Origin of the sequence: Mesorhizobium sp. BH1-1-4 (assembly GCF_020165665.1) — a bacterium.
In the GTDB taxonomy this organism is placed as follows: Bacteria; Pseudomonadota; Alphaproteobacteria; order Rhizobiales; family Rhizobiaceae; genus Mesorhizobium.
On the sequence record NZ_JAIUIN010000007.1, the window covers coordinates 226,135 to 282,458 of the forward strand.

The 56,324-nt window shown below is 62.4% G+C and carries 58 protein-coding genes (2 of these 58 only partly in view); 32 read left to right on the forward strand and 26 right to left on the reverse strand.

The features are described from left to right. From LB569_RS15520 to LB569_RS15540, 5 genes are all read left to right on the forward strand, one after another. Positions 1–164, forward strand: partial view of a plasmid stabilization protein gene (locus tag LB569_RS15520; RefSeq protein WP_224693073.1) — the 3' portion only. It extends 154 nt beyond the left edge of the window; only the last 164 of its 318 coding nucleotides appear in the window; its start codon lies off the left edge, out of view; its stop codon occupies positions 162–164. Positions 165–189: 25 nt separating this feature from the next. Continuing rightward, positions 190–633, forward strand: coding sequence for a PPC domain-containing DNA-binding protein (locus LB569_RS15525; RefSeq protein WP_224693074.1), 444 nt, complete (start codon positions 190–192; stop codon positions 631–633). Between the two features lie 43 nt (positions 634–676). Beyond that, positions 677–1,690 carry an ATP-dependent DNA ligase gene (locus LB569_RS15530; protein ID WP_411970233.1) on the forward strand — a complete coding sequence of 338 codons (1,014 nt, stop codon included), beginning with the start codon at positions 677–679 and terminating at the stop codon, positions 1,688–1,690. Between the two features lie 138 nt (positions 1,691–1,828). After that, a complete protein-coding gene (locus LB569_RS15535) occupies positions 1,829–2,347 on the forward strand; it encodes a ferritin-like domain-containing protein (RefSeq protein WP_140705178.1) in 519 nt (172 codons plus the stop codon). Positions 2,348–2,495: 148 nt separating this feature from the next. Next, positions 2,496–2,705, forward strand: a complete 210-nt coding sequence (locus tag LB569_RS15540; RefSeq protein WP_411970234.1) for a hypothetical protein — start codon at positions 2,496–2,498, stop codon at positions 2,703–2,705. Between the two features lie 501 nt (positions 2,706–3,206). Here the strand turns inward: LB569_RS15540 and LB569_RS15545 are convergent. Genes LB569_RS15545 through LB569_RS15565 form a run of 5 tightly spaced genes read right to left on the reverse strand, consistent with a single transcriptional unit; the run spans position 3,207 to position 7,689 of the window. Beyond that, positions 3,207–3,746, reverse strand: coding sequence for a prepilin peptidase (locus LB569_RS15545; protein ID WP_224693077.1), 540 nt, complete (start codon positions 3,744–3,746; stop codon positions 3,207–3,209). A 2-nt stretch (positions 3,747–3,748) separates the two neighbouring features. Further along, complete coding sequence (locus LB569_RS15550; protein ID WP_224693078.1) at positions 3,749–4,309, reverse strand: tetratricopeptide repeat protein; 561 nt, start codon at positions 4,307–4,309, stop codon at positions 3,749–3,751. Between the two features lie 54 nt (positions 4,310–4,363). Continuing rightward, positions 4,364–5,314: a type II secretion system F family protein gene (locus LB569_RS15555; RefSeq protein WP_224693079.1), complete on the reverse strand. Its 951-nt coding sequence runs from the start codon at positions 5,312–5,314 to the stop codon at positions 4,364–4,366. Positions 5,315–5,332: 18 nt separating this feature from the next. Then, positions 5,333–6,301, reverse strand: a complete 969-nt coding sequence (locus LB569_RS15560; RefSeq protein ID WP_140705168.1) for a type II secretion system F family protein — start codon at positions 6,299–6,301, stop codon at positions 5,333–5,335. Next, positions 6,301–7,689: a CpaF family protein gene (locus LB569_RS15565; protein ID WP_224538601.1), complete on the reverse strand. Its 1,389-nt coding sequence runs from the start codon at positions 7,687–7,689 to the stop codon at positions 6,301–6,303. The genes LB569_RS15560 and LB569_RS15565 overlap by 1 nt, the downstream gene beginning before the upstream one ends. A gap of 543 nt (positions 7,690–8,232) precedes the next feature. On the opposite strand from LB569_RS15565, the gene LB569_RS15570 reads away from it, so the two are divergent. From LB569_RS15570 to LB569_RS15615, 10 genes are all read left to right on the forward strand, one after another. Next, positions 8,233–8,448, forward strand: coding sequence for a Flp family type IVb pilin (locus LB569_RS15570; protein WP_140705164.1), 216 nt, complete (start codon positions 8,233–8,235; stop codon positions 8,446–8,448). Between the two features lie 92 nt (positions 8,449–8,540). After that, entirely contained in the window at positions 8,541–9,578 is a 1,038-nt protein-coding gene (gene cpaB, locus LB569_RS15575) for a Flp pilus assembly protein CpaB (protein WP_140705162.1), read from the forward strand. 55 nt (positions 9,579–9,633) lie between these two features. Continuing rightward, on the forward strand, positions 9,634–11,076 hold the full coding sequence (locus LB569_RS15580; RefSeq protein WP_224693080.1) for a type II and III secretion system protein family protein: 1,443 nt from the start codon (positions 9,634–9,636) through the stop codon (positions 11,074–11,076). After that, positions 11,063–11,356, forward strand: coding sequence for a hypothetical protein (locus LB569_RS15585; RefSeq protein WP_140705158.1), 294 nt, complete (start codon positions 11,063–11,065; stop codon positions 11,354–11,356). Before LB569_RS15580 ends, LB569_RS15585 begins: the two co-directional genes overlap by 14 nt. 70 nt (positions 11,357–11,426) lie before the next feature. After that, the gene (locus LB569_RS15590; protein ID WP_224693081.1) at positions 11,427–12,929 is read left to right on the forward strand and encodes a pilus assembly protein TadG-related protein; all 1,503 of its coding nucleotides are present in this window, start codon (positions 11,427–11,429) and stop codon (positions 12,927–12,929) included. 5 nt (positions 12,930–12,934) lie between these two features. Next, positions 12,935–13,492: a TadE/TadG family type IV pilus assembly protein gene (locus LB569_RS15595; RefSeq protein ID WP_224693082.1), complete on the forward strand. Its 558-nt coding sequence runs from the start codon at positions 12,935–12,937 to the stop codon at positions 13,490–13,492. A 38-nt stretch (positions 13,493–13,530) separates the two neighbouring features. Further along, the gene (locus LB569_RS15600) at positions 13,531–14,139 is read left to right on the forward strand and encodes a TadE/TadG family type IV pilus assembly protein (RefSeq protein ID WP_224693083.1); all 609 of its coding nucleotides are present in this window, start codon (positions 13,531–13,533) and stop codon (positions 14,137–14,139) included. Then, on the forward strand, positions 14,136–15,299 hold the full coding sequence (locus LB569_RS15605) for a CpaE family protein (protein WP_224693084.1): 1,164 nt from the start codon (positions 14,136–14,138) through the stop codon (positions 15,297–15,299). The genes LB569_RS15600 and LB569_RS15605 overlap by 4 nt, the downstream gene beginning before the upstream one ends. Continuing rightward, the gene (locus LB569_RS15610; RefSeq protein WP_224538617.1) at positions 15,286–15,858 is read left to right on the forward strand and encodes a L,D-transpeptidase; all 573 of its coding nucleotides are present in this window, start codon (positions 15,286–15,288) and stop codon (positions 15,856–15,858) included. The genes LB569_RS15605 and LB569_RS15610 overlap by 14 nt, the downstream gene beginning before the upstream one ends. Continuing rightward, the gene (locus LB569_RS15615; protein ID WP_224693085.1) at positions 15,855–16,418 is read left to right on the forward strand and encodes a hypothetical protein; all 564 of its coding nucleotides are present in this window, start codon (positions 15,855–15,857) and stop codon (positions 16,416–16,418) included. The genes LB569_RS15610 and LB569_RS15615 overlap by 4 nt, the downstream gene beginning before the upstream one ends. Before the next feature lie 25 nt (positions 16,419–16,443). Here LB569_RS15615 and LB569_RS15620 read toward each other — a convergent pair whose 3' ends face one another. The 10 genes from LB569_RS15620 to LB569_RS15665 all read right to left on the reverse strand — a co-directional run bounded on the left by LB569_RS15620 (position 16,444) and on the right by LB569_RS15665 (position 28,473). Continuing rightward, positions 16,444–17,112: a hypothetical protein gene (locus LB569_RS15620; protein WP_224693086.1), complete on the reverse strand. Its 669-nt coding sequence runs from the start codon at positions 17,110–17,112 to the stop codon at positions 16,444–16,446. Then, entirely contained in the window at positions 17,112–18,731 is a 1,620-nt protein-coding gene (locus LB569_RS15625) for a GMC family oxidoreductase (RefSeq protein ID WP_224693087.1), read from the reverse strand. Before LB569_RS15625 ends, LB569_RS15620 begins: the two co-directional genes overlap by 1 nt. Next, a complete protein-coding gene (locus tag LB569_RS15630) occupies positions 18,728–20,242 on the reverse strand; it encodes an FGGY-family carbohydrate kinase (protein WP_224693088.1) in 1,515 nt (504 codons plus the stop codon). The genes LB569_RS15625 and LB569_RS15630 overlap by 4 nt, the downstream gene beginning before the upstream one ends. 17 nt (positions 20,243–20,259) lie before the next feature. Then, on the reverse strand, positions 20,260–21,102 hold the full coding sequence (locus tag LB569_RS15635; RefSeq protein WP_224693089.1) for a class I fructose-bisphosphate aldolase: 843 nt from the start codon (positions 21,100–21,102) through the stop codon (positions 20,260–20,262). After that, positions 21,093–22,784: a glycerol-3-phosphate dehydrogenase/oxidase gene (locus tag LB569_RS15640; protein WP_224693090.1), complete on the reverse strand. Its 1,692-nt coding sequence runs from the start codon at positions 22,782–22,784 to the stop codon at positions 21,093–21,095. The genes LB569_RS15635 and LB569_RS15640 overlap by 10 nt, the downstream gene beginning before the upstream one ends. Before the next feature lie 22 nt (positions 22,785–22,806). Next, positions 22,807–23,802, reverse strand: coding sequence for an aldo/keto reductase (locus LB569_RS15645; RefSeq protein WP_224693091.1), 996 nt, complete (start codon positions 23,800–23,802; stop codon positions 22,807–22,809). Further along, the gene (locus LB569_RS15650; protein ID WP_224538634.1) at positions 23,799–24,779 is read right to left on the reverse strand and encodes a sugar-binding transcriptional regulator; all 981 of its coding nucleotides are present in this window, start codon (positions 24,777–24,779) and stop codon (positions 23,799–23,801) included. Before LB569_RS15650 ends, LB569_RS15645 begins: the two co-directional genes overlap by 4 nt. Before the next feature lie 24 nt (positions 24,780–24,803). After that, complete coding sequence (locus LB569_RS15655; protein ID WP_224693092.1) at positions 24,804–25,790, reverse strand: ABC transporter permease; 987 nt, start codon at positions 25,788–25,790, stop codon at positions 24,804–24,806. Positions 25,791–25,809: 19 nt separating this feature from the next. Next, on the reverse strand, positions 25,810–27,345 hold the full coding sequence (locus tag LB569_RS15660; protein WP_224693093.1) for a sugar ABC transporter ATP-binding protein: 1,536 nt from the start codon (positions 27,343–27,345) through the stop codon (positions 25,810–25,812). A gap of 96 nt (positions 27,346–27,441) precedes the next feature. Then, a complete protein-coding gene (locus LB569_RS15665; protein WP_224538638.1) occupies positions 27,442–28,473 on the reverse strand; it encodes a substrate-binding domain-containing protein in 1,032 nt (343 codons plus the stop codon). A gap of 29 nt (positions 28,474–28,502) precedes the next feature. On the opposite strand from LB569_RS15665, the gene LB569_RS15670 reads away from it, so the two are divergent. Continuing rightward, on the forward strand, positions 28,503–28,757 hold the full coding sequence (locus LB569_RS15670) for a hypothetical protein (protein WP_224693094.1): 255 nt from the start codon (positions 28,503–28,505) through the stop codon (positions 28,755–28,757). Positions 28,758–28,774: 17 nt separating this feature from the next. On the opposite strand, the gene LB569_RS15675 is transcribed toward LB569_RS15670, so the two are convergent. From LB569_RS15675 to LB569_RS15685, 3 genes are read right to left on the reverse strand one after another with little or no spacing between them, the layout of a single operon-like run. Continuing rightward, positions 28,775–29,590: an alpha/beta hydrolase gene (locus tag LB569_RS15675; RefSeq protein WP_224693095.1), complete on the reverse strand. Its 816-nt coding sequence runs from the start codon at positions 29,588–29,590 to the stop codon at positions 28,775–28,777. A gap of 9 nt (positions 29,591–29,599) precedes the next feature. Then, the gene (locus LB569_RS15680) at positions 29,600–31,087 is read right to left on the reverse strand and encodes an NAD-dependent succinate-semialdehyde dehydrogenase (protein WP_224693096.1); all 1,488 of its coding nucleotides are present in this window, start codon (positions 31,085–31,087) and stop codon (positions 29,600–29,602) included. A gap of 17 nt (positions 31,088–31,104) precedes the next feature. After that, a complete protein-coding gene (locus tag LB569_RS15685) occupies positions 31,105–32,331 on the reverse strand; it encodes an iron-containing alcohol dehydrogenase (RefSeq protein WP_224693137.1) in 1,227 nt (408 codons plus the stop codon). Between the two features lie 150 nt (positions 32,332–32,481). On the opposite strand from LB569_RS15685, the gene LB569_RS15690 reads away from it, so the two are divergent. Together LB569_RS15690 and LB569_RS15695 are read left to right on the forward strand one after the other, a co-directional pair. After that, a complete protein-coding gene (locus LB569_RS15690; protein WP_224693097.1) occupies positions 32,482–33,183 on the forward strand; it encodes a GntR family transcriptional regulator in 702 nt (233 codons plus the stop codon). Positions 33,184–33,330: 147 nt separating this feature from the next. Further along, positions 33,331–33,924, forward strand: coding sequence for a DJ-1/PfpI family protein (locus LB569_RS15695; protein ID WP_140705122.1), 594 nt, complete (start codon positions 33,331–33,333; stop codon positions 33,922–33,924). Positions 33,925–34,113: 189 nt separating this feature from the next. Here LB569_RS15695 and LB569_RS15700 read toward each other — a convergent pair whose 3' ends face one another. Continuing rightward, positions 34,114–34,908, reverse strand: a complete 795-nt coding sequence (locus LB569_RS15700; protein WP_224693098.1) for an SDR family NAD(P)-dependent oxidoreductase — start codon at positions 34,906–34,908, stop codon at positions 34,114–34,116. A 101-nt stretch (positions 34,909–35,009) separates the two neighbouring features. On the opposite strand from LB569_RS15700, the gene LB569_RS15705 reads away from it, so the two are divergent. Then, entirely contained in the window at positions 35,010–35,900 is an 891-nt protein-coding gene (locus LB569_RS15705; protein ID WP_224693099.1) for a LysR family transcriptional regulator, read from the forward strand. 124 nt (positions 35,901–36,024) lie between these two features. Here the strand turns inward: LB569_RS15705 and LB569_RS15710 are convergent, their stop codons facing one another. The 5 genes from LB569_RS15710 to LB569_RS15730 all read right to left on the reverse strand — a co-directional run bounded on the left by LB569_RS15710 (position 36,025) and on the right by LB569_RS15730 (position 41,002). Further along, on the reverse strand, positions 36,025–37,224 hold the full coding sequence (locus tag LB569_RS15710) for a mandelate racemase/muconate lactonizing enzyme family protein (protein WP_224693100.1): 1,200 nt from the start codon (positions 37,222–37,224) through the stop codon (positions 36,025–36,027). 9 nt (positions 37,225–37,233) lie between these two features. Beyond that, a complete protein-coding gene (locus LB569_RS15715; RefSeq protein ID WP_224693101.1) occupies positions 37,234–37,560 on the reverse strand; it encodes an NIPSNAP family protein in 327 nt (108 codons plus the stop codon). A gap of 101 nt (positions 37,561–37,661) precedes the next feature. Next, complete coding sequence (locus tag LB569_RS15720; protein WP_224693102.1) at positions 37,662–39,020, reverse strand: mandelate racemase/muconate lactonizing enzyme family protein; 1,359 nt, start codon at positions 39,018–39,020, stop codon at positions 37,662–37,664. Positions 39,021–39,076: 56 nt separating this feature from the next. After that, positions 39,077–40,243, reverse strand: coding sequence for a mandelate racemase/muconate lactonizing enzyme family protein (locus LB569_RS15725; RefSeq protein ID WP_224693103.1), 1,167 nt, complete (start codon positions 40,241–40,243; stop codon positions 39,077–39,079). 48 nt (positions 40,244–40,291) lie between these two features. Then, complete coding sequence (locus LB569_RS15730; protein ID WP_224693104.1) at positions 40,292–41,002, reverse strand: GntR family transcriptional regulator; 711 nt, start codon at positions 41,000–41,002, stop codon at positions 40,292–40,294. Between the two features lie 185 nt (positions 41,003–41,187). On the opposite strand from LB569_RS15730, the gene LB569_RS15735 reads away from it, so the two are divergent. The 6 genes from LB569_RS15735 (at position 41,188) to LB569_RS15760 (ending at position 47,659) form a co-directional block, all read left to right on the forward strand. Further along, positions 41,188–42,666 carry an ABC transporter substrate-binding protein gene (locus LB569_RS15735; protein WP_224693105.1) on the forward strand — a complete coding sequence of 493 codons (1,479 nt, stop codon included), beginning with the start codon at positions 41,188–41,190 and terminating at the stop codon, positions 42,664–42,666. A 77-nt stretch (positions 42,667–42,743) separates the two neighbouring features. After that, positions 42,744–43,703: a carbohydrate ABC transporter permease gene (locus LB569_RS15740; protein ID WP_224693106.1), complete on the forward strand. Its 960-nt coding sequence runs from the start codon at positions 42,744–42,746 to the stop codon at positions 43,701–43,703. Beyond that, a complete protein-coding gene (locus tag LB569_RS15745) occupies positions 43,700–44,590 on the forward strand; it encodes a carbohydrate ABC transporter permease (protein WP_140705102.1) in 891 nt (296 codons plus the stop codon). Before LB569_RS15740 ends, LB569_RS15745 begins: the two co-directional genes overlap by 4 nt. Positions 44,591–44,600: 10 nt before the next feature. Beyond that, a complete protein-coding gene (locus LB569_RS15750) occupies positions 44,601–45,698 on the forward strand; it encodes an ABC transporter ATP-binding protein (protein ID WP_224693107.1) in 1,098 nt (365 codons plus the stop codon). A 33-nt stretch (positions 45,699–45,731) separates the two neighbouring features. Further along, positions 45,732–46,895 (forward strand): mandelate racemase/muconate lactonizing enzyme family protein, encoded by a 1,164-nt coding sequence (locus tag LB569_RS15755; protein ID WP_224693108.1) that lies wholly within the window; start codon positions 45,732–45,734, stop codon positions 46,893–46,895. A gap of 23 nt (positions 46,896–46,918) precedes the next feature. Next, positions 46,919–47,659, forward strand: a complete 741-nt coding sequence (locus tag LB569_RS15760) for a ribonuclease activity regulator RraA (RefSeq protein WP_224693109.1) — start codon at positions 46,919–46,921, stop codon at positions 47,657–47,659. A gap of 235 nt (positions 47,660–47,894) precedes the next feature. Here the strand turns inward: LB569_RS15760 and LB569_RS15765 are convergent, their stop codons facing one another. Next, a complete protein-coding gene (locus tag LB569_RS15765) occupies positions 47,895–48,791 on the reverse strand; it encodes a LysR family transcriptional regulator (protein ID WP_224693110.1) in 897 nt (298 codons plus the stop codon). Positions 48,792–49,119: 328 nt separating this feature from the next. Here LB569_RS15765 and LB569_RS15770 point away from each other — a divergent pair, with 328 nt between their 5' ends. From LB569_RS15770 to LB569_RS15795, 6 genes are all read left to right on the forward strand, one after another. Further along, entirely contained in the window at positions 49,120–49,854 is a 735-nt protein-coding gene (locus LB569_RS15770) for an SDR family NAD(P)-dependent oxidoreductase (protein ID WP_224693138.1), read from the forward strand. Between the two features lie 48 nt (positions 49,855–49,902). Further along, positions 49,903–50,655, forward strand: a complete 753-nt coding sequence (locus tag LB569_RS15775; protein WP_224693111.1) for an SDR family NAD(P)-dependent oxidoreductase — start codon at positions 49,903–49,905, stop codon at positions 50,653–50,655. A 32-nt stretch (positions 50,656–50,687) separates the two neighbouring features. Further along, complete coding sequence (locus tag LB569_RS15780) at positions 50,688–51,287, forward strand: NADPH-dependent F420 reductase (RefSeq protein ID WP_224693112.1); 600 nt, start codon at positions 50,688–50,690, stop codon at positions 51,285–51,287. A gap of 100 nt (positions 51,288–51,387) precedes the next feature. After that, positions 51,388–52,020: a class I SAM-dependent methyltransferase gene (locus LB569_RS15785; protein ID WP_224693113.1), complete on the forward strand. Its 633-nt coding sequence runs from the start codon at positions 51,388–51,390 to the stop codon at positions 52,018–52,020. A gap of 269 nt (positions 52,021–52,289) precedes the next feature. Beyond that, the gene (locus LB569_RS15790; RefSeq protein ID WP_224693114.1) at positions 52,290–53,147 is read left to right on the forward strand and encodes a glycosyltransferase; all 858 of its coding nucleotides are present in this window, start codon (positions 52,290–52,292) and stop codon (positions 53,145–53,147) included. After that, on the forward strand, positions 53,111–54,211 hold the full coding sequence (locus LB569_RS15795) for a glycosyltransferase family 4 protein (RefSeq protein ID WP_224693115.1): 1,101 nt from the start codon (positions 53,111–53,113) through the stop codon (positions 54,209–54,211). Before LB569_RS15790 ends, LB569_RS15795 begins: the two co-directional genes overlap by 37 nt. A gap of 158 nt (positions 54,212–54,369) precedes the next feature. On the opposite strand, the gene LB569_RS15800 is transcribed toward LB569_RS15795, so the two are convergent. After that, positions 54,370–55,575, reverse strand: coding sequence for an ROK family transcriptional regulator (locus tag LB569_RS15800; RefSeq protein ID WP_224693116.1), 1,206 nt, complete (start codon positions 55,573–55,575; stop codon positions 54,370–54,372). Between the two features lie 157 nt (positions 55,576–55,732). Here LB569_RS15800 and LB569_RS15805 point away from each other — a divergent pair, with 157 nt between their 5' ends. Beyond that, on the forward strand, positions 55,733–56,324 hold the 5' portion of the coding sequence (locus LB569_RS15805) for an ABC transporter substrate-binding protein (protein WP_224693117.1). It continues 662 nt past the right edge of the window; 592 of the gene's 1,254 nt are visible here — the first part of the coding sequence; its start codon is at positions 55,733–55,735; the stop codon falls past the right edge of the window.

Consider the following 56,324-nt stretch of genomic DNA (forward strand, 5'->3'; position numbering starts at 1 on the left):
AAGGCGGCCCCGGGCGCGGCAAGTACACCGGTCATCCAGCGGCGCACAAGGGTGGCAAGACGGGCGGCAAGGCGTCGGCTTCCCGATCGGCCGCCAGCCGATCAGAATCGGCAAAGAAGGCGGCGGCGACGCGCAAAAGGAACGCCGAACACCACGCCCATTGAACGACCTCCAGGATCGGACGCCGCCATGAAATCGCGACTCGTCAACGAGGCGAACGGCCAACGGACATTCGTGGTGGTGCTCGACCCGGGCGAAGAGGCATTTTCGGCGCTGACCAGCTTCGCGGTGGACCAGAAGATCGGCAGCGCTTCCCTGACGGCGATAGGCGCCTTCCAACGGGCTATCGTGGGCTGGTTCGACCTGGAGTCGAAGAGCTATCGAAAAATCCCGGTCGAGCAACAATGCGAGGTCTTGAGCGCGATCGGCGATGTTGCCACGGGCGATGACGGCAAGCCAAGTCTTCATGTCCACACCGTACTTGGCTTGAGCGATGGCACGACGAGAGGCGGTCATCTCCTCGAGGGCACCGTTCTGCCGACATTGGAAATCACGGTGGTGGAAGCGCCGGCTCACCTGCGCCGCCGCAAACGAGCCGAACTCGGGGTGGCTTTGATCGATCTCGGCGCCTGAAGCCGCTGCGGCGCATCGTGCGGGCGCAACGCCCCGGAGAGCCATGGTAGAGCCAATGACGGACAGCTTTGCCCTTCCCCTGGACACGCCTCCCATGGAGGCAAAGGCCGCCGATGCGCTGCCGGAAGGGGAAGGCCTTTGGCAATACGAACCCAAATGGGACGGCTTTCGCTGCCTCGCCTTCAAGGGCGACACGGATGTCGAGTTGCGTGCCAAATCCGGCAAACCTCTGGGCCGGTACTTCCCGGAGCTCGTCGCCATGCTGCGGCAGGTCGAGGCCCGCAACTTCGTTGTCGACGGCGAAATCGCGATAGAGCTCGATGGCGAGCTTTCCTTCGACGCGCTGCAGATGCGGCTTCACCCCGCCGAAAGCCGCATACGCAAGCTCAGCGCGCAAACGCCGGCCCGGCTGATCCTGTTCGACATGCTGGCCGCGCCGGGCGGCACGAGCCTGCTTGGCGAGCCGTTGTCGCGCCGCCGCCGGGCGGTCGAGGGGTTCGTTCGGGATTGCGCCGAGCCTGGCTTGCGGCTCTCGCCCAGCGCGACCGATCCGGCGGCCGCCAGGCGCTGGCTGGAGGGCGCCGGCCACGGTCCCACCGACGGCGTGGTCGCCAAATTGCTGGCCGACCCCTACCGGCCGGGGGAACGCGCGATGGTCAAGGTCAAACGGCTGCGAACGGCCGACTGCGTGGTCGGCGGATTTCGCTATCTGACCGGCAGCAGGGAGGTCGGCTCGCTGCTGCTCGGGCTTTACGACGAGAGCGGCAAACTCGACCATGTCGGCTTTACCTCGACCATCGGCAGGGATGACCGGGCCGGCGTCACCCGAACGCTGGAGAAGTTACGAGGCGGACCCGGTTTCACCGGCAAGGCGCCGGGCGGGCCGAGCCGCTGGAGCACCGAACGCAGCGGCGAATGGGAGCCCCTGCGGCCGGAGCTTGTGGTCGAGGTTCGCTTCGATCACGTCACCGGCGACAGGTTCCGCCATGGCACCAAGCTGCTGCGCTGGCGGCCGGACAAGGCGCCGCGCCAATGCACCATGCGGCAGATCCAGTGAGGAAGTTTGCCCCACGGGCGCGCTCGGCGAGCTGGCGGCAGCCTGTTTGCGAGGCGGTTGGAACAACCGCCACGATAGCAAGTTGTGCCCCCAGCTACACCGCGCTGGTGAGCTTCACGACAATTGGAGAAGACAATCATGGCGACTGCGAAGAAAGCGGCAACGAAAGATCTTGAAGCCCTGTTCCTCGACGGGCTGAAGGACATCTATTACGCCGAGAAGAAAATCCTGAAGGCGCTGCCGAAAATGGCGAAGGGCGCCGAATCCGAGGATCTTGTCGCGGCGTTCCAGAAACATCTGGCGGAGACCGAGGGCCAGGTCGATCGGCTGGAACAGGTGTTCGAGCTTCTCGACAAGCCGGCCCGGGGCAAGACCTGTCCGGCCATCGACGGTATCCTCGAGGAGGGTTCGGAAATCCTCGAGGAATACAAGGGCGCTCCGGCGCTGGACGCAGGGCTGGTTGGCGCAGCGCAGGCCGTCGAGCATTACGAGATCGCGCGTTACGGGACGCTGATCGCCTGGGCCGAACAGCTCGGCAAGAGCGACGTGGTCAAACTCCTCAATCAAACCCTGGAGGAGGAGACGGCGACCGACGAGGCGCTTTCCAGCCTTGGCGAGGGCGGCGTCAACGAGCGTGCCCTGGAACAGGCCGCCTAGCTGGCGAGCTGTTGCCCCGGGCGCCTCAGGCGATCCGGGGCAAACTCCCCGGACTCAGGGAACGACGATTCGGAGAACGGCGATGGCCCCCCGCGAAACAGAACAACCCGCGGTTCAGAGTGACGACCCGGCTGCAACGGAAGGTCCCGTGATCGAGCAGCAGGACTGGGACGCACTGGCAGGTGCGAAAATCCTTCCCGACGACGTCGAGGTGGAAGACGAGGCTGACGGCGAATTGCCCGAGGAAGATGACGACAACGCCTACCAGGAAAGCGACGAGGCATTGCCCGACGATGTCGAGGAGGCGGTCCTTTCACGCGATCCCTCCAGGGAAGGCGGCCGCTTCGACGAGGAGTGACCAAATGACGGTCGGCTTCCGCTCAGCCGACCGCATGCATCGGGGGCTCTTCGTTTTCGTCAGGATTGGGTAACGGCGCCTCATCGGGCAATTCTTCCGGCTCCGGTTCGCCGATCGGCTTGGGCTTCCAATTGGGAGCCGGCATGGGCACGTCGCGATTGGGATCGGGTTCTCTCGGATCGGGCATAAATCTGTCTCTCTCTGTTGGCGATCGGCCGGAAAGGTGGCAGCAGGCGCCGCATCCCATCTACTCGGGGATTTGCCCGAGGCGACCCGGCTCCATGGCCAAATAAACTGGCGGCCCGGACGTTCCGTCACGTAATATTTCGTGCAGGACCGAGCCATGTTTCCGCCCGCTTTCGGAACCCGGTGGAGGCGGGCCGTTGTGGCTTATCCGCAACCACCCTGTCGTGGCGCGAAATCGCTATCGTTTTACGATTTAGACGTGTGCTTACAAGATCGTCGGACCGTAACGCCGAGCGGCATCGCAGCAACGAGGAGCTAATTGAGCTGGCCAAGGATTCCGGAGCTGTTGGCCAGGACAAAACTCCAGTAGATCTGCAGCGCTATCGTGCAGATCGCGGCCGCCGAGATCGGCACGCCGAAAGGCACCACGCCTCTCTGATCGAGATGCTGGACGTAGACGCGGAAGGCACTTTGAGGCAGCAGCAGCGGGTTCTTCACGACCAGGGCCGTGGCCAGGGCAAAAACCAGCAGCAGCAGCGAAAATACCGTCAACCCACTACCGCCGATCAGAAGCGGCACGACCGCCAGCAACTTGACATCGCCGGCACCGATCTTGCGCAGCAACCAGAATGGGAAGAGCGCCAGAAACAGCAACAGGCCGGCCACCGCGCTCAAGCCCATATCCCACCACGATGCGGATTGGAGCGACACAAGCAGGAGCGATCCGAGCCCGAGGCAGAGCAGCAGCAGCACGTCGCGGTTGGATATTTTCTGGGTGGTAAAGTCGAGCCAGGCGATCCGCGCGAGCAGGGCCGCGGCCAGTAGCTTCAGCACTATCGCTTCGGTCAGCAGCACGTTCAGCGCTCGATGTTTTGCACGCTTGACGAGAGCAGTTTCAGATTGTTGGCCACGGTCGGATCGTTGGGCGCCAGCTCATAGGCCTTGAGGAAATTGCCGCGCGCGTCCTGCAGCTTGCCGCGCAGCAGATAGGAATAGCCGACATTGTTGTAATATTCGGGCGACGGTCCCATCAGCTTGAACGCCCTGCCATAGGCGCGATCTGCAAGGTCGAAGCGGTGGATGCGGTCGCAGGAAGCCGCCAAGCCCATCCATGCGCCGCCGTCGTTGGGCGCAAGCTGCGTCGCCTTGAAGAACAAGGCGCCGGAATTGCCGTAGTTTTCGGCGCGGAACTGGTTCTTGGCCTCCGCGACGGCTTGGTCCGAAGCGTAGTATTCGACGTCGCCGACAGTCTTCAACCCGTCGAATGCATCGCCGAAGGACGTCACGTCGCCTTTCGAGGGCTCGTTGGTACGCACGACACCGCCAGTGGCGTCCACGCCGTTTGTCTGACAGCCGGCAAGCGCCGCCATCAGCAGACTGGCCGCGACGACGGTTGCGAGGCGCATTGGCCCTGTCATTTTTATCCCCCAAGAGTCCTGCGACTCTATTTTAGAATCAAAGCATATACCCATTTAGAAGAAAATGCCCTTCATCCGGATGATCACCGGCAACATGATAACCATCATGACGACCGGGAAGATGCACAGGCCCAGCGGGATCATCATTTTGACGGGAAGAGAGTTGGCCCGTTCCTCGGCACTCAGAATCCTTTGCCCACGCATCTCGGCGCTATAAACACGCAAGGCATCGGTGAGGCTGGTGCCGAGTTCTTCCGATTGACGGAACAGGACCGCCAGTGCCCGCGCCTCGTCAAGCCCGATGCGATCTGAAAGTTCGCGCAGCGCTTCCCGCAACGGCTTGCCAGCACGCAGCTGCAAATTCATGATCGACAGCTGGATGCCCAGCCATTTGTGGGTGGCGGCCATTTCCTGGCTGACGCGTTCGACTGCCCCCTCCAGGCTCATACCGGCATCGGCGCAGGTGATCATCATGTCCATGAAGTCGGGGAAGGCTCGACGATAGATCTGTTTCTGGCTGTTCTCGAAACGGTCGAGCAGAATTGAGGGAATCACCATGGTGGCAAGGCCGAACAGGGCAGAACCGGCAAGAGTGATGAAACCGGGCAGTTGCGGCGGCAGAACCCGCGACAGGAGTGCATACATCGCCAGAAAACCGACGCAGACCGCGACAAGGCGGGACAACGTATAAATCAGCGGTGCGCTCGATTTATAAAAGCCGGCGCGAAACAGTTTCGCTTCCAAGGCGTTCGGCTCTTCCCGCTCCTTCTCGATCGACTTGAAGTACGCCTCGACCGGCCGTTGCGCGGCAAGCTTGGCAAGCTGGTCTTGTCCGAGCATCGAGCGGCGATCGGTCATTCCTTCGCTTTTGAGGCTCTGCGCGACGAGCTTTCGTGTTTGAAGGGCCGGTAAAAAGACAAGCGCACCGAACAGGAAAAGGGACATCGCCGCCACAAAGACGGCAATGGACACCAAGAAGCCCAGGTCCTGAATGTTCGAAAACAATTTGTTCGTCGCTCCCAGTCAGAAATCGAAAGTAACCATCCGGTACATGATGAAGTCGCCAAGCAGCGCCCACAAACCAAAGAGCAGAAGTATCGGGAAAACGAGCGGGTTGCCCCAGACACCGCCGTAGTAGGCCGGGGCCAGGATTTGAAGCGTGAAGAACATCACAACAGGAAACAAGGAGATGATCCACGCGGAGACGCGACCTTCGGCCGAAAGCGCCTTGATTTTCATTCGCAATTTCTGCCGTTCACGCAGGACCGAGGAAAGATTGGTCAGAATTTCGGTCAAATTGCCGCCCGTCTTGGCCTGGATCGACAGCGATACCGACAGCAGCTGAAGGCCCTCGAATCCGACACGCTGCGAAAGCTTTCGCACCGCCTGCTCGATGCTGAGGCCAAAGGTGATTTCATCGGAGACGATGCCGAACTCGGTGCCGAGCGGATCGGGCATTTCTCGGGCGACGAGACCAACTGCCACGGAAGCTGGATGTCCGGCGCGCAGCGAACGAACGATCATGTCGAGCGCATCCGGCAGTTGCTTGGCAAACTTCCGGATTCGTTTGTTGCGGGCGCGCCGGAGGACGACAAGTGGCAGGACAAGCCCCAAGATCAGAAAGATAAGAAGTGACGCCAAAGCGGAAGAATTGAAGAGTAACAGCAGCAACGCCATCGCAAGCCCTGCAAGCAGAAATGTCGCAGCGAAAGTCAATGGATTTCCGGTGATACCGGATTGGGTATAGAGCCTGTTCAGCCAGACCAGTCCAAAAAGAAAGTCGCCGGAGTCCGTGAGGCCGCGTTCTCGCAGCAACCCCTGCAACGTTTGTTCGGCCGGAACCTCGCCGGCGAGCCGCTTCAATCGACGATTAACTGCCAGAGACCGGGAGCGGCGGCCGGCAAATGAAAGATACAGGGCTTCGCCGGTGAGAATGACCGAGGCTGCCGCCAGCATATAGATGAAATACAGCAGAGCTTGACCAGTCAGCATCAGAGGGCAACCTGCGGGTTGAAGGCGTCCTTGGCAAAGTGATGGCCAAGCGTCGCGGCCTCCGGAGCGAAGCGCGGACGGACACCCGTTGCGCGAAAGTCTCCGATGACCTTGCCCTCGGCTGTGACCTCACGGCGGACGAAATGATAGATCTCCTGAAGCTGGACGACATTGCCCTCCATGCCAGTCAGCTCCGATATGGAGGTGACACGCCGGCCGCCGTCCGAAAGACGCTGTGTCTGCACGATAATATCGATGGCGGAGGCAATCTGCGCCCGGATTGACTCATGCGTCATCGGCATTCCGGCCATGCCGACCATCTGTTCCAGCCGCGATATCGCATCGCGCGGCGTGTTGGCGTGGATGGTGGTCATCGACCCCTCATGGCCAGTGTTCATGGCCTGCAGCATGTCGAAGGCTTCCTCGCCGCGCACCTCGCCGACGATGATGCGGTCCGGCCGCATGCGCAGCGCGTTTTTCAGCAATTCGCGCTGGCGCACCTCGCCCCTGCCCTCGACATTGGGCGGGCGCGTCTCCAGCCGGCCGACATGCGGCTGCTGCAATTGCAGTTCGGCCGCATCCTCGATGGTGATCAGCCGTTCCTTCGAGGGTATGTAGCTCGACAAGGCATTAAGCAACGTCGTCTTGCCGCTGCCGGTGCCGCCCGAAACCAGGATCGATTTGCGCGCCTGGACGGCGATCCGCAGCAATTCGATCATCGGCGGCCGGATCGAATTGAATGCCATCAAACGCTCGAGCGAATAGGGGTTCTTCGAGAATTTACGGATCGACACCAGCGGGCCATCCACCGAAATCGGCCGCACCGCGATGTTGACGCGAGAGCCGTCTTCCAGCCGCGCATCGACCATCGGCGACGATTCATCGACACGCCTGCCGATAGCCGAAACGATCTTGTTGATGACGCGCAGCAGATGCGCCTCATCCCGAAACCGGATTGGCGTTTCCTCGACGATGCCACGCCGCTCGATGAAAACGCGCTTGTGGGTGTTGATCAGGATATCCGTGATGGATTCGTCCTTGAGCAAAGGCTCGATCGGCCCCAGTCCGAGCATTTCGTCCGCCGTGTCGCTGGTCAGTTGATCGAGTTCGCGCGCATTCAACGGTACGTTTCGGCCGCGAACGAACTCGCGCACAATGGGACGGATCTCGTTCAGGATCTCATCCTTGGAAGCACTTTCGAGCGCGGTCAGGTTGAACCTATCGATCAGATGGCGATGGATTTCGACCTTGAGCGTCAGGAAAGCGTCGCCGTGGGATTCGATATCGGCTGCTGGAGAAAGGGCGGGAGCGACAGGCAGAACTGTCAGCGTCTCCGCGTTTGCCACGCCCGGCTGCGCGCCTTGCCCCTTGATGAACCGCCCCAGCATAATCCCGTATGCTCCCCTAAACCTTATATTAGTGGAAACTAAACGTTAACCACCCGGGGCACAAGCGCCCGAACGATCCGCCCCTGGTCAATACTTTCAACATAGTTAAGAGCCAGCGGAAAAGAATATCGTTTTTATTCGCCGCTTATCAGCCTCGGACGCAGAAGCGGGATCTAGACTTTAAAGCGTCCTCTGCGCCCGGCGACAGCAGGCATGGGAATCCACCCTAGGACCGGCCGTAACCCCTTAGATATAAAGGGATATGCTAGATTGCTAAAGTACGACTACCTTCATTAGCTAGGACGCATAATTGTGAACGAATGGTTAAGGGCGCTTGAAAAATCAGACGAATCAAGCTCTTGCTGGTTTTCAGGAGCGGATTCTACTCGCAGGTTCATGTATTGGAAAGTTAAGGAACCGTTAATCCGGTTTGACTCCGTGTTTTCTCGGGACCTAGGATCGAGATGACGGGGGATGCTTGGGTATGGATTTCATCCCGTGCTCTGTCTCGTCGGGTTGTAACCTCCAAAGGGAGAAATTGACATGAACAAGCTCATGACGATGACCCGGCAGTTCCGCGACGATGAAAACGGCGCTGCCATGGTCGAATATTCCATCCTTATCGGCATTATCGCCGTTGCATCGATCCTGACAGTCATCGCCATTGGTGCCTGGGTAAACGCTCGTTTCTCGGATCTCTGCACCGCACTCGACAAGGGGACTGGCACCTGCGTCGCATCTACGGGCGTCGGCACCTGATCGCCTGAGTACATTCAGGCCCGGCTCGTTCGAGCCGGGCCTGAATCCAATCGCAGCGGGCGAATCCCGCGCTGGGGCTTGGGGCTTTGGGCATGCGCGCCAATACGCTTATCATGATCGTCCTCGCCGGCGTGTTCGGCGTTCTGGCAGTTGTGCTGGTCAATATCTGGCTGGCCGGCCAGCGTAGTGCCATGGCGCAAACGGGCCTCGTTCAAGGTAGTACGGTCGTCGTGGCGGCAATGCCGCTGAAGTTCGGCGACACGCTCACCGCGGATAAATTGCGCGAAGTGGCTTGGCCGGCAGGCGCGGTTCCAACCGGCGCCTTCAAGACAACGAAGGAAGCCTTGGCAGGCGAAGGCACGAGGCAGGCTCTTCAAACCATTAGTGCCAACGAACCTGTCCTGGCCAGCAAGATTACTGGACCTGGCCAGCGCGCCACGCTTTCGGCAGTGCTCGGCGAAGGCATGAAGGCCGTTTCCATCAGGGTGAACGACGTTCTCGGCGTTGCGGGTTTCGTCTTCCCTGGCGATCGTGTGGACGTGCTGCTGACCCGCAGCGTGCGCGGCGATGACGGCGCGGACCGGAGTTTCGTCGACGTACTGCTGCAGAGCATGAAGGTGCTCGCGATCGACCAGGTGGCCGATGTGAGCAAGGATAGCCCGACAGTCGTGAAGTCGGTGACCCTGGAGGCTAGTACCAAGGATGCGCAGAAGCTGACCTTGGCGGCTGGCGCCGGCCAATTGTCCCTGGCGCTGCGCCAGGCCGCCGCCAGCAAGGGCGAAACTACCGAACGGGTAACGCTTTCCGATCTGACCGGCGAAACGCCCGACGACGTTGCCAAAAGGCAGGCCGAACTGGACAAGAAAGCAGCCGAGGAAGCGGCGGCGGCCGAAGAGCGCAAGCGTGCGGACGACAAGATTGCAGGGCTAACCCAGGCTGTTGAACGAGTCGGAAGCCGCCTTGACGAGCTGGGGAAGGTCAAGCCCGCTCCGGTCGTGGTGACGGCCGCACCGCAGCAAGCAGTCAAGGAAGTCGTCAAATATGTGCAGCCTGAGCCACCGGCGCGGGCGACGGTCGGGGTTTTTCGAGGCGTGAAGCTCGAGACATATGACGTGCCGCGACAACCATGATAAGCTACGGCTAATAAAAGGGGGGCTGCCGCCGGCAGCAATTGGGGAGACGGGGATGCAGGGTTTTTGGAGGATAGCGGCCGCCGCGTTGTCCTGTATAGCGACGGTAGTGCTATCGAGCCTCGGGGCCGAGGCGGCCGACCGTTTCATCGACGTGTCGACCCCCAGCGTGCATCGGATTTTCCTGCCGATGTCGCAATCGGTGACAATCCAGGTGAGCGCCAATCTGGGCGACATCGTCGTCGGCGACGAGAAGATCGCCGATGCGCAGCCGATGACCGACCGTACCCTCTATGTCATCGGCAAGGGCGCCGGCACCACCACGGTCAACCTGTTTTCCACCGACAAGCGCTCGCTCGGCGCCCTGCAGATCGAGGTCGGCGTCGACGTGAGCGACATGGCGGCGGCAATCCGCCAGGTTTCGCCAAGGTCGCGTATCGAGATCGGCTCGGTCAATGGACGGGTTCGGCTTGGCGGTCATGTCAAGGACGGCGCGACGCTGGCGGCCATCATGGAAGTGGCGCAGCAATATGGTCCCGATGCCATCATCAATGCCGTCACAGTCGACGACAGCCAGCAGGTCAATCTCGAAGTGCGCGTGCTGGAAGCCAAGCGCAATGCCGGCCGTGATCTTGGCGTGTCGATCGCCAGCACCAACAGCAGAGGCACGACGCTCACCGGAACCGGGATCGCCGCCGTCGACAAAGACGGCGAGGTGCTGGGGGCTGCTGGCGTGCTCAGTGGCCTCCTGTCCAATTCCACTCCGTTCGGCGCACTCCTCACTCGCGTCATTGACAGCAACATCAAGGTCGATCTGTACATCGAAGCCCTGGAGGCCAAAGGGGTGGTGCGCACGCTGGCCGAGCCAAACCTGACCACGCTTTCCGGCGAGCCGGCCAGCTTCAACGCGGGGGGACAGGTCCCGATCCGCAGCGTCAACAAGGATGGCGAGATCCAGATCGAGTACAAGCAATTCGGCGTCAATCTTCTGTTCACGCCGGTCGTGCTCGCCGACGACAAGATCCACATCCAGCTGGCGCCTGAGGTCAGCGACCTGACCGGCTTCACAACCGCAGGCGATCCGATCTTCACCAACCGCAAATTGGAAACCGTCGTGGAACTGCGCGACGGCCAGAGCTTCGCGGTCGGTGGACTTCTGTCCAGCAAGACCACCAAGCTTCAGAACCAGGTGCCGTGGCTGGGCCAGGTACCTGTGATCGGCACGCTGTTTCGCAATTCGAGCAGCCAGAAGGAAGAGACCGAATTGGTCGTGATCGTGACGCCGCACATCGTGCGGCCGGTGAAGCCCGGCGAGCAGCTGGCGACGCCTTTCGACAAGACACGGCCCGCCAACGATCCCGAATTTTTTGTGCTTGGCCAGCTCGAGGTGAACAAGGACATGATCCGCAAGTACGAGCAAGGCGACGGCGTCACCGGGCCCTATGGCCACATGCTGGACTTCAAATCGAAGGACAAGATGCTCTATGTCAAGAAATAGCGCCTTGTTCCTCACTCTGTGCACCGGCCTTCTGACGGGCTGCGCCGCGGACTATCTGAACCATTATGACTCGGTGACTTTGGCGGCCGGCGACACGCAGAAGTTCAATTCGATGCTGCAGACGGTCGATCCGCTCAATCCGGCTTCGAAAAACACACACATAGAAGGCGACGGCGCGCGCGCTGCCGCTATCGCACACAATTACAAATTCCCACCGCCGCCACCGCCACCGCCGGCTATCACGGTCAATGTCGGCGGGGCAGGCGTGACGACGCCGTGAACTGAACGGAAGGATGCGGAGGGCGCCTGGCATGCGAGGGCCTTGGCGCAAGAAAGCAGAGAGTAAGGTCATGTTGGGGACCATTCGCGCGTTCTGGAAAGATCAGAGGGGGATAGCGCTCATCCTGGTCAGCATCACGCTGCCAGCAATCATAGGTTTCTCGCTGCTCGTCATCGACACGAGCCGGGTCAACAACATGCATTTCGACCTGCAGAAGGGGGCGGATGCATTTTCCTTGGCTGGCGCGGCGGAGCTCGACGGCAGTTCCGACAGCATCGTCCGAGCCGACCGCGCCATTCAGACGCTCGTCTCGAACCAGTACAGCTTTTCCGATTCCGCGACGCCAGGACCACAGACGCTTGCTGCCGCTGGCGTTACGAGACGGTATCTCAACGCCCTGCCCGCCGACAACGCGCCAATCCCTGCCAATTATGTCATCACCGACGAGGTAACCTATGCCTCGACGGCGAGATTCGTCCAGATCGATGTTAAGCCGGTCGGCTTCGCAGCGATTTTTCCTGTGTCTTTCCTCAATCCCGGAAGCAGCGGGAATTGGAACATCGGCGCCAGCGCTGTCGCGGGCTTCGGATCGAGCGTTTGCGACTACACGCCGGTCTTTATGTGCAACCCTTATGAAGACACCAGCCTCACTGGCGGCGTGACGCTGGAGCAGGCCGCACAGACAAGAAAGTATCGTCGCCGGCAAATCGTGCTGCGCGGCGACGGTTCCTACGCGCCAGGGAACTTCGCCTTCTTATCCTCGCCATTTGGCACCGGCGCGAACGAGTTGGAAAAGATGCTCGCCGATTCCAAGCCGCAAAATTGCTATTCGCGCGATGGCGTCCAGACCGAGCCGGGCCAGAACGCTGGTCCAGTGCAAGATGGCATCAACTCGCGTTTCGGCATCAACTCGTCGAACTATTCAGACGGGCCAGCCTTCAACGTGCGCAAGGGTGCGACAAACTGGGACCAATATGTCGCGAGCAACAAGGTCAACTATGAGACCGACCCCACCAAGGGCGTCGGCCTCGAGCGTGATTCTTGCCAGATCACCGGCAATTGCACCATGATGGGCGGCCGGATGGGAGCAGGCGACTGGAATCCTTCCCGATATTGGAAAGCGAACCATCCGTTACGAAATTCGGGCAATGGCGCTGGCAATTTGCCGACCGCCCTCGCCGGCACTGGCGACAACCTTCCAACTCGATACGAAACCTACCGGTACGAGAATGACCCCAATGGCGACGGCAACACCTCCGACAACATTGTCGGTGACGCCGCCGTCAGTGGTGAAAAAGGCACGCCTCCCGGGGCGGCAGGCTCTCCAATCACGACGGTTGATCGGCGCCTGCTCTATGGCGCGATCCTCGACTGCAAAGCCCTCCAGGCTAGCGGCACAACCTTCAAGGGCCGCGCCACCGTTCCTGCTCGCAGATTCGCCAGCTTCTTCATCACCGAGCCCATTAAAGACACCGGCAAGAACATATATGTCGAACTCGTCGACATCACCGGCAAAGGTGGGAGTGGCACACTTGACAATTTCCTGCGCGACGAAGCGCAGCTCTACAGGTGACGGCGATGTCTCGAAACGTCGGACGTCATCTAACGAAATTCCGTCGAGACCAGCGTGGCGCGGTGCTTGTCGAAATGACGATCGTCGCCCCGTTGATGCTGTTGCTGTCGGCCGGGGTATTCGAGTTTGGCAATCTGATACACGACAAACTGCTGATGGAAGCGGGCCTGACCGACGCTGCCCGATTCGGAGCTCGCTGTAACAGCCAGTTGTACACCGATTATGCGAGTTCGGGTTTTTCGGCGATCGACTGTACCAATGTTGCGAAGAACATCGCGGTCTACGGCACGCCCGCACCGACTGTCGTTAACGGCGTGGTGACGACCAGCCCGCGCGTCGGGGGTTGGCAGACAGCGAATGTGACGGTGACCATCGGTGCCAGCGGCTCTTGCCACGACGCTGTCGTTGCCGGCGTTACCCAATATCGGTCGGTGACTCCCCAAGTGTGCATCGTCAGTGCGACAGGGACCTATCCCTATAGCGGTGTGGGCATGTTGGCGTTTCTCAACATCGGACCGATCACCCTGAGCGGCTCCCATCAGGAGCGGCTGATCCGGTTCTGATGATGAGACGCTTCGCAAAATCAGAACAGGGCACGGCCATGGTCGAGATGGCCATCGTGGCGCCTTTGCTTTTTGCGCTGACGCTCGGCTTCGTCGATTTCGGTTACGCCCTATATCAATGGAATGGTGCAACCAAGGCCGTCCAGGTCGGCGCAAGGCTGGCCTCGATTTCAGATCCCGTGGTGCCCGCAACGGTGCTTGCCGCCGCGGCGCCAATCTCGGTCCCGGGCGCGCCGGTTGCGGCCGACGCTTACGCCCCGTTCGTCTGCAAATATACCGGCAGCATCGGAGCCTGCAATGGCAGCTCCGCCAACTTCGACGCCAATGCCTTCAGTCGCATCTTCAGAGGCGACACGGCCGTCACCAACGACGATGCCTGCCCGCCGCCCACAGGAACTCAGCGGCCTGGTATGTGCCACTTCTTTCCGGACCTCCTGCGAACCAATGTCGTCATTACCTATGCGGCGACAGGACTTGGATTCCAGACCAGGCTCAGCGGTCCTGTGCCGACCATCACGGTCAACCTGCAAAACCGGACTTTCCAGTTCTTCTTCCTGGGCGGACTGCTCGGGTTCGGCAATATCAACATGCCCTCCATGCTGAGCACGGTCACGGGCGAAGACCTGAAAACGAGCGCGCCATCATGAACGCCATCAACACCAAGGTTACACCCACCAAGCGCAAGCAGGTCGCGCTGTTTTCTTCCGATGCGAATTTCAAGCGCGAGGTGGCGACGCGGCTCGACGCGTTGGCGATCTATGATGTGCGGGTTGCCGAGACGGGCGACTTCCTCAAGGGGCCGCCGGCCGAGACCCGTCCGGGCATCGTCATCCTCGATCTCGGCAATGGCGAATTGCTTGGCAATCCGGGTATCGTCGAGGCGCGCGCGCTGTGGGCCAGCGTGCCGCTGATCGCGGTTTCCGACGAGCTGACATCGGAGCGGACGCGCGTGCTGGTGCGCATGAACGCCTCCGACTGGCTGCACAAGCCGCTCGACGGCAAGGAGCTGCTCAACGCCGTCACCTTCCACGACAGCGGCAACCAGGGCACCAAGAGCCGTATCATCACCTTCATCGGCGCCAGCGGCGGCGCCGGCGCCACGACGCTCGCGCTATCGGCGGCCGAATTCCTGGCCTCGAAATCGACCGAGCGCGGTGCCTCGACTTGCCTGGTCGACCTCGACTTCCAGAGCGCCAATTGCGGCGCCTATCTCAACCTGTTCAACCAGTTCGACCTTGCCGGCATCATCGGCCAGCCGGAACGGCTCGATGTCGAACTGATGGACGTCATCAAGCTGTCGCGACCGTCCGGCCTGACGCTCTATGCCTTCGAGCGGCCGCAACTGCCGTTCGAGCCGCAGGGCGCCGATTTCGTCTTCCGGCTGCTCGACCTCGTCGCCTACCGTTTCGACGACATCGTCATCGACCTGCCGAACATCGAGACGCCCTGGCATAATTCCGTGCTGTCGACGAGCGACGAGATTTTCATCGTCTTCGAGCTCAACGTCGCCTCGCTGCGGCAAGGCAAACGGCTCTACAAGAAGATCCGCGAGCTGCGCGGCAATGCCGTCTCGATCACGCTGGTGGCCAACAAGCACAAGCGCAAATGGTTCGGCAACCACTTCTCGCGCGGCGAGCTGGAGAAGATCTTCAAGGCGCCGAACATCAAGTCGGTCGCGCTCGACAACGCGCTGCTGGCCGACGCCCTGAACCGCGCCATGCTGCCGTCCGAAGTGGATGGGCGGGCGCGCTTCAACAAGGATCTGAAGAAGATGTTCCGCGAGCGGCTCGACGATGCGGCCCGCTAGCCGCCATCGCTTTCGGCTGACGGCCGCCTGCCTGCTCGGCCTGGCGCTGGCGCCGGCGGACGGACGAACCGCGTGGGCGGACAGCCGCCCGCCTCTGCCGGCCATGGGTCCCAGCCTGCGCAAGACAGTGGCGTTTCCCACCGCCGAGAAGATCGGAACCATCATCATCCGCAAGCAGGAAAAGGCGCTCTATCTGGTGACCGGCAAGGGCGAGGCCCTGCGCTACCGGATCAGCGTCGGACGCGACGGCTTCGGCTGGACGGGTACTGTCCAGGTGGGGGCGAAGATGGAATGGCCGGCGTGGCGCCCGCCCAGGGAGATGCGCGCGCGCCAGCCGGAATTGCCTGACATGGTTCCTTCGGGGCCATACAATCCGCTCGGCGCAAGGGCGCTCTATCTGCTTCGGGATGGTCGCGACACGCTCTATCGCATCCATGGCACCAACGACCCTTCGGGCGTGGGTTTCGACGGGACGTCGGGCTGTTTTCGCCTGACCAATACCGATGTCATCGATCTTTTCAGGCGCGTGCCTGTCGGCACCAAGGTGGTGGTCCAATGACAACGATCAGCGATCCGGACGAACTGGTGGTGGCCATCGAGGCGCCATTGCTCGACAGGGAGAAGAGCCGGTCCAGACTTGCCGTTGCCGTCTGCGTCGGCCTGACGCTGTTTGCCCTTCTGAACGCCACCGCGGCCGTCTTTCTCTACCGTGGCATCAACGACCTGCGCGCAATCGAGGCGCGGCTGGAAGACCTCGGCCAGTTCGAGCAGCGCATGAGCGCGCGGCTGGACACCGTCAACAACGGATTTCAAAGCCGGTTCGAGGCGCTGGACGACCGGCTGCGGGCAAGCTTCGGCGAGGTCAACGCCAACCTTGGCCGGCAGGCACCGGACATGTCGGGAAATCACGGCGGCGACGAACCGCGCGTGGTGGAGCTCCCCTCGCCAGCCGAAGACACGGCCGCGGTTGCCAGCGCCACCGAGGCGGAACCTGCCGTCGAGGACATGCCGCGTGTGACGCGAAGGCGGCAGGCTCCGGCAGCGCCTCCCGCGCCAAGCTCCAACTACCAGCGGACCGTATCCCCGGAAGGCAAGGTCACCTATCACAAGATAAATTAGATCGGGCCTCGGCGCGGCGGATGCGCTAGAAATCCCGCTGCAGTGCCATGATCCGCACACGCCGCGCTTCAGCGCGCATGCCGAGTTCGCCGATATAGGCAAAATGGCAATAGGCGCACGTCGCCACCCCGACAACCGCCAGCAGGCAGTTCAGCCAGGTGAAGTCCATCATCAGCGAGAATTGAAAGCCGCTCGGCGCCGTGAACGCGGCAATGGTGCTGGCGGTCTGCGAGCGGCCGCCGATGAAAATCATCGACGCCGCGAGGATCAGCGCGCCATGGTTAGCCAGAAAGAAAGCCGCCGACCTTCTGGCCTGACTTGCCATCCAGCAGATCCCCAGCGCCACGCCCAGCAAGGCGAAATCCAGGCCCATCGATCCGCCCAGATAGAGATCAACCTGCTGCCAGACCATTCCCGACGACTGGTGCAAGGTAAGCCAAATCTTCCACATATCGGGACTTGCGGGATAGGTTCCGAGCAGGAGCGTGGCCACTCTCTCCATCGCCAGGATCAGCAGGACAAAAGCCGGGAAGGCGAAAAGCAATAGGGATTTGCGTTTCATGGTGCCTCGCAATCTGGCGGACAGATTACGCCGCAGGAGTTGCGAGAGGCTTAACGAGGCTTTTGCCTGCCAGATCGACGGCAGCCCATCACCGGCCCGCCGGGCGCGGCGCACCCGACGTCGCCAGAACATTACTGGCGCGAATCCAGCAGGATCATCTGCGCGGCCTTCTCGGCGATCATCACGACCGGAGAGTTGGTGTTGCCCGAGACGATCGTCGGCATGATCGAGGCATCGACCACGCGCAGTCCGGCAAGCCCGTGAACACGCAGCCGATCGTCGACCACCGCCATCGTGTCCGAACCCATCTTGCAGGTGCCGACGGGGTGGAAGATCGTCGTACCGATATCGCCGGCCTTGCGGATGAGGTCTTCGTCGCTGTCATATTGCGTGCCGGGCAGCATCTCCTCGGGCGCGAAGCGGGCCACCGCCTTTGCCTTCATCAAACCGCGGACATGGCGCAGCGACGCGATGGCGACGCCGCGATCTCCGTCCGTGGAGAGATAGTTCGGCCGGATCTTCGTCGCCAAGCGCGGATCGGACGATCCTATATGCACGCTGCCCCGGCTTTCCGGACGCAGATTGCAGACCGACACGGTGACCGCGGGAAAGCGATGCAGCGGTTCGCCCAGCCGGTCGGTGCTCAGCGGCTGCACGTGATATTCGAGGTCGGGTGTCGCGAGGCGCGGATCGCTCCTGGCGAAAATGCCGAGCTGGCTCGGCGCCATCGACAACGGCCCACTGCGCTTCAACGCATATTCCAGCCCCATCGACGCGCGGCTGGCCAGATTGTGGTAGCGCTGGTTGAGCGTGGCGGCATTCGAGACCTTGAAGACCGTGCGGATCTGCAGATGGTCCTGCAGGTTTTCGCCAACACCGGGCAAGGCATGATGAACATCGATGCCAATGCCCGAAAGCAGGTCGGGACGGCCGACGCCGGAGAGTTCGAGGATCTTGGGTGAGTTGATGGCACCCGCTGCAAGGATGGTTTGCCCGGCGCTGACCCTGTGCAGCCGGTCGCCTTGGCGGAAGACCAGTCCGGTGACGCGCCGCCCCTCGAATTCGAGCCGTTCCGCCTCGGCTCCGGTCAGGACGCGCAGGTTCTTGCGCGCCGCAATGCCGCGCAAAAACGCCTTCGATGTGTTCCAGCGCACGCCCCGCCGCTGGTTCACCTCGAAATAGCCCGAGCCTTCATTGGTGCCGGTGTTGAAATCGTCGGTGCGGGGAATGCCGAGTTCCTCGGCGGCATCGCGGAACGCGTCGAGGATCGGCCATGACAGGCGTTGCCGTTCGACCCGCCATTCGCCGCCGCTGCCGTGCATGGCGCCCTTGCCGCCATGGTAATCCTCCGATTTGAGGAAGTAGGGCAGGACATCGTCCCAGCCCCAACCGGCATTGCCGGCCTGGCGCCATCCGTCATAGTCGGCGGCCTGGCCGCGCATGTAGATCATGCCGTTGATCGACGAACAGCCGCCGAGCACCTTGCCGCGCGGATAACTGAGGCTGCGTCCGTTGAGGCCGGCCTCCGGCTCGGTCTTCATCATCCAGTCGGTGCGTGGATTGCCCATGCAGAAGAGGTAGCCGATCGGGATGTCGACCCAGTGATAGCGGTCGCTGCCACCGGCCTCGATGAGCAGGACCCGGTTGCGCGGGTCGGCCGAAAGCCGGTTGGCGAGCACGCAGCCGGCCGAGCCAGCGCCAACGATGACGTAGTCGTAACTGCCGAACGAAGAGGGCAAAGCTTCGGTCACGGGCGGGCCTGCAGTCCGGCGAAGCGCTCCCATAGCGGCACCATCGCGCTGTTGATCTCGCTGTAGAGCTGATACCGCCGTGCGTAGGCCTCGGCAACCGCCGCGTTGGGCACGAAGTGGCGGGCCGCCGCCGTCATGGCCGTAGCGCCGGCGCTATAATCCGCGAAGATGCCGACGCCGGTGCCCGCCGCGATCGCCGCCCCCAACGCTCCGGTCTCGCGGCTGCGCGCCACGGTAACGGGCACGCCGAGCACATCGGCGAATATCTGCGCCCAGACCCAGCTGCGCGAGCCGCCGCCGGACAGCACCACCTCGTCGAAATCGGCACCCGCCTTGTGCAGCGTCTCGACATGGCGCTTGTGTTCGAAGGCAACCCCCTCGAACAGCGCGCGCAGCAAATGCGCGCGGCCGTGCCAGCCGGCAATGCCATAGAAACCGGCGCGCGCGTGGCCATTCTGCTGCGAGCCGTAAAGAAAGGGATGATAGATCGGGATATCGCCGTCGGGGTCGACGGACGCGACGAGTTCGCTGCACGATTCGAACGGCGACTTGCCGGCCTCGCCGCCATGCTCGAGGAATTCGCGCACGATCCATTCGAGATTGGCGGCCGAGGTCGCGCTGGATTCGATCGCCAGATAACGCTCACGATCGAGGGTCGACAGCATGAAGATCGAAGGGTCGCGGATCGGCTCGTCGGTGATGACCTGGTTGATGCTCCAGGTGCCGGCGATGACCGAGGCGGCACCTGTCCTGGTCACGCCGGAACCGACGGCGCTGGCGACGACGTCGAACAACCCGGCCACGACCGGCGTGCCGGCGCGCAGGCCCGTCAGAGCCGCCACCTCCTCCGTGACATGGCCGGCGATATCGGCGGATTCCAGCACCGGGGGCAGCCGCTCCATGCAATCGTCAAGCCCGTAGGCGGCAAGCAGATCCGGCTCATAGCGGCGGTCCAGCATCCGCAGCAGGCCGCAGCCCGACATGTCGGATGTGTCGCTGCCGCGCACGCCGGTCAGGCGGTTGACGACGAAATCCTTGCACAGGAAGACCGTGCCGATCCTTGCGAACAGCGCCGGTGAAAAGCGCTTGAGCCAGGCAAGCAGGGTCGGCGTCTGTGCTGCCCACGGCCGTTGCAGGCAGTGGACATAGGTGCGGTCGCCGACATGCCGCTCCGCCCATTCGGCAACGATGTTGACGGCGCGCGTGTCGAGCGACTGGATGCCGATCAGCGGCGCGCCCTCACGATCGAGCGCGTAGAGCCCATTGCCGTGACCGGCGCAGCCGATGGCGGCGATCTCGCCGGCGTCGACGCCGGCCTCGGCGATGCAATGGCCGATGACCGCAACCGCGTTGCGCCACAGCTCGTCGAGATCGCGCTCGACATGGCCGGGCTTCGGCATGGATGAGCGGCCGTCGCGTGCGGACTGCGCCAGTTCGCGCCCCGAGAGATCGAAGAGAATGGCCTTGATGACGGTGTTGCCGGCATCGAGGCCGAGAATGTATTTCCCCATTGGCTCCTCCTGCCGGCCTATGCCTGTTTGTACAGGTCCCAGGCGGCGGCGCCATCGGCGTCGTCGTGAATGATCGCCATCAGCCCGCGCACGACCGCGCTCGGATTGGCATGCTGGTAGATGTTGCGGCCATAGACCATGCCAAGGGCGCCTTGCGCCATCAGTGCCGCCGATTTGTCGAACACGGCGCGCAAATCCTCCTTGCCGCCGCCGCGCACCAATACCGGGCAGCGTGCGGCCTCGACCACACGGTGGAAATCATTGGGATCGGTGGTCGGGTCGGCCTTGATGATATCGGCGCCCATCTCGCGGGCCAGCCGGGTCAGGGTAACGATCTTTTCGGCGTCGCCGTCGACCATGTAGCCGCCATGCTCGGCGACCGGCAGCATGGCCAACGGTTCGATCATCAACGGCAGGCCGTATTTCTCGCAATCGGCCCGCACCCGGGCGATGTTCTGCACGCATTGCCTGAACAGGTCCGGCTCGTCGGGCAACATGAACAAATTGACGACCACGCAGGCCGCATCCATCTCGATAGCGCCAAGCAACGGCTCGGCCTCGTTCTGCAGCACCGCCCACATCGCCCGGTGGCGCGTTTTGTTGTAGGGATTACCCATGTCGATGCGCATGACCAGCGCCGGCTTGTCCTTGCCCGGGACGTCCTGCAGCAGGTCGGCCTGGCCATAGTTCATCTGGATGGCATCAGGCCCGGCCCTGACCAGCTGATCGACGACGGCGGCCATGTCCTCGAGCCCGGCAAGGAAGCCCGGTTCGTTGCAGACACCATGATCGATGGCAACGTCGAGGCAGCGGCCACCACCGAACAGCCGATTCATGCGGACTTTCTTGTTCACGCGCATAGGGCGCTCCTTTGATGCGTCTGGAGGTCGATGCCGTGCCGGTCGGCCAGCAAGGCGAGGAAGGTCGAGCATTCGGCGGCGGCCTCGCTGGCGTTCCAGCCTTTGTGGGCCGCCAGCATGTCGAGAACGGCGTTGATGAGGTCGAAGCTCAGGCCGCCCGAAATGGCGATGGTGGTGCGGCGCAGAAACAGGTCGGCAAGGCATTCGACCTGCTCATGCTCGATGATCTGCCGGATTTCGCCTGCCGAGTAATCGGACCGCGGCAGCATCTGTTCGCCCGCCGGATGCGCAACGACCTTCCGGGCCGACGTGCCGTAGCGCTGCAGAAGCATTCGTGCGCGCTCGACCGGCAGGCCGTGTTCAAGCGCGAACGACGCGCACCAGCGCTCCGGATCGGCCGGGAAGTCGCGGCCGCCGCCAATGGCCATATCCTCCGTACCCACACTGCGTTCGAGCCCCAGTCGCTCCAGCACACTGTCAGCCGCCAATGCTCCGAACGAACGAAACGTCGTCCACTTGCCACCGATCATGCAGAGCGTGGCCGGCAGATGCCCGATGGCCTCGACGAACTCGCAAAAATGATCGCGCGGTATGCGGCCGGTGAAGCTGTCGTCGCTGGCGGGCAAGGGGCGAACGCCGGCGAAGCGGAACACGATCTGGTTTTCGCCGATCTTGACCGAGGGGAAGACAAAGGCAAGCGACTGCAGGATGTAGCGCTGCTCGTCTTCCTCGCAGCGAACCTGGTCCGGGTCATCGACCCTGATATCGGTCGAACCGATCAGCACCTTGCCGAGATAGGGAAACAGGATGCAGATGCGCCCGTCCTCGTTTTCGTAGTAGACCATATGTCCGCCAAGCGCGGCATGGAGTTCGGCATTGTCGACGATGAGGTGCGAGCCCTTGGTACCGCCCATCATCCTGGGAGCCGACGCCCCGATCGCCTGGTTGGTGAGGTCGATCCAGCCGCCCGTGGCGTTGACGATCAGCCGCGGCCGCACCGGCAATCGCTCGCCCGTCAGCGTGTCGGTGATGGCGAGCCCCTCGCCGCTCGACGACACTTTCGCATAGTTCAGAGCGCGCGCGCCGCTTGCCGTGGCCTCCAGCAGCATCTCCAGGCCGAGGCGTTCGGGTCGGCTGACCCAGGCGTCGTAATAGGTCGCCGAATTGCGGATCGCCGGGTTGATCGCCGGCCAGGTCTTCAAGGTCTCGGTGCGTCCCCTGAATCTGTGCGTCGGCATCAAACGCCGCGCGGAGGTGAACAGGTCATACATGGCAAGTCCGGTCTTGATGACGAGCGCGCCGCGCCGGCTCGGCCGCCGCGTCAGGCCGAGGAACCGGACCGCGCCATTGGCGAGACCGGAGAAAATATCGAAGATCGGCACCGTCGTCGGCAAGGGGGCGACATAGTGCGGCGCGTTCCCCAGCAGCCGATCGCGTTCCAGAAGCGATTCACGCACCAGCTTGAACTCACCGTTCTCGAGATAGCGCAGGCCGCCATGCACCATGCGCGAAAGCGCGGCGCTGGCGCCGCAGCAATAGTCGCCCTTTTCCGCCAGCACGACATCGACACCTTGCAAAGCCAGTTCGCGAAAGACACTGATGCCGTTGATGCCGCCACCGATGACGAGCACGGCAATGTCTGGCCGGTCGCGCAGACCGGCTGTTATTTGGCTACGGTTCATCGGGGCTGCTGCCTTTTTTTGCTCAGGCATCCATCGCGGTGAGATGCGCGGCGACCGCGGCGTCGATTGCATGGAGCTCGCTTGCGGCAAGCGTGATCTGGCCGGCCAGCGCATTATCGAGCGCCTGCGCGGGATTGCGCGCGCCGCACAGGGCGAAGGTGATGCCCGGTTGGGCGAGCGTCCAGGCGATGACGATCTGAGCCATCGAAGCCTGGTGTTGGGCGGCTATCGGGGCGATGGCCGCTTTCAGCCTTGCCACCTTCTGCCGGTTGGCCGTTGAGAAGCGCGGGTTATCCTTGCGCTGGTCATCTCCGCCGAATGCGCGCGCCGCGTCGACCGTGCCGGTGAGCAGGCCCAGCGCCAGCGACGAGTAGCTGAGGGTGGCGATGTCATGGCGGCGCGTGATCGACAGCAGGCTGCTCTCGATTTCGCGGTCGATCATCGAGTAGCGTTCCTGGATCGCATCGAGCTGGCCGACGGCGATGTAGTGACCGAGGTCGTCGGCACTGACATTGCTGGCACCTATGGCGCGGATCTTGCCGGCCGCCTTCAGTCTCTCCAGCACCGTCATCGTCTCGGCGATCGGTGTCGTCGGGTCCTGCCAATGGGTGATGTAGAGGTCGATATGATCCGTGCCGAGACGCCGCAGACTCTGCTCGACTTCATAGGCGATGCCATCGGCGCCGAGGTAGCGATGCACCGGCTTGCCGTCCTGGTCGAAGAAATAGCCGCCCTTGCCGGAATGCCAGTTCAGTCCGCATTTCGTCGCGATCACGACCTTATCGCGCTTGCCCTTGATGGCGGCACCGACGATCGCCTCGCTGCGGCCAAGGCCGTAGGCCGGTGCGGTGTCGATCAGGCTGAGGCCGGCGTCGATCGAGGCTTCGATAGCGCGCACCGATTCCTGCTCGTCGGTGCCGCCCCACATCCATCCGCCAATCGCCCATGTGCCCAGGCCTACAGCCGACGCCGATATGCCTGACGTGCCGATCTGTCGCTGGATCTGTCGAGAATTCATGCTGCCTCCTGTTTCGCCAACTCGAGGATCTGGAGCCCGGAGGCCTCGTCCGTGACGATGGTGTCTAGATGGTTGCCGCGCATGGCGGCGAGGATCGGCGCGACCTTGCTGGGTCCGCTCGCGATGCCGATCGAGCGCGGGATGCTGGCGAACTCGTCGAGGGTCAGCGAGACCAGCGAACGGTTGAGCGAGTAGTTGCAGAGCTTGCCCCGGCGATCGATGAGATGGGCGAGCAGCTCGCCCGTCGCCCCGGATTTCTCGATCGCCTGGCGGTCGGCATTCGAGGACGGATGCAGATCGTAATAGCTCGAATCGTCGGTCAGGATGGAGCCGACACCCACCACCGCCACATCGGCCTCGCGCGCCTTGCGAAAGACGTCGGCGACGGAGCTGATCCCCATCAGCATCTCGCGCTGCTGCGCGGTATCGGCAAACAGCGGCGCGTGGATCTGGAAGGCACGACCGCCAAGCTTGTCGGCCATCAGCGAGGCGACGTGATTGACGTCGGTATAGTGCTTGCCCTGCACCAGTCCCGTGGCGGGGATGATCTCGACATCGTATCGGCGTCCCGGCTTGAGACCCGCGACCAGCGCGCTGACACCTTTGCCACCCGTGATCGAAATGGTGTCGCCATCCTTGATGGTGTCGAGCAGCAGCCCAGCCGCCGCCTCGCCGACCCGCTGCAGGGCCGTGTGCGGATTTTCGGAGACGGACGGCACCACCACCGCCCGCTCGATGCCGCCCAGCGCCACCAGCCGCGCCTCCAGCTCGACCAGATGGTCGATCGGTGACTTGATCTTGATTTCGACGAGACCGAGCTGGTGGCCGCGCTTGATGAGCCGGTTGACGGTGGCGTGCGAGATTCCGAGTTCGACGGCGATCTCGGCCTGGGTCTTGCCTTCGACATAATGCAGGACAAGCGCCTGGTGCATCTGGCGGACAGCGGCGATGTCATCGCGGGTGTTGGGAGGGGCCATGGCCTTGTTCGGTGCCTTTGAAGTTCAGGACTTCTTGCGGTGCAGGAAGTGATCGATCGATACGGCTGCGAGCAGGATGCATCCCTTGATCATGTCCTGCCAATAGACCGATACATCGAGCAGGATGAGCGAGCTGGTCACCACCGAGAGCAATGCCATGCCGAGGATCGCCCCGAAGATGGTGCCGGAGCCGCCGTTGAGCGAGGCGCCGCCGATGACGGCCGCGGCGATGATGTTGAGTTCCATGCCGGCGCCGAAGGTCGGCGTCGCCGCGCCGAAGCGCGCCATGTAGATGACGCCGGCCAGACCGGCCAACGTCGAGCACAGCACCGTGACCCAGAACTTCACCTGCTTGGTCCGGATGCCGGAGAACTGCGCGGCCTTCTCGTTGGAGCCGGTGTAGAAGACCTTGCGGAAGGCGGTGGCGCGGCGCAGCAGGAAGTCGAAGATCGCCACCACGACGACAAAGATGATGATGACATAGGGCAAGCCGTTGAAGCTGCCTTGGCCGATCGCCTTGAACGAAGACGGCAGCGTGAACAGCGACAGCGGCGTGCCCTTGGTAACGATCAGGCACATGCCGCGCACGATGACCATGGCCGCGAGCGACGTGATGAAATGATTGAGGCCTATCACCGTGACGAAGAAGCCCATCGCCGCGCCGATCAGCGCGCTGACGCCAATGCCGATCAGGCTTGCCGTCCAGGGATCGAGTCCAGCGAGGAACAGCGCGCCGGAGACCACCATCGAGAAGCACACGACCGAGCCAACCGACAGGTCGATGCCGCCAACGATGAGCAGGATGGTCATGCCGACGACGACGATGCCTTCGATGGAAAAGCTCATCAGCATGGCGCGGAAATTGCCCCATGTCAGGAAGTGCGGCGAGGCAAAGCTCATGGCAATGCACAGCGCCAGGATGATGACGATCAGCCCGGCCTCGCGCATCGATGCGAGGCGGGCGAAATTGATGCGCCGCACATCACCGGCGGCCTTGATCTCGGCATGCACTAGCGCTTCCCCCAATTCCCTAGGCGACATTCTGGGCCTGCCTTTGATCTGAACTGTCCCGGACGCCCGAGGCGAGCATAATGATGGCTTCCTCGCCGAGTTCGTCGGCGGCGAGTTGGCCGGCAATCCTGCCTTCGCGCACAACCAAGACGCGGTCGCACAGGCCGATCAGCTCCGGCAGTTCCGACGAGATGACGACGACGCCGACACCGCTGCCGGCAAGTCGGCGCAGTAGCCGGTGGATTTCGACCTTGGCGCCGACATCGATGCCGCGTGTCGGCTCGTCCATGATGATGACCTTGGGACTGACGGACAGCTGCTTGGCGATGGCGACCTTTTGCTGGTTTCCGCCGCTCAGTGTCGAGACCGCGGCCTCGATGCCGGCCATGCGCACACCGAGCCTGCCGGTCAACTCCCGCGCCTGACGATCCTCCGCCTTGCGGTCGAGCAGGCCGAGTGGCCCGGTCAGCCTGGCGAGGTCGAGCGCCGAGATGTTCGCCGCGATCGGCAGATCGAGGAACACGCCGGAGCCTTTGCGATCCTCCGAGAGATAGACCAGCCCCGCCTTGACCGCATCGCCATAGCCGCGCGGACGCAGCTGCTTTCCATCGAGCGCGACGGTTCCTGACGTCATTGGCCGCAGGCCGCAGATCGTTTGCGCGATCTCGCTGCGGCCGGCGCCGATCAGGCCGCCCATGCCCAGAATTTCACCAGCGCGCAGCTCGAGATCGACATCCGTGAAGCGGCGGCCGTCGGATAGCCCCTTTACGGACAGGATCACCCGCCCTGGCTCTTGCGGTGCCAGCTTGTCGGGATAGAGCTGGGTGATTTCGCGGCCGACCATCTTGCGCACCACGTCGTCGGGCGAAACGGCGGCGATCGGGTCGGTGGCCACGTAGCGGCCATCGCGGAAGACGGTGACGCGGTCGCATAGCGAGAAGATTTCCGCCATGCGGTGGCTGATATAGACCACCGAGATGCCGCGCTCCTTGAGGCCGCGCACGATCGAAAACAGGCGGCGCGCTTCGCTCTCGGTCAGTGCCGCCGTGGGCTCGTCGAGCATCAGCACCTTGCAGTCGAGCGTCAGCGCCTTGGCGATCTCGACCAGCTGCTGGTTGGAAATGGAAAGATCCGCGACCCTGGTGCGCACCGGAATGGGCGCAAGCAGGTCCATGACCTTCTGGGCATCGGCGTGGAGCTTCTGGAAATTCATCAGCGGCGCGCGCCGGACGTTGATCGCCGCCATGTAGATATTTTCGGCGACCGTCGCGTCCTGACAGAGGGCGATCTCCTGATGGACCAGCGCGATACCGAGGCGCTGGGCGGCGGCGGGCGAGTGGATCGAAACACGCTCGCCATCGATCAGTATGTCGCCCTCATCGGGCTGCAGCACACCGGCGATCATATTCATCAACGTCGACTTGCCAGCACCATTCTCGCCGCACAGCGCGTGGATTTCGCCGCGTCGCAGCGTGAACTGTACGTCGCTCAGCGCCTTGACAGGGCCAAACGCCTTGGACAGGCCACGGATTTCAAGAATGGGCGCGTGGGTCACGCCATGCTCCTGCGATGGGCGCTTGAGGGGAGGAAGGAGGCAGAGGCCTCCTTCCGGTTTGGTCCGACCCGCGAGGATCGGAGAGGGAAATCGCGACTATTCCTCGATGCCCTTGGTGCCGCGACGCTTCAGGTATTTATCCCAGTAGAAGTCATCCGCATTGTCCTTGGAGACAATGGAGAAGCCATTGTCGACGAAGGGCACGCTCATCGGGTTGAAGCCCGAGCGTTTGGCGTCGTTCATCGGGTCGATCAGGCCGGGATGCTTGGCCATCCACAACAGCATGAAGCCCATATAGCCCTGCATGCCCTGGTTTGGATTGACCGATCCGAAGATCTCGCCGGCCTTGATCATGTCGAGGATCTTGGCGTTGACGTCGGCGAGCATGACGCGGATCTTGCCACCGCCTTCCTTGGCGGCCTGGGCGGCGCCGATGGCCGAATTGGCTTCCGGCATGAACACGGCACCGAGATCAGGATGCGCCTGGGCCAGGCTCAGAACGGCCTGATAGGCCTTGGTCGGATCCTGGTTGGAAGCGGCGCGGCCGACGAGCTTCATCTCGGGCCATTTGGCTTCCATGCGGGCGACAAAGGCGTTGACGCGCTTGTCGTGATTGTCCTGGCCAGGGTTCTCCAGCACGGCATATTCGCCCTTGCCGTCCATCGCCTTGGCAACGGCGTCGGCGGCATAGGTGCCCTCGGCATTGTTGTCGGAGGTGATGTAGGAGACCCGCTTGGAATTCGGCGAGTCGGCGGCGAAGGTCACCACGGCGGTGCCCTGCTCGATGGCGCGGTTGATCGGTTCGATGAACGGATCGGAGTTCATCGGATGCACCAATATGCCGGCGGGCTTCTGTGCCAGCGCCTGGTCGAAGCTGGCGATCTGCTTGTTGACGTCATATTCGGGCGTGCCGGTATAGGCGGTCTCGCAGCCGAACTGCTGGCCGGCCTGCTTGAACATTTCATAGACCGGGAACCAATATTCGACACCCGAAACCATGACGTTCATGACGTATTTTTCACCCGGCTCGCATTTGAACGGGTTGGCGGTTTCGGCGCGTGCCAGCATCGGCCCAAAGCAGGTCGATGCAGCCGCCGCGATTGCGAGCGTGCTCAGAAATTTGCGCAAGTTTCCTCCCTTGGCCGAAGCCATCCTCAATGACCGTCGCAGGCGCCTTGCGAGCGCTGCCGTATGGATTTGATGAAGCCGGCCTTCCTCCGAAAGCCGACGATCGGGACATTACAGCCCCGGCGCGTAGTGTCAATATAATTCAAATAGTGAAATATATTTCATACGCTGGGCAGCAGGTGCTCAAGGATGAGGTCGTCAACAAGCCAAGGAAGAGGCTGGTGCTCGGCATGGGCCTGCTCATGCGCAAACCGCGTGACCTTTCGGCAGGCAGGAGCAGGTAGGCCGACTCGGGTCGAGTTCATCCGGCCAGGATGAGCTGGCGAAGCCAGTCGCCCGCGATTGTCCCGCGCAGCCCCAAATCTCGGACGCTATCCATATGATTGCGCCCCCCGACGATGCCCCTCGAGGCTGTCAGACCCTGCTCCGTCAGGCGATCGGCAAACAATCTGGCCTGCAGGTGAAACGGTTCCGTTTCCCGTTCGCCGACCAATACCGCTACTTTTGTTTGCGACGAGTGGAGCTTGCTCATCGGCGAAAATGCCTCAACTTCCGTGTCGGTGAGACCTATCAAAGGCTCGAGGAAGGAATGCTGAAGGGGCTTCAGATCATACAGCCCGCCGAGCAGAAGTGCCGCCGAGGGCGGATATGGCGAACCCTCGTTGAACAAAAAAGTCGCCAGATGCGCCCCGGCGGAATGGCCGCTGACGCTTAGCCGACCGGGATCGCCGCCATGGCTGGCGATATTATCCCGCACCCATTGCCTCGCGCGCCGGATCTGGTCGACGATTGCCGCCATCCTGACGGCAGGCATCAGCGCATAGTCGATCACGACCGCGATTGCCCCGGCGCCCGTTACCGTTTCGGCAACGTAGGAATAATCGCTTCTGGTGAACATGCGCCAATAGCCGCCATGGATGAAGACGTGCACCGGGAGGTCCTGACGCGGTCCCTGCGGAAAGAACAGGTCGAGGCGTTCGGCCTCGTGCGGCCCATAGGCGACATCCGCCAGCATGGGCAACGAAGTCCGCGTCGTAGTGCTGCGGGCAACGATATCGGCCACGATGTCATCGAAATCGGCAACGTGGTCGCGGGTGCGAAAAGGATCTTTCGACATGGAGTCCACTCAGAAGGTTACAGCGATGTATTTGGCCTCCATGAATTCGGCAATGCCGTGGTGCTGGCCCCCTTCCCGCCCGAGGCCACTCTGCTTGACTCCGCCAAAGGGCGCGGCGGGATCCGACATCAATCCGCGGTTGAGGCCGATCATGCCGGCCTCGATCTCCGAGGCCACCCTCATGCCGCGCGCCACATCGCGCGTGTAGAGATAGGCGGCGAGACCGTATTCGGTGTTGTTGGCATGGAGGATGGCCTGCGCCTCGCTCTCGAAGCGGGTGATGGGCGCCACCGGGCCGAAGATTTCCTCATGCGCCATGTCGGCATCCGGCGAGACTTCGGACAGGACCGTCGGAGGATAGAAAAAGCCATCTTCTTCAAGCACCGAGCCGCCGCAGAGTACCTTGGCCCCCCGGTTGATCGCGTCCCTGACCAGCCGGTCGATCTTGTCGACCGCCTTCTTGGTGATCATAGGCCCACATTCGGTGTCCGCCTTGATGCCGGCGCCGATCTTGAGCGCGGCCATGCGCCGGGACAGGCCGTCGGCGAACGCATCGTGGATGCCCGACTGGACGTAGATGCGGTTGGCGGCCGTACAGGCTTCGCCGGCATTGCGCATCTTGGCGATCATGGCGCCGTCGAGGGCCGCATCGAGATCGGCATCGTCGAAGACGATGAAGGGTGCATTGCCGCCAAGCTCCATGGAACAGGAAATCACATGTTTGGCGGCTTCGGCGAGCAAGGCGCGGCCGACGCTGGTCGAACCGGTGAAGGAGAGCTTCCTGACGCGCGGATCGGCCAGCATGGCCGACGTCAGGGGCCCAGGTGCCGACGTTGTCAGCACGTTGACGACACCGTCTGGCACGCCGGCTTCGCTGTAGAGCGCGGCGAGTGCGTAGGCGGTCAGCGGGGTCTCGCTTGCCGGCTTCAGAATGACCGTGCAGCCCGCCGCGAGGGCCGGCGCGATCTTGCGTGTCGCCATCGCGGCTGGGAAATTCCAAGGCGTGATGAGGACGCAGATGCCGATCGGCTGGTAGTCGACCACGATCCGGTTGGTACCGGATGGAGCGGTGCCAAACTCGCCAGTGATGCGAACGGCTTCCTCCGCGTTCCAGCGAAAGAATTCGGCCGCGTAAGCCACCTCGCCGCGCGCGTCGCGCAGGGCCTTGCCGTTCTCCAGCGAAATCAGCATGGCAAGCGTCTCCGACCGCTCGACCATCAGTTCGAAACAGCGCCTCAGAATCTCGGAGCGCCTGCGTGGCGCGGTCTCACGCCACGCCTTGGCGGCTTTGGCCGCGGCCTCGACCGCGGCGGCGGCATCCTCCAGGGTCGCATCGGGGACCGCCGCGATCACCGCACCGGAGGATGGATCGGTAACCTCGATGAGCCCGCCGTCGGAAGACGGCAGCCATTGTCCGCCAATGTAGAGCCGGTGCGAGAAACCCCGCACATCGTAGGGATCCTGATCGAGATGGAAGGCATTGTAGGGAAGGTTCATCGTCTTGTTCCTGACGTTCACATGGCGCAAGCGGTGAGATCGCCGTCATAGGCAGCCTGCACAAGGCGGCGCATGGCGGCGAGGTCGAATGGGCGCGGGTTGTTCTTGATCAGGCGATCGATGCCGAGCGCCTGCTCGGCGGTCCAGTCGAGCCTGTCGGCCGGAAGTCCCAGCCCGGCCAACGTCGGGGTTATCCCGATCGCCGCAAACAAGCGCCTGATCTCCTCGATGGTCGCGCGCGCCATTTCGTCGGCACCGCGGCCGTTCGGCTCAAGGCCAAGGGCAATCCCTATCTCGGCGATTTCCGCCGCGGCCACACGGCTGTTATAGCTCATCACATAAGGCATCATTGTCGCCACCCCCAGCCCGTGCGGCGTGTGTGTCAGCGCGCCGGCCGGGTATTGCACCGCATGCGCCGCCGCCGTGCCGGCGGTGCCGAACGCGCAACCCGCGGCCAGCGCTCCCATCATCACGTCGGCGCGCGCCTCGGCGTCGCCGCCGTCGGTGCACGCCTTCTCCAGACTACGGCCGAGAAGTTTGACGGCCAGCAGCGCGAAATGATCGGTCAACGGTGTCTTGCCGATGAAAACGTGGCGCTGCGGCAGGCTGAAGTCCCCGTCCCGGCGCATGGCCGTGAAGGCCTCGATCGCATGGGTGAGCGCGTCGGCACCGGCGATCGCGGTCAGGCCCGGCGGACAGCTCATCGTCAGTTCGGGGTCGCAGATGGCAATTGCGGCAATGAGATGGGGGCTCGATATGCCGACTTTGAGCGTCCGGTCCGGATCGGATATCACCGCGACGGGCGTCACCTCCGATCCTGTACCGGCCGTGGTCGGCACGGCAATCAGCGGCAGCGTCGGTCCCGGGACTTTGAACTCGCCGTAATAATCCTTCAGCTCGCCACCGTGGCTGATCAGCAAGGCGGCGCATTTGGCGAAATCGAGACAGCTGCCGCCACCGATGCCGATCACCAGGTCGGGCTCGAAGCCTTTCGCTTCCTCGACGCCGGCCGCCACCGAGTCGCGCGGCACGTCCGGGAGGACGCCGTCGTGAACCAGCACGTCGATGGACGCGGCCTGCAGCGATTCCATGATTTCAGCGAACACGGGCGTGCCGGCGAAACGCTCGTCGGTGCAGACCAGGGCGCGTCGGCCAAGGCGACCGGCCACGGCCGGCAGTGCATGACGCTGCCCCTTTCCGAACAGAATTTCGCGGGGGAGCCGGAGGGCTGTGAGAAGGCTCATGGCAGGCTGCATCCTTGAGGGTGTCGGAAAACTCGCATTGCAAATCCGCACCGAAGGTCCCGAATTGAGCGGCGCCGATAAAATCGTATAGGATATAGTATTGCATCGGTCAAACCCTCGTGTTAGCAGTCCCCTGTCGAGAGGCGAAAGATGCAACCTGTCAGTTTGAGCAATAATGGTGAGACGCCCACGGGAGCGGGTCGCATCCAGCGCGCGAGCAGCCTTTCAGAGGACGTTTACGAGGCCATCTTCGCGCAGCTGATGTCGCTGAAGATCGCGCCCGGTTCACGCATCACCGTCGACAACCTGGTCAAGGAATTCGACGTTTCCCATACGCCGATCCGCGAGGCGCTTGGGCGTCTCGAAGGCGAAGGCCTGGTTCTGAAGACGCATCTGATTGGATACCGCGCCGCACCGCAGATCACCCGGCGCCGTTTCGACGAATTGTACGAAATGCGACTCCTGCTCGAACCGCACGGCGCGGCGAAGGCCGCCGCGGCGATGGATGAGGCCAAACTCGGCACACTGCTCGAGGCGGCAGGCGTGATGTCGCGCCGCGAAGGCAAGGACGAGCGCCTGCGCTATTCAAACTTCGCCCGCCAGGACGCGATTTTCCACGACAAGATCATGGAATACGCCGAAAACGAACTCATTCGCGAGACGCTGGGTTATCAACACACCCACTTCCACATATTCCGCCTGATGTACCACTCCCGCGTGACCGAGGAGGCGCTGGACGAGCATGAGGCGATCCTGGCCGCGTTCGGCTCGGCCGATCCCGATGCCGCCGCGAAAGCCATGCGCGCCCACATCGAGCACTCGCGCGATCGCCTGCTGCCGGCCTTCGATTGAGGCGAAACCGATGTCCGCGCCGCTGACCACCAAACACAGCACCGAGGAATACCACGTCCCCAACTCTCCATTCCGAGGACGGACAAAGCCAATGCGGGGCGCAGCATGGGTTCGCCCCGCCCTTTTCACACGACGGAGGAACCGACTATGTCAGGCAAGAAAATATTGATGCTCACCGGCGAGTTCACCGAGGAGTACGAGATCTTCGTCTACCAGCAGGCTATGGAAGCCGTCGGCCACACCGTCCACGTGGTCTGCCCGGACAAGAAGGCGGGAGACCTCATCAAGACCTCCCTGCACGACTTCGAGGGCGACCAGACCTACACCGAAAAGCTCGGCCATTTTCAGGTGATCAACAAGACGTTCGCGGAGGCGGAAAAGCAGCTCGATCAATACCACGCCGTCTATTGCGCCGGCGGTCGCGGCCCGGAATACATCCGCACCGACAAGCGGGTGCAAGCCATGGTGCGCCACTTCCACGATACCCAGAAGCCGATTTTCACGATCTGCCATGGGGTTCAGATTCTGATTGCCGTGGACGGCGTCGTGCGCGGCAAGAAGGTCGGCGCGCTCGCTGCTTGCGAACCCGAAGTGACGCTGGCCGGAGGCACTTATGTCGACCTCTCGCCGACGGAGGCCTATGTCGATGGAACGATGGTGTCGGCCAAGGGCTGGACAGCCCTCGCCGCCTTCATACGCGAGTGCCTGAAGGTTCTGGGGACCGAGATCCGGCATAGCTGACACATTTGCCGAGCGGCGCATTCTTGGATGCGCCGGTCGCTTTCCACTTCGACGCGACCGGGGTCTACCGCCAAGACGCGGTCGAAGTCAGTGGTCCGTCGCCGTCGGTAGTGTGGCCCTCGCGCCGGTTGCGATAAGGCCCGAAAGGCCGCCGCCGCCGGGCCGTTGAACGCGTGGAAAGCTGGCGCCCTATGCGATTGTCCGAACGACACCACCGTCGACACGCAAGGAAGTGCCGGTTGTCCCGGATGCCTGCTCCGAGCAGACATAGACGACCAAGTTCGCGACTTCCTCAGTCGTCGCAAAGCGATTGAGGAGCGATGTCGGGCGCAACGTCTTCAAGAATTGCTGCTCGGCTTCCTGTTGCGTAATGCCTTGCTCTTTCGCGGCCGCCTTCATCCAACCACTCATGATTTCCGAATTCGTCGGACCAGGGAGAACCGAATTGACGGTGACGCCCGTCCCGCCGACCTCCTCGGCCAAGCCCCTCGCAATGGCGAGTTGGGCGGTTTTGGTCATGGCGTAGTCGATCATGTCCTTGGGGATTGCGAGCGCGGACTCGCTGCTGATGAAGACAACACGCCCCCAGCCGCGCTTCGTCATGTTCGGCACATAGTGACGGGCGGCGCGAATGCCGCTCATGACGTTCAGCTCGAAAAGATCGATCCACTCGCCGTCGCCAATTTCGAAGAACGACTTCGGGCGCCCCGTGCCCACATTGTTGACGAGAATGTCCGCGTCCGGCGCCCGCGCGAACAACTCCGCCGCGCCTTCCGGGGTAGCAAGATCGGCGGTAACGCCGGTGAACTCACCCTTTGGGAAAAGCTTGCGCAACTCACCAAGCGTTGCGGCGACCCTGTCCTCGCGGCGGCCGTTGATCACGACCGCGGCACCGGCGCGCGCCAGCCCTTCCGCAATGGCTCGGCCGATACCTGCCGTGGACCCGGTAACGACCGCCGCGCGGCCAGTAGGTTCGATATTCATGACACCCTTCCTTTGGTTGCGGAGAAACCTGTATGTGGGTGATGTTCGAACCGGAGATAATGGCCTAAATTGCCATAACATTAATTCCCAGGACGAATGGAATGGACCGGTTCAACGAACTGAGCGCCTTCATAGCCGTGGTTGAAGCAGGCGGTTTTTCCGCCGCGGCCCGCATAACCGGGGACTCACAGTCCGCCGTCAGCAAAGCCATCGCTGCGTTGGAAAAGCGCCTGGGCGTGAGGCTGTTCAACAGGAGCACACGCCGGGTGACCCTTACGGATCAAGGGCGGAGATACTATGATCGGACAAAGCCGCTTGTTGACGAGATGCAGGACGCCGATAGCGAACTGACCAGTAGCGCGTTGGGTGTTTCGGGTCTAATCAGAATCGCCGTATCTGGCACTTTTGGCCGTCTTCATGTTTTGCCGCTCATCCCCGACCTGTTGTCACTCAACCCCGGCCTTCAGGTGGATCTCGTTCTCTCGGACATCGTGCGAGATATGGTGGAAGATCGGATCGACCTGGCGATACGACTTGGACCTGTCACCGAACCCGACGCGGTTGTCAGGCGCGTGGCGATCACTCCCCTCGTCTGCGTCGGATCCCGCCGCTATTTCGAGCGCCATGGAACCCCAAAGACTCCGGCGGAGCTCGTTGAGCACAATTGCCTTTTGTATGGCGGCCTGACGGAGGCGGCGAATTGGCCGTTCGTGGGACAAGAAGGTCGATTCAGCGTGCCGGTTCGGGGGAACCTGTGGTCTAACAGTGTCGAAACCATCCGGGCCGCTGTTCTGGCCGGCGTTGGAATTGGCCTGTTCGCCAAGGTTTCTCTTGCTGATGAACTCAGCCATCCCGACGTCATTACCATCCTCGAGGGATTTATGGGCGATGTCAGGGATATAAGTCTCGTCTGGCCGAAACGCCGTTTCGTTCCGGCCCGCGTCCGCCAAGTGACCGATTTCTTCGCGGAGGCCATTCCCCGGCGAACGTAGCAGAATGTTCAGCGATGGTTCGAAGTGTCTCCCGGGATCGATAACGCGCGTCGAGAGCGGCGCCACGCGACACCGCGATGACGATGCCCGAAGGTCAAGCACGGCTATCGCTCGAAGAGTGGGTTCAGTCGAAGAAGCCCGCGTCCTCCGCCGCGAGATACTTCCTGGCCGCTTCGGCATCGATATCGAGGCCCAGCCCTGGCGCTTCCAGCAGGTCCACCATGCTGTCCGTGACGATCCGTGGCGGCAAACCGATCACCAGTTCCTCCCACCAGGGGTCGGAAGCACTGGGATATTCGAACGCCACGTAGTTGGCGGGCAAGGTCGCGCAGACATTGATCAGCGCGCCGAGGCCCAGCAGGCCGTTCGCGGTGCCGTGCGGCGCCATCAGGATCGAATGCATATAGGCGTGCTCGGCGACCCATTTGAGCTCGGCGATACCGCCGATGTCGGCAGGATCGGGGCCGATGACGCGCACCGCCTGCGTCTCGATCAGTTCCTTGAAATTGTGCCGGAGGTAGATCTGCTCGCCGGTATGAATCGGCGTCGAGGTCGAGGTGGTCAGTTCCCGGTAGGCCTGCGGATTGACCCACGGCACATAGTCGCCGGTCAGCATGTCCTCGAGCCACATCAAATTGTACTTCTCGACCGCGCGGGCGAACTTGATCGCGTCGGGCAGCATCCAGCCGGGGCCGCAGTCGAGGGCCAGGCTGACTTTATCGCCCAGTACTTCCTTCATCGCGATCACGCAGTCGAGCATGTGGTTGAAACCGCGCTCGCTGATCATGCCCTGATCCATGGCGCCGTGGTAGCCGGCCTTCTTTTGCGTCACGCCGTAATGGAAGTCCTCGATGGTGTCCTTCATGTTGGAATGGAACGAGATCCCCTGCTTGACCATGAAGAAGTTCTGCGGCTGCTCCATCATCCATTTGACGTCGGCGGCGTAGTCCTCCGGCCGGTCGCCGGTGCGTTTCTGGCGGATCGAGCCGTTATAGACGCGCACCTTGTCGCGCACCTTGCCGCCGAGCAGTTTGTATACCGGCACGCCCGCGGCCTTGCCGGCAATGTCCCAAAGCGCATGCTCGATTGCACTGACCGCCGCGCCATACGGCTTGAACGAGCCGCGCTGGCGGATCTTCAGCATCACCCGCTCGACGTCGGTCGGGTCCTCGCCGATCAGCGCCTCGCGGAAATGCAGCACCCAGGGCTTGAGATAGGTCTTGGTGAACTCGACTTCTCCCAGGCCGTAGAGGCCCTCGTCGGTTACGACGCGAACGATGGGATGCTTGCCGATGACGGCACAGCGAAGGTCGGTGATCTTCATCGCGCAGTCCTATTTCACGGACGAGAAAGCTGTCGGCGTGAGCAGCTGGCTGCTGATATTGGCAACGATCTGCCCGTCGCGCTCGGACTCGTCCCGGGCCTTGTGCCATGTCGGATCGGTGACGAAAGCCGTCCATTTCGCCTCACGCTCGGCCAGCGATTCCCAGGCCAGGAAATAGGTGAGGCGATTGCTGTTTTCGCCGATCGCCGTGGTGAAAAACCCGGCTTGGCGGATGCCATGCCTCTCCCAGATGGCCAGCGTTTGCTCGGAAAAGCGCTTGAGCAAAGCCGGCAGCCTGCCCGGCAGGCAGTCGTAGATACGCAGTTCGTAGATCATGGTTTCGTCCGTTTCTTTCTTCGCCTCTCCCTTCGGAGAGGTCGACACGAATGGTCGGTCGTTGGCCCTGTTAGCCTGGGGAATGAGGGCAGAGGTCTGGGCTAACTCCAGGTCCGGTCCCAGCTATATTCATTGTCCCAATGCTCGGTGGATTGCCATATCCCCGTGACACCAGGCTGCAGATGCTGGCTGATCACCTCGTCGATCACATCGTCTATGCCCAGCCCCGGCTTGTCGGGCACGGTGATGAAGCCGTCCTTGACGAGCGGCTTGGGAAGGCCGGTGACGATATCGTCCCACCAGTCGACATCGGCGGAGTGGTATTCGAGCGCCAAGAAGTTCTCGGTCGCGGTGGCGACGTGCGCGGCGGCCATCGCGGCGATCGGACTTTCGGCCATATGGATCGCCATGGCGACACCGTGATCCTGCGCCGTATCGCCGATCTTCTTGGTCTCGAAAATGCCCCCGCTGGTGAGCAGGTCCGGGTGGATGACCGAGAGGCCGCCGCTCTTGAGCAGCGGCTCGAAGCCTTCCTTGAGGTAGATGTCCTCGCCGGTGCAGATCGGCACCGTGGTAGCCTGCTGCAATTGCCGGTACTGCTCGGTGTATTGCCAGGGGATCACGTCCTCCAGCCAGGCCGGAACGTATTTCTCGATACGGCGCGACAGGCGTATGCCATCCTGCAGCGAAATGTGGCCGACATGGTCGATGGCGAGCGGGACCTCGTATCCGATCACCTCGCGAACCTCGTGGATGTACTGCTCCAGCAGATCGATCCCCTTTTCGGTGAAATGCAGGCCCGTGAACGGGTGCTGCACGTTCTGCGCATCGTAGGCGAGATTGCGGGCCTTGCGTTCCTCGAGCGTGCCGCCACGGCCGCGCGGATTGGCATGGAACCCTTCGAGCGCGCCGGTCGGCGCGGCCACGGCGCCCGGGACATGGGCGATCTGCATCAAGCCCAGGTCCATCTTGAGGAAGGTGAAACCCCGGTCCATGCGCTGCTTGAGGCGCTTGCCGGTTTCGGTGCCGCTCGGTTTCTCGGCGTCGGTATCGCAATAGACCCGCACCTTGTCGCGGAACCGTCCTCCAAGCATCTGGTAGATGGGGACGCCATAGGCCTTGCCGGCGAGATCCCAGAGGGCGATCTCGACCGCCGAGACGCCGCCGCCTTGCCGGCCATGCCCGCCGAACTGCTTGATCCGGCGAAACAGGCGGTCGATGTCGCAAGGGTTCTCGCCAAGCAGCCGGCTCTTCAGCATCAGCGCGTAGGTGGCGCTGGCGCCATCACGCACCTCGCCAAGTCCGACGATACCCTGGTTGGTGTAGATCTTGAGCAGCGCCGAGGTGAACGGCGCGCCGACGATTTCGGCGACCCGCATGTCGGTGATGCGAAGCTCGGACGGCTTCGAATTGGTGCTGACCCGGTTGAGGGCCTCGTCGGCTCCATCCGTCTTTGGCATGATTGATCCTCGTTCTGGTCGGCGGACCTGTCGCCCGCATATTGCCGATGATGCTGCTAGCCCAGTTCGATCTCATGGGCTTGCAGATAATCGCGGTTCATCTCGATGCCGAGACCCGGCCTCGACGACAGCTTCAGGCTGCCGTTCGAAACGTCGAGCGGCCTGTCGATAAGATGATCGTACTTGCCCAAATTCCACTCCGACGTTTCGAGCTTGTAGAAGTTGGGAACGGTCATCATCACCTGTGCTCCCGCAACCACGTTTATCGGTCCCGCGGCATCATGGGGTGAGACCGGGATGTAGTAAGCTTCGCACAGAGCGGAAATCTTCTTGAGTTCGGTAATGCCGCCGGTCCAGGTGACGTCGGGCATGATGTAGTCGGCGAGCTTGTTCTCGAGGACCGGCACGAAATCCCACTTCGTGTGGCCGCGCTCGCCCCACGAGATAGCGGCACTGACCTTCTCGCGCACTTGCTTGAGGGCGTTGAGGCTCTCTGGTGGGCAGGGCTCCTCCAACCAGTCGATCTGGCCGGCGTCCTCGAGGCTGCGACAGAGCCGAATGGCTGTGGGCACGTCGAAACGGCCATGCGCGTCGATGAGGATGTCGACATCGGGGCCCGCCGTTTCGCGGATCAGAGCCGTGAGTTCGGCCGCCTCGCGCTCGTCCTTGCGGGTCATGCCGCCATCGAGATAGCCGTCCCGCTGTTCACGCGACACGCCGTCGGCGCCGCGACCCTGGTGGGGAAAAGGATCGAACTTGAGCGCGGTGTGTCCGGACTCGACGATGTCCAGGATTTCGCGCACCACAGCCTCCTTGCTGGTGAATTTGGCCTGGTTGGGGTGGGTATAGAGCGCGATTTCATCGCGGACCGGCCCGCCCAACAGCTCGTGGATCGGCTTGCCGAGGACTTTGCCCCTGATGTCCCAGAGGGCTATGTCGATCGCGCTCACGCATTCGACCGCGGCGCCACGGCTGCCCATATAGGTGAAGCCGCGGAAGATCTTGTGCCAGAGGTATTCGATACGCGCCGGATCCTCGCCTGTCACCGCGGCTCCGATCTGCCGAAGGATCGTGCAGAGGGCGCGGTTGGCGAGCTTGGTGGTCGTGGTGATCTCCCCCCAGCCGCTCACGCCTTCGTCGGTCGTCACCTCGACGAACAGGAATTCCCCCCAGTACGAAGCACCGGACTTGATCAGCCACGGCCGAACGCTCGTGATTTTCATCTCAACTCCTTTGTCTGGAATGGGCGGGCCATTCTGACTGGGCCCGTCCTATCCGGCCCGAGCGGCGTTGCGCGCACGCATCTGTTCGAGAACATGCCGGCCGGAACCCTCGACATGGCGGGCAATGAGTTCGGCCGCCTTGTCCGCCTCCCCCGCCTTGATGAGCGCAATGAGCTCGCGGTGCTCGCGGATGATCGCGGCACGCCGCGCCAGCGTGAAATTGAAACGCCGGCTCACTGCCCGCAGCACTTCGCGATGCTTCCACCAGAGCTCGGCGGCATGGCGGTTATAATGCCGCTGGTACATCACGGTGTGAAAAGCGGTATCCAGCTCGCTGTGCCTGAGCGTGTCGGCGAAATTGTTCTCTTCAATCAGGCCCTGGATACGTTCCAGTTCGGCGATGTCCTCGCCGGTAGCCATACCCACGAACCATCGCGTCAGAGCCGGCTCGATCAGAACGCCGATCTCGTAGATATCGCGGACGAAATCCTGATCGATGGGTCTCACGCGCGCGCCGCGGTTGGGCGAGAAGATGACGAACCCCTCGCCCCGCAACAGCTGGAGGGCCTCGCGCACGGGGTTGGTCGAAGTGCCGTGGCGGCGGGCGAGATCGGTGACGACAAGCCGTTCATTGGCGGCGAGCCGTCCCTCGATGATGTCTTCCCTTATCAGTTCGTAAAGCGAGGCGCCCTCGCTCGAGGCTCCGATAGCGTCGATCCCCGGAGGTGGCTTTGCCTTGAAATCGTCTGTTTCGGCCAAGGCCGGGCTCCCCAAATTGATACACAGTCTGCCCGATATCACGCATGGTTTCCATAAACAATGTACGATCTGATGCGTTGACAGGCAATCCATGTTCTGAAAACGTACTAAATGATCGGGAGGATACACCATGCTGAAAGAACCGTCCTCGCGATCGCGGGGCGGAGAACCAGGGAGGATACCTAATGACGAGGATCATGCTCGGCAGTGCGGTCCTGCGCGGCACTGTCGTCGGTCTCTTGACGGCATCGCTTATGTCCACATCCGCGCTGGGTGCGCCACCGGTCGACCTGAGCAAGTGGTCGCCCGAATATGTGCGCTCCATCGCCGGAACTCAGGATTTCGATACGGCCGGCGATTGCGCCAAGGTCACCCCGCTGGATTACAAGGGGCGACTGACCTTCTGGTATCAGGGCGTGTTCGAGGGCGACCCCGACCTCCTGCGCCAGTACTACAAGGATTTCTTCGAGACTTTCCGCAAGACCTATCCGAACATCCAGCTCGAGGAACAGGCCCTCACCTATAACGACCTTCTCGACAAATTCCGCACGGCACTCCTGGGCAATGCCGCGCCGATGGCGGTGCGTCTGCAAATCCTGGGCGGTACCGAATTCGCCTCGAAGGGCTATCTGCAGCCGCTCAAGCCGGAGGATGTTGGCTATTCGACCGAGGATTTCTGGCCCGGCGCCATGAAGGCCGTGACCTGGGATGGGGTGACCTACGGCGTACCGACGAACAACGAGACGATGGCGTTCATCTGGAATGCCGACATCTTCAAGCGTGCGGGTCTCGATCCGGACAAGCCTCCGGCAACCTGGGACGATGTCGTCAAATATTCCAAGCAGATCCACGACAAGCTCGGCATTGCCGGTTACGGTCTCGTGGCTCGCAAGAATGCCGGCAACACGCCCTATCGCTTCATGCCGCAGCTGTGGGCCTATGGCGGCGGCGTCTTCGACGAAGCCACGGCGAATCCGACTTACAAGGAGGTGGAGCTCGACAGCCCGCAAAGCAAGGCGGCGCTGCAAGCCTCCTACGACATGTATGTCCGCGACAAGTCGGTCCCGGTGTCGGCACTTACCAACCAGCAGGCCGACAACCAGCCTCTGTTCGTCGCCGGCCAGTTGGGCATGATGGTCTCGCACCCGTCCGACTACAACGTCATGCTCGACCTGCAGGCGAAGGCGACCGGCACCGACAAGGAAAAGGCGCAGACCGTCATCGACAATATGCGCTACGGCCTGATCCCGACTGGCCCCGACGGCAAGCGCGCCGTCGTGTTCGGCGGCTCGAACATTCACATCCTGAAGCCAGAATATGTCGAGGGCGGCAAAGTGGACGAGCCGGCCGCGAAGGCGATGATCTGCATGTGGGCGAGCCCGGAATGGTCGCTGAAGATGGCCTATGCCGGCTCGAACCCGGGCAACCTCAACGGCTTCAAGACCAAATGGATGAAGGAACGTCTGGAGCATATCAAGTTCCTCGACGTCACGACCTCCATGCTTCCGTACGGCATCCCGTTCCCGGCGCTGCCGGAGTCCCCCGAGATCATGAACATCATCGTCCCGGACATGCTGCAGAATGCCCTGACCGGAGCGATGACGGTCGATCAGGCAGCGGACGACGCGGCCAAGAAGGTGAAAGACCTGATGGGCGGACTCTAGTCCGAACCTGACCTCCGATCTGGCCGGGGGGGCCGAGAGCGCGGCCGGTTCGTTCCGAAGAACAAGGGCACGCCACAGTGACGATCGTGACCGGCAAGACCGAGGCTCGCCGAAAATTACAACCCGTCCGGTCCGGTGCGTTGCGGAATATCTGGGCGCATCGCGCCGACTACGCATACGTGCTCCCGGCGATCGCCGTGATGCTCGTCGTCATCGCCTATCCGATCTACTACACGATCGAGCTGTCGTTCTATAAGACGCCGCCCGGCCTGCAGCTCCGCGACAAGACCTTCATCGGCTTCGACAATTACACCACCATCCTGACCAGCGAGGTGTTCTGGAAAGTCACCTGGAACACTTTGATCTGGACATTCGGGTCCACCTTCATCTCCTTTGTCCTGGGGTTTGCCACGGCGCTGGCGCTGCACCGGGACTTTGTCGGCCGAGGCGTCCTGCGCGCCATCCTGATCATTCCCTGGGTGATCAGCGCGGTCGCCGCCTCCTATATCTGGAAGTGGATCTACCATTCGGATTTCGGCATCATCGGCGCGGTGCTGGTCGGCCTCGGATTGACCGACCGGCCGCCCAATTTCATCGACAACGTCAGCACGGTGCTGCCCTCCCTGATCGTCGTCAACATCTGGCGCGAATTCCCGTTTGCCATGATCATGATGATGGCCGGCCTGCAGACAGTCCCCGAGCAGTTGTTGCGCGCCGCCAAGGTCGACGGGGCCAATGCATGGCAGCGCTTCTGGCACGTCACCTTCCCGCACTTGCGCAACGTCTCGGTGGTCACGATCCTGCTGCTTGCGGTGGCCAACTTCAATTCCTTCATCATCCCCTGGATCATGACCGCGGGCGGGCCGTCGAACGCATCGCATATCTGGATAACCCACATTTACGAGCTTGCCTTCGGCCGGCAGCGCTGGGGCGTGGCGTCGGCCTATTCGGTGCTCCTGTTCCTCATCCTGATGGCGCTGGGCTACTTCTACGTCCGTACACTGAGCGGCAACGAGCGGAAAGAGGGGAGCGCATGAGCACGATCGCCGAGGCCACCGCTCGGGGCCAGACCCGTCGCCGTATGCGCATCGACGGATGGCGGTGGGCGGGGCGGATCTTCCTCTTGTTCATGCTGCTCTACACCGCCGTGCCGATGATCTGGATGCTGATCACCTCGATCAAGTCCGGCTTCGCGGCGACGCAATTCCCGCCGCAATGGTGGCCGGACGAGCCTACGCTTGCCAGCTACCAGAAGCTGCTGGATCCGCAGAACAGCGTCGGCCAGGACTTCCTGCGCTTCTTCTGGAACAGCCTTTTCGTGTCGACCGTCACGACGATCCTTTCCGTGATCGTGGCTGTCCCCGCGGCCTACGCATTTTCGCGCTTCACGTTCCCAGGACGCAACTTCCTGTTCTTCGCCGTGCTGCTGCGCAACATGTTCCCGGCGGTGATCTTTCTCGTACCGCTCTTCATCCTGATGCGCGCGATCGGGCTGGTGAACACGCATGGCTCGCTGATCCTGACTTATCTCACCTTCGGCCTGCCGCTGGCGATCTGGCTGCTCAAGGGCTTCTACGACAACATCCCGGTACAGCTCGAGCAGGCGGCGCGCATCGACGGCGCAACCCGGTTCCAGGCCTTCATCATGATCGTGATGCCGCTTTCGACGCCGGGGATCATCGCCACCGCGATCTATTCCTTCATCGGCGCGTGGAACGAGTACATCTACGCCTACACCTTCCTCTCCAAGAACGAGCAGCTGACGCTCCCCGTCGGCATCCAGCGCTTCTTCTCGGAAAATACGACGGACTTTCCAGGCCTGATGGCGGCGAGCTTCATGATGAGCGTGCCCGTCGTGGTGCTTTTCCTCGTCCTGCAACGATACTTCGTACGCGCCCTGACAGAAGGCGCGGTCAAGCATTAGGGAGTTGCCAATGGCCCACGTGGTCCTCAAAGATCTCGTCAAGACCTACGGCAGCTTCAAGGCCGTCAACGACGTTTCGCTGACGGTCAACGACGGCGAGTTCGTTGCGCTCGTCGGCCCGTCAGGCTGCGGCAAGACAACCACGCTCAATCTCGTCGCGGGGCTGACCTCGATCACATCGGGCGACATCGTCATCGGCGACCGGGTGGTCAACGACCTCGATCCCAAGGACCGCGACATCGCAATGGTGTTCCAGAACTATGCGCTCTATCCGCAAAAGTCGGTTTACATGAACCTGGCGTTCCCGCTGCAGATGCGCAAACTGCCGAGGGACGAGATCGACAAGAAGGTCAAGGAGGCGGCGCGGGTGCTCGACATGACGCACCTGCTCGAGCGCAAGCCGCGCGAACTTTCGGGCGGCCAGCAGCAGCGCGTGGCCCTGGGCCGCGCCCTGGTGCGGGACCCGGCCGTGTTCCTCATGGACGAACCGCTCTCCAACCTCGACGCCAAACTGCGCGTACAGATGCGGTCGGAGATCAAGCGCTTCCACCAGGACCTCAAGGCGACGATCATCTATGTGACGCACGACCAGCTCGAAGCCGTGACGATGGCCGACAAGATGGCGGTGATGAACGGTGGGTTCCTGCAGCAATACGATTCACCGGCGCAGGTCTTTGCCCATCCGGTGAACATGTTCGTCGCCAGCTTCATCGGCAGCCCGGCAATGAGCCTCATTCCGCTGGAGACATCGACGGCAAACGGCGGCGCCGCGTTGACCAGCGCGGAGGGCTGGAGCCTCGGGCTCTCGCCGCGCAACGTCCAGAAGGTCACGAAGGCAGCGACCAAAAAGGTCGTGCTCGGCGCACGCCACTCGACGATCAAGCTGCACAAGAGCGCGGTGCCAGGCAGCATCCCGGCCAAGGTCTACACGGTGGAGCCAACCGGGGACGTCACCTTCGTGCAGGCGTTCCTGTCCGGTGCCATCGTCAATGTCAGCGTGCCGCCGAACATCGCTGTCGCGCCCGACGAGCGGATCTGGCTCGAGTTCGACCAGGAGCGGATGCATCTGTTCGATGGCGAAACCGAAATGGCCCTCGAGGCCGACTGAGACAGGGCGGACGCTTGTGGGACGTGGGCGTGGATGACTACGAAGCTTAAGATCACGGCGATCAAGCCCTATCCGGTGTGGGTGGGAACGCGCAACCAGATGCTGGTCAAGATCGAGACCGACCAGGGCATCTCTGGTTGGGGCGAGAGCGGCTTGAGCGGTCGCGAGAAGGCCGTGGCTGGCGCGGTCGAGCACTATCGCGAGTTTCTCATCGGCCGCGACCCGATGCAGACCGGGCGGATCTGGCAGGAGGTTTATCGCAGCCAGTATTTCGAGGGCGGACGCGTTCTCCAGGCCGCGATATCGGCCATCGACATCGCCCTTCACGACATCAAGGGCAAGGCGCTGGGGGTGCCGGTCTACGAGCTGCTCGGCGGCAAGCAGCGTGACCGGGTCCCCACCTTCGCCTCGACGGGAGACGAGGCCGAGGGCGACGTGGCCATCGAACGGGCCCGCGAATTGCGCGCGCAGGGCTGGCAGGCGATCCGCTTCTTTCCCGTTGGGCAAGACAGTAAGGACATCTTCGAGCCGCGCGAGTCGATCGGCCCTACGGCGACGATGTTGAACAAAGCGCGCCGGGCGCTCGGCGACGACGTCGTGCTCGGCATCGACTATCATCATCGGCTGTCGGTGGCGGAGGCGGCGAGCTTCTGCAACAAGCTCGACCGCGGCGTGCTCGATTTCCTCGAGGAGCCTATACGCGACGAGACGCCGGAAGCATACGAATCCCTGCGCAAGATGATCGACATCCCCTTTGCCATCGGCGAGGAATTTGCCAGCAAGTGGCAGTTCCTGCCCTATATCGAACGCGGCATCCACCAGTTCAACCGGCTCGACATCTGCAATGTCGGCGGCTTCACCGAAGCGATGAAAGTCGCCGGCTGGAGCGAAGCGCACTATGTGGACCTGATGCCACACAATCCGCTCGGTCCGGTGTGCACGGCCGCGACCGTGCATCTGGCCGCCGCGGTACCCAACTTCGCGTGGCTGGAGACCAGAGCGCCCGAAACAAAGCTCGGCTTCGACAATTCCGAATTCTTCCCGGTGCAACCACGGCTCGACGGCCCCGATTATCCCGTCACCGATCTGCCGGGGCTCGGCATCGAGGTCAATGAAGAGGCGGTCCAGGCGCAGAGCTTCCGTTTCTGGGAAGCGCCCCACCTCAAGCGCCGCGATGGTTCTGTCACGAACTGGTAGTTCCCTTTCAATCGGAGTCCACAATGACCCATACTTCCGACATCACGCGGCCGCCCAAGGACCTGATCGACGCGCTAAGCGAGATCGGCGCCGCGACGGTTGCCGGCACGCTTGGCCATATGGGCTTCCGCAATCCGCACATGGTCGGCCCGGTGGCGCAGAACCGCGGCAAGTCGATCGTGGGGCCGGCGCTGACGCTGCAGTTCCTGCCGCAGCGGCCCGACCTTTTCAACGAGGGAGAATATGCCGATCCGGAGACACAGCTGCACCGGCACGTGCTCTACCATGCGCAGGAAGGCGATGTGGTCGTGGTCGACGCGCGCGGCGACATGAGTTCGGGCGTCTTCGGCGACATGATGTCGACCTACTTCAAGGGCAGAGGCGGCGCGGGCATCGTCATCGACGGGTGCATGCGCGACCGGCCCAATGTCGAAAAGCTCGATCTGGCCCTCTGGCTGCGCGGCTGGACGCCCAACTACCATGTGCAAACCAGCATCTATCCCAACGCCGTCAACGTTCCCATTGCCTGCGGCGGTGTCACGGTGATCCCCGGGGACATCATCGTCGCCGACGACGACGGGGTGGTGGTGCTTCCCGTCGCAATGGCCGCGAAGGTGATCGAGGAATCCCGGAAGCATCACGATTGGGAGGAATTCTCGCGCGCGAAGCTCATGGAAGGCGGGTCGTTGCAACGCTATTATCCGCTGCACCCAAGTGCCAATGACGAGTATGAGGCTTGGCGGAAAGCCAACCCGAAATTTTGATTGACGGACGAGCTCTCTCCCTCGTTCAGCACGGGCTCACTCGACGCAAATCCCCGCATTTGCTTGCTCGGTTCCGCCACCGGCGTCGCCTGTAACCCGCTAGCTAGAGCGGTTCAGCGTTTGATGGAATCGCCGACCCGCTCTAACTCTTTGTTTTTACCCAATTCCCAAGGGGAAGCGCTACGCGCTTCTCCCGGGAAAACCGTACACACTTTTCCTGGAATTGCTCCAGGCGTCAGTCGCGCGACATGGACAGCCCGGCGAGAAGCGGAGCGTGCGCGGCGAGCCTGCGGGATACGAACTCGGTGAAGAGCCGCACGCGCTTCGTCTTGCGTGTCTCCCCTTGCGTGAGAAGCCAGAGTGTCCCATGCATGGGCAGGTTGGTGCCCGGCACTCTCACCAGCAGGGGGTCGGTATCTCCGACGAAGCACGGCAGTTTCGTCATCCCGATCCCTTGCTGTGCCGCGATGATCTGCGTCTCGGCGTCCGGCGTCCTGAACGGAGCTCCCGTGGTGTGAACTTCTCCGTCACGCGCCCAGTCCGGAATTCCATGATTGTCTATGACGATCCAACGGATGGGATCAGGCGTGCCCGCACGCAATGCGACTAGTCGATCGCGAGACATGTAGACGCCGCTGAACAACTGCGGTCCCTTTAGGGCGTGAAGATTGAGCGGCAGGGTTTTGCGGTCGGCGACAATGCGGATCGCGACGTCGGCCTCTCGGTTGGTCAGATTCGCCACCTCGCCGGACGTCAAGATTTCCATCTCGATGTCCGGATGCAAACGCGCGAAGTCGGCGAGATCCGGCATGAGCAGGTGTGTGGCGAGGAACGGTGGAAGCGTCACCCGCAAAAGGCCGCGCGCGCTCTGGTCGCGACCGAAGACGCGCGTCTCCAGCAAGTGCGACGACGCTTCCATCTGGTGCGCGAGATCGAGGACCTCCTCGCCCGCAGCCGTCAGGCGGTAGCCCGAAGGCAGCTTTTCGAACATCTGCGCCCCGAGGCGTTCCTCGAGTTGAGCGATGCGTCGCAGCACGGTCGCGTGGTTCACACCGAGCCGCTTGGCGGCAGCCCGCACCGAGCCTCCGCGTGCGGCGGCAAGAAAGTAGCGAACGTCATCCCAGTCGATCATGGTGCAATCCGGCACCGCGCGGTGCGCCTTCCAAAGCCCGTATCCAGCCCCATCGTACAGCAGTACGACCGGCATCATAGCCTTGTCGACGAGCGCGGCCCAATTTCGAACGGCAGAAACCGATCACCGCGGCTGGCGTCAGTCGGTCACCCGGATCGATTTTGCACCACCGATGTGCGTGCTTGCGCACTCAACAACTGATGCCGCCGGACCCATTTCGAGGGTCTCGGGCCAGATGCGGTCCCGACCCACGACAAGAGAAGGCATGGGAAAGCTTGAGGGCAAGCATTTCTCCGGTTTCTGAGCAAGTCCACGAAGGATGCATGACATGAACAGACTGAATGGAAAGACCGCCGTGATCACCGGCGGCGCTACCGGCATCGGCCTCGCCGCTGCAAAGCGCTTCATCGCGGAGGGCGCCTTCGTCTTCATCTTCGGTCGTCGGCAGGAAGCGCTTGACGCCGCTGTGGCCGACCTCGGGTCCAATGCCCGCGCGGTGAATGGCTCCGTGTCCGATCTGGCCGACCTCGACAGGCTCTACGCGGCGGTGAAGGCCGAGCGCGGAACCCTCGACATCGTCTTCGCCAATGCCGGGGCGGGAAGCCCGCTTGCGCTCGGCAAGATCACCCCCGAGCACATTGACGAAACTTTTGACACCAATGTGAAGGGTACGATCTTCACGGTCCAGAAGGCGCTGCCGCTGATGGGCAAGGGCGGTTCGATCATCCTGACCGGATCGAGCGCCGGCACGACGGGCGCGCCCGCATTCACCGCATACAGCGCGAGCAAGGCGGCGGTGCGCAATCTCGCGCGGACCTGGGCAGAGGACCTGAAGGGAACCGGCATCCGTGTAAACGTGCTGTCGCCCGGGGCGACGGCGACCGAACTCGCGAAGGAAGCGCTGGGCGAGGAGGGCCAGAAGGCCTTCGCCTCGATGACTCCGCTCCAGCGCATGGCGGACCCGGCGGAGATTGGGGCCGTGGCCGCCTTTCTGGCGTCGCCGGACAGCAGCTTCATGACCGCCAGCGAAGTCGCCGTCGACGGCGGACTCGCGCAACTCTGACCCCCGCGTGGTCCATGCCTGGCACACGCACAACCAAGGATAAACATCATGGAAAGACTTGCAGGTAAGATCGCGGTCATCACCGGCGGCAGCAGCGGGATCGGGTTGGCCACGGCCAAGCGCTTCGTGGAAGAAGGCGCGCACGTCGTGATCACCGGCCGACGCGAGAAAGAGCTGAAGGAGGCCGCCGCCGCCATCAAAGAAAACGTTACGGCGGTCGTCGGCGACGTGGCGCGCCTGGACGATCTGGACCGGCTCTACGCCGTCGTGAAAGAGAAACATGGTCACATCGACATTCTCTTCGCGAACGCGGGCGCGGGGACAATCGCTCCGCTCGCCGCGGCGACGGAGGCGCATTTCGACCAGACCTTCGACGTGAACGTGAAGGGGCTGTTCTTTACGGTGCAGAAAGCCCTTCCCCTCTTTCGGGACGGCGGTTCGATTATCCTGACCTCTTCGGTTTCGAACGTGATGGGGCTGCCCGGGTTCAGCGTTTACGCCGCGAGCAAAGCGGCTGTGCGCAACTTCGCGCGCGCTTGGACACTGGAGTTGAAGGACCGCAAGATCCGGGTGAATACGATGAGCCCGGGACCGATCGAGACCCCCGCCCTGGCGACGACGACGGGCCTTACCCCTGAGCAAGCCGAGCAGGCGGCCGCCCAATTTGTCTCGCAGGTCCCCATGGGCCGCAGGGGCCAGCCAGAGGAAATCGCGGCTGCTGTCACGTTCCTCGCCTCCGATGAAAGTTCTTACATCACCGGCGTGGATCTCGCCGTCGACGGAGGGCTGGCGCAAGTCTGACCCCTGGCATCACACACGATCGGAGAAACATCATGAGCTACGCAATCATCGGCTTCGGCAATATCGGCAAGGCCCTGGCCAAGGCGTTTGCCCGCAACGGCATCGAAGTATCCGTGGCAACCACGCGCGACCCGGAAAGCTTTGCATCCGCGGCCGCCGCGATCGGACCCACGATCATTCCCAAAACACTGGCGGAAGCCGTCAAGGCGGACATCATCTTTTTGGCAGTTCGTTTCGAGTCGCATCCGGACGTCGCGAAGGCGCTGCCCACTTGGCAGGGGAAGACCATCGTCGATGTGACCAATGCCTATGGCGTTCCCCCTGAGCAACTGGGAGGACAGCCTTCTTCCAAGTTCATCGCGCAGGCTTTCTCCGGTGCAAGGCTGGTCAAGGGCTTCAACCATTTGATCGCTGCCACCCTTGACCAAGACCCGGCCGTGCATGGTGGCAGGAGAGTGGTGTTCCTGGCGAGCGACGATGACGCTGCCGCGGCGGAGATTGGTGCGCTCGCGGAAAATCTCGGCTTCTCGCCGATCAAACTTGGCGGGCTGTCGGAAGGTGGGCTGCTGGTCCAGGCGCGCGGAAACAGCTGGGGCCATCTGATCTTCAAGGATCTGATCAAGTTTGACTGAGGAAGGACGCACGGATCGGATCGCGCGCGGTCCGATCCGTGGGAAATGGAGAAATTTCCATGAGTAGCGAAAAGAACGTCCAGACCGAAAGGAGATCCCGATGTACGACCCATCCAAGCTATCCGAGTTGATCCGGTTCGCACGCATCGATGCGGGCTCCACAGTCATCGACGTCTATCCAGGCGACGGCGACTGGACCCGTCTCTTCTCGGACATCGTGGGCCCCCAAGGACGGGTCTACAGCTTCGTGCCGGCCGAAGTCGCTCATTTCAAGAACGATCCGGTTGGCCGCATGCGGACGCTGGCGAAGGAGCCGGGCCGAGAGAACGTCGAAGCCGTCTCGGCGGACCTTGTGGCGATGCCGGATGTCACGCAGGCAGCGGATGTCCTGTGGCTGCACCTGTTCTACCACGATCTCCACACCGCACTGATCCAGGCCAGGGGTGCTACGGCGGCCGACTTCAATCGGGCCGTCCACCAGCGGCTGAAGCCGGGCGGGTCCTACGTCATCGTAGACCACGCCGCCGCCGTAGGGGCCGGCACGAGCGACGCCCAGTCGTTGCATCGGATTGAGCCTGCATCCGTTCGCGAGGAGGTGGAGGCGGCCGGCTTCGTATTGGACGCGGAAAGCACCATGCTCGCGAACAAGGACGATCCGCACTCGATCAAGGTGTTCGATCCCTCGATCAAGGGCGAGACCGATCGCCTCGTCTATCGGTTCGTGAGGCTCTGACGGTAAGCCATCCGCCCTACAGTGAGCGTGGATTCCGCAAGCGCGAGAGCGTTGGTGCTTCGACACGGCGGACCTTGGCGGTCCGTTCGTGAGCAAAGGTACGGGGCGTGTACGAGCGTGACGAGCGCCGATTGGCGTGTCATATAGCGCCTTGGGATGGCATCTGTGATGCTTTGAAACTGTCATTCCAGCCAAGTTGATTTGCCGCGCCATATCCAGTTGATCGGCCAGCATGGCATTCGGAAGCGCATGACATAGGATTGAGGGACTTGGTCGATCTCAACACCCACTTTGCGAATGCCACGCGTGATCGGAATTCCCCGCGAGTCGTCGCGGTCCTTACCACACGAAACGAAGAACGGTTCATCGCCGGATGTCTCGAAAACCTCTTTCGTCAAGGCGTGCAGGTCTACGTCTGTGACAATCAGTCGACGGACCGAACGCCTGAGATCGCACAACGCTACCGCGGAGCAGGATTGATAGGATTCGAAAGCATCCCGCATAGGGGCTGGTATTGCTGGGAGAACCTTCTTCGTCGCAAAGAGGAACTATTTCAGTCGCTCGAAGCAGACTGGTTCATGCATGTTGACGCCGACGAGATCCACCTTCCGCCAACCTCATACTCATCGTTGGTCTCCGCCATTGCGGCAGCCGACGCACTCGGCAGCAACGCGATCGAGTTTTCCGAGTTCACCTTCATTCCTACCAGGCAAGCCCCCGATCACGACAATCCGAATTATCAACACACGCTGGGCACCTACTACCCGTTCCGGCCGAACTCCCCACACTGCGTCCGTGCGTACAAGAAGCAGGACGGCCCCATGGAGATTGCCTGGTCAGGCGGCCATCTCGTACGTTTCGGGGGGCCGGTGAGGCTTCACCCCGAGCGTTTTCGCATGAAGCATTATCTGTTCCTGAGCGCGGAGCACGCTGCGCGCAAATATGCCGGCCGCCGCTACCTGAGCGAGGAGGTCATTGGTCGTGGTTGGCACGGATGGCGACCTCGCTTGCGATCAGAAGATATCCTGCTGCCGGACGCCACCCAGGTGCGCGCCACCGAGAGTGACGATGATCTGGACGAAGCCAATCCGTGGTCGACGCACTGGCTTCAGCGGTACGCCTCGTGAGCGAAGTAAACCTCCCGCGCATCTTGGCGATCGCGGACCGACCCGGCTGGGCGATCGATCGCAAGACCCAAAATCTCCGGCGCGCGCTGAAGGGAAGGTTCGAGATCATCGAACGATTTCAGCATGAAGTGACGGAGTCCGACGTAAATGCGGCGGACATCGTGCTCATCTTCTACTGGCTCCAGTTCTCGAAGCTGAGCGTGCCGGAATCGGTCCTCGCCCAGCGGTCTGACAGGCTGCTCATCGGAATCTGCGGCCACAGAGAGCTGGAGGGCGACTTCCGCGAGGAGGGGCTCGCTACCCTGCGCAGGCTGGCGCGCGCCGTCTTTGTCAACAATCGGCGGCTCGAGCACGAATACGGTCCTCTCCTGCCTGTTCCGGTCCACTACACGCCCAATGGGGTCGACACGACATTCTTTTGCCCATCACAAGAGCCACGACCCCGTTCTGGCGAACTCCGCGTCGGGTGGGCGGGAAGTCTCGCCAACCACGGTCCGGCACATCGCGGCTTCCACGAAGTCATCGAGCCCGCGGTCGCTGCCGTGCCTGGCGCGCGACTACTGACCGCGATTCGGGAGCAGCGCTGGCGTAACGGTGACGAGATGCTCGACTTCTATCGGGATCTGGACGTTTATGTCTGCGCCAGTCGCAGCGAAGGGGCTCCCAATCCTTGCTTGGAGGCGGCGGCGTGCGGTGTCCCCTTGGTGACGACCCGTGTGGGAAGCATGCCCGAGCTGATTCGGGACGGCGACAATGGGCTGTTCTTCGATGGAACCGCGGAAGGGCTTGCGAACAAGCTCGCCCTGTTGCGGGACACGCCATCGCTCCGGTCGAGGATGGCCGCCCGCATGCTCGAGACTATCCGCGAGTGGGATTGGGACGTTCTGGCGGAGAACTACGCGCGCATGTTTGGCTCGTTGCTCACCGCAGACTGGGCGGCCGAGCCTGAGATATACCGCTTCAGACCTACCCTGCCCGGCCTGACCTTTGTGGCGCCGATTGTGAACAGAATGACACGTAAATCCTTGTTTCTCCTGCGCAAAATTACGAAGAAGCCCTCCTGATCGCCCCAAAATTTCTCCGGGTTCCCGCTGTCTTGGTGCCAATGGCGCACGAGAACACAGTACGAATATCGGAGCAGTGGGTCCCGTGCGTCGTCAGGGAAGAACAATACCGAACCATCAATCTCCAAGGTCCGCTGTCGCGACGTGACCCAATCCGATCAGCCGAGCGACAGTTCCTTCGTCTGGTGTCTCAGGACGAGGCCGACCGCGCCTAGCAATGCATCGTTCTCGGTGTGCTTGCCAACGATTATGCGCGTGCGAAGCGCCGGAGCGATATCGCGGGACTTGATGAGCGTGTGGCGTTCATAGGACGCGATCAGCGGCGTCAACAGAATGTCGCCCGCCAACGCCATCTGGCCCCCGATGATGATGAGCGGCGGATTGAGCACCGAGCCGATCAAGCCGAGACCCCGGCCGGCGATCTCGGCGGTGTCCTCGATCATCCGCAACGCCCTTACGTCGCCCTCCCTGGCCATCATGATGACATCGTCCATGGTGACCTGCCGCCGCACAACACGCGAAATCTGTTCCAGCGGCCGGGCAAAACTCGCATAGAGTTCCAGGCATCCGCGATTGCCGCACCGACAAAGATCGCCGCCAGGATCGATGCTGATGTGCCCGAATTCGCCGGCGCCGCCGGCAATGCCCGTGACCAGCCGGCCATTCTGGACAATGGCGCCACCGACCCCCAGATCGATCTTGAACAGCACGAAATCGTCATGGCCGACTGCCGCACCCCACATCAGTTCCGCAATGGCCGAGCAATTGCTCTCGTTGTCGGCGAAGATGGGCTGCTCCAGGATGGGTCCGAACACATCTGGTATGTTGACGCCGGCCCATGTTGGAACGATGCTCGCGCGCAGGACCATTCCATCGCGGCTGACAGGACCAGAGACGGAAATCCCAACCCCCAGGAGCCCCGCCACCGGCAGACCATTTTCCTCGTAAGATTGCGCAATTGCCGATTTGACCATCTGGGCCGCCTGTTGCGGTTGGTAGTCCAGTGCCATGGGGATAGTTTGTTCGACGATGACGGAATGCGAGACATCGGCAACGATCAGCCGCATCTCGTGAAGTCCCAGGTGAATTCCGACGCAGGTACCCGCCGTCGGATTGAGCGTCACGGCCGCGGCTGGCCTGCCGATAGCCCTGATCCCCTCGCGACTGGTCGGGGTGTCGATCACCATGCCCGATGTTCTCAAGCCATTGAGCGCGGTTGAGACCGTCGAGCGCGCCAGGCCGGTGACGCGTGCGATCTGCGACGCCGAGAGGGCGCCGCGCTCGCTCAGGCAGCGCACGATCATGCTCTCCGGCGATGCGGACGGCCTGTCGATCAGCCAGGCTCTAAGCGAGGGTTTTGTCATGGACCAACATAAACATCGTTGACTGATAGCTCCAATATGTCATCTTCGAAAGAACTCGAGATTAACGCATCTCGCCGGCGGCGGCCTCAAACCGCGGCCATAAGCGGTCGATACGAACCGTGCAACACCATATGGGAGTGAAACTATGAAATGCTTCATGACCGCCCTCGCGGCCGCTCTTGCGTGCACCTTTGCCGCCGGGGCAGCCTTCGCCGAGCCCAAGACGAACCTGCTGCACCAATGGGCGACTGGATCGGACGCCCAGGCGATCGCCAAGCTCGGCGAGATGTTCACCGCCAAGGGCGGCAAGTGGGAACAGACCTCGATCGCCGGTCACACAGCCAATACGCTGGCCAAGCTGCGCGCCGACGTGATCGCCGGCAATGCCCCACCCGCCGTGCAGTTGAAAGGTCCGGAAATCGCCGAGTGGAACAAGACCGGCATGACCGCTGATCTCGACGAGCTGGCGGCTTCGGAAGGATGGGAGAAAGTGGTCGCGCCGGAATTGCTTCCGGTGATGAAGCCGACAGGCAAATGGGTCGCCGCCCCCATGAACATCCACCGCATCAACTGGCTCTGGGCCTCGCCGAAGGTCATGCAGGCCGCCGGTGTGAAGGAAATGCCCAAGACCTGGGCCGAATTCAATGCAGCCTGCGACAAGATCGTCGCCTCCGGCAAGATCTGCATCTCGCATTCGACCGCCGACTGGACGGATTCGACGGTGTTCGAGGTCGTGCTCTACGGCCAGG

Excerpts from the sequence above, each read along its gene's own strand:
- LB569_RS15715 (WP_224693101.1), bottom strand. The coding sequence starts at position 37,560 with ATGATCTACGAACTGCGTATCTACGACTGCCTGCCGGGCAGGCTGCCG.
- LB569_RS15780 (WP_224693112.1), top strand. The coding sequence starts at position 50,688 with ATGAGCTACGCAATCATCGGCTTCGGCAATATCGGCAAGGCCCTGGCC.
- LB569_RS15600 (WP_224693083.1), top strand. The coding sequence starts at position 13,531 with ATGGTCGAGATGGCCATCGTGGCGCCTTTGCTTTTTGCGCTGACGCTC.
- LB569_RS15560 (WP_140705168.1), bottom strand. The coding sequence starts at position 6,301 with ATGCTGACTGGTCAAGCTCTGCTGTATTTCATCTATATGCTGGCGGCA.
- LB569_RS15800 (WP_224693116.1), bottom strand. The coding sequence starts at position 55,575 with ATGACAAAACCCTCGCTTAGAGCCTGGCTGATCGACAGGCCGTCCGCA.
- LB569_RS15735 (WP_224693105.1), top strand. The coding sequence starts at position 41,188 with ATGACGAGGATCATGCTCGGCAGTGCGGTCCTGCGCGGCACTGTCGTC.
- LB569_RS15525 (WP_224693074.1), top strand. The coding sequence starts at position 190 with ATGAAATCGCGACTCGTCAACGAGGCGAACGGCCAACGGACATTCGTG.
- LB569_RS15605 (WP_224693084.1), top strand. The coding sequence starts at position 14,136 with ATGAACGCCATCAACACCAAGGTTACACCCACCAAGCGCAAGCAGGTC.
- LB569_RS15635 (WP_224693089.1), bottom strand. The coding sequence starts at position 21,102 with ATGCGCGTGAACAAGAAAGTCCGCATGAATCGGCTGTTCGGTGGTGGC.
- LB569_RS15640 (WP_224693090.1), bottom strand. The coding sequence starts at position 22,784 with ATGAACCGTAGCCAAATAACAGCCGGTCTGCGCGACCGGCCAGACATT.
- LB569_RS15725 (WP_224693103.1), bottom strand. The coding sequence starts at position 40,243 with ATGAAAATCACGAGCGTTCGGCCGTGGCTGATCAAGTCCGGTGCTTCG.
- cpaB (WP_140705162.1), top strand. The coding sequence starts at position 8,541 with ATGCGCGCCAATACGCTTATCATGATCGTCCTCGCCGGCGTGTTCGGC.
- LB569_RS15690 (WP_224693097.1), top strand. The coding sequence starts at position 32,482 with ATGCAACCTGTCAGTTTGAGCAATAATGGTGAGACGCCCACGGGAGCG.
- LB569_RS15580 (WP_224693080.1), top strand. The coding sequence starts at position 9,634 with ATGCAGGGTTTTTGGAGGATAGCGGCCGCCGCGTTGTCCTGTATAGCG.
- LB569_RS15550 (WP_224693078.1), bottom strand. The coding sequence starts at position 4,309 with ATGACAGGGCCAATGCGCCTCGCAACCGTCGTCGCGGCCAGTCTGCTG.
- LB569_RS15565 (WP_224538601.1), bottom strand. The coding sequence starts at position 7,689 with ATGCTGGGGCGGTTCATCAAGGGGCAAGGCGCGCAGCCGGGCGTGGCA.
- LB569_RS15705 (WP_224693099.1), top strand. The coding sequence starts at position 35,010 with ATGGACCGGTTCAACGAACTGAGCGCCTTCATAGCCGTGGTTGAAGCA.
- LB569_RS15770 (WP_224693138.1), top strand. The coding sequence starts at position 49,120 with ATGAACAGACTGAATGGAAAGACCGCCGTGATCACCGGCGGCGCTACC.
- LB569_RS15765 (WP_224693110.1), bottom strand. The coding sequence starts at position 48,791 with ATGATCGACTGGGATGACGTTCGCTACTTTCTTGCCGCCGCACGCGGA.
- LB569_RS15630 (WP_224693088.1), bottom strand. The coding sequence starts at position 20,242 with ATGGGGAAATACATTCTCGGCCTCGATGCCGGCAACACCGTCATCAAG.
- LB569_RS15645 (WP_224693091.1), bottom strand. The coding sequence starts at position 23,802 with ATGAATTCTCGACAGATCCAGCGACAGATCGGCACGTCAGGCATATCG.
- LB569_RS15620 (WP_224693086.1), bottom strand. The coding sequence starts at position 17,112 with ATGTTCTGGCGACGTCGGGTGCGCCGCGCCCGGCGGGCCGGTGATGGG.
- LB569_RS15680 (WP_224693096.1), bottom strand. The coding sequence starts at position 31,087 with ATGAACCTTCCCTACAATGCCTTCCATCTCGATCAGGATCCCTACGAT.
- LB569_RS15755 (WP_224693108.1), top strand. The coding sequence starts at position 45,732 with ATGACTACGAAGCTTAAGATCACGGCGATCAAGCCCTATCCGGTGTGG.
- LB569_RS15700 (WP_224693098.1), bottom strand. The coding sequence starts at position 34,908 with ATGAATATCGAACCTACTGGCCGCGCGGCGGTCGTTACCGGGTCCACG.
- LB569_RS15615 (WP_224693085.1), top strand. The coding sequence starts at position 15,855 with ATGACAACGATCAGCGATCCGGACGAACTGGTGGTGGCCATCGAGGCG.
- LB569_RS15750 (WP_224693107.1), top strand. The coding sequence starts at position 44,601 with ATGGCCCACGTGGTCCTCAAAGATCTCGTCAAGACCTACGGCAGCTTC.
- LB569_RS15720 (WP_224693102.1), bottom strand. The coding sequence starts at position 39,020 with ATGCCAAAGACGGATGGAGCCGACGAGGCCCTCAACCGGGTCAGCACC.
- LB569_RS15590 (WP_224693081.1), top strand. The coding sequence starts at position 11,427 with ATGTTGGGGACCATTCGCGCGTTCTGGAAAGATCAGAGGGGGATAGCG.
- LB569_RS15650 (WP_224538634.1), bottom strand. The coding sequence starts at position 24,779 with ATGGCCCCTCCCAACACCCGCGATGACATCGCCGCTGTCCGCCAGATG.
- LB569_RS15535 (WP_140705178.1), top strand. The coding sequence starts at position 1,829 with ATGGCGACTGCGAAGAAAGCGGCAACGAAAGATCTTGAAGCCCTGTTC.
- LB569_RS15710 (WP_224693100.1), bottom strand. The coding sequence starts at position 37,224 with ATGAAGATCACCGACCTTCGCTGTGCCGTCATCGGCAAGCATCCCATC.
- LB569_RS15685 (WP_224693137.1), bottom strand. The coding sequence starts at position 32,331 with ATGAGCCTTCTCACAGCCCTCCGGCTCCCCCGCGAAATTCTGTTCGGA.
- LB569_RS15695 (WP_140705122.1), top strand. The coding sequence starts at position 33,331 with ATGTCAGGCAAGAAAATATTGATGCTCACCGGCGAGTTCACCGAGGAG.
- LB569_RS15610 (WP_224538617.1), top strand. The coding sequence starts at position 15,286 with ATGCGGCCCGCTAGCCGCCATCGCTTTCGGCTGACGGCCGCCTGCCTG.
- LB569_RS15670 (WP_224693094.1), top strand. The coding sequence starts at position 28,503 with ATGACCGTCGCAGGCGCCTTGCGAGCGCTGCCGTATGGATTTGATGAA.
- LB569_RS15595 (WP_224693082.1), top strand. The coding sequence starts at position 12,935 with ATGTCTCGAAACGTCGGACGTCATCTAACGAAATTCCGTCGAGACCAG.
- LB569_RS15745 (WP_140705102.1), top strand. The coding sequence starts at position 43,700 with ATGAGCACGATCGCCGAGGCCACCGCTCGGGGCCAGACCCGTCGCCGT.
- LB569_RS15760 (WP_224693109.1), top strand. The coding sequence starts at position 46,919 with ATGACCCATACTTCCGACATCACGCGGCCGCCCAAGGACCTGATCGAC.
- LB569_RS15585 (WP_140705158.1), top strand. The coding sequence starts at position 11,063 with ATGTCAAGAAATAGCGCCTTGTTCCTCACTCTGTGCACCGGCCTTCTG.
- LB569_RS15675 (WP_224693095.1), bottom strand. The coding sequence starts at position 29,590 with ATGTCGAAAGATCCTTTTCGCACCCGCGACCACGTTGCCGATTTCGAT.
- LB569_RS15570 (WP_140705164.1), top strand. The coding sequence starts at position 8,233 with ATGAACAAGCTCATGACGATGACCCGGCAGTTCCGCGACGATGAAAAC.
- LB569_RS15785 (WP_224693113.1), top strand. The coding sequence starts at position 51,388 with ATGTACGACCCATCCAAGCTATCCGAGTTGATCCGGTTCGCACGCATC.
- LB569_RS15530 (WP_411970233.1), top strand. The coding sequence starts at position 677 with ATGGTAGAGCCAATGACGGACAGCTTTGCCCTTCCCCTGGACACGCCT.
- LB569_RS15775 (WP_224693111.1), top strand. The coding sequence starts at position 49,903 with ATGGAAAGACTTGCAGGTAAGATCGCGGTCATCACCGGCGGCAGCAGC.